Origin of the sequence: Pseudomonas sp. DE0157, from assembly GCF_007678615.1 — a bacterium.
Classification (GTDB): domain Bacteria; phylum Pseudomonadota; class Gammaproteobacteria; order Pseudomonadales; family Pseudomonadaceae; genus Aquipseudomonas; species Aquipseudomonas parafulva_B.
On sequence record NZ_VEJN01000018.1, the window covers coordinates 50311 to 104031 of the forward strand.

The following is a 53721-nucleotide window of genomic DNA, read 5'->3' on the forward strand; positions in this document are numbered from 1 at the left end:
CCCTTCTTCATTATCCGGATCTGCGCGGTGTACGCGGCAGATCCGTCCTTGCGCTTCCTGAGCGTGATGGATCCCATGGTCTTTTGCTACACGGCCGATTGAGGTTGCTACATTGTAGCAATGGCATCTGGCGAATAAGCAAAAATGGTGGGAAACGGTAGTAAACGAGAGATTTGAAAATGCCCGTGATACCCGCAGAAAACCAAGCAACCCCAAGCGATACGGTAGTTAGGAGGTTTTCTGTTGCACCGATGATGGACTGGACCGACCGCCACTGCCGGTTCTTCCTGCGCCTGCTCTCCAAGCACACCCTGCTCTACACCGAAATGGTCACCACCGGTGCCCTGCTGCACAACGACGCCCAGCGTTTCCTGCGCCACGATGCCTCCGAGCACCCGCTGGCCCTGCAACTGGGCGGCAGCGTGCCGGCGGATCTGGCGGCGTGTGCGCGGCTAGCTGAGGCCGATGGCTATGATGAGGTCAACCTCAATGTCGGCTGCCCCAGCGACCGGGTGCAGAACAACATGATCGGTGCCTGCCTGATGGCGCACCCGGCGCTGGTGGCCGATTGCGTGAAGGCCATGCGCGACGCCGTCTCGACACCGGTGACGGTCAAGCACCGCATCGGCATCAATGGCCGCGACAGCTATGCACAGTTGTGTGACTTCGTCGGGCAGGTGCGCGAGGCGGGTTGCCGCAGTTTCACCGTGCACGCACGCATCGCCATTCTCGAAGGGTTGTCGCCCAAGGAAAACCGCGAGGTGCCGCCGCTGCGCTATGACGTGGCCGCGCAGCTGAAAGCTGATTTCCCGGACCTTGAGATCGTGCTCAACGGCGGTATCAAGACCTTGGCCGACTGCCATTCCCACCTTCAGACCTTCGACGGCGTGATGCTGGGCCGCGAGGCCTATCACAACCCGTACCTGCTGGCCGAGGTGGATCAACAGCTGTTCGGCAGCGTTGCACCGGTGGTCACCCGCACCGAAGTGCTGGCGCAGTTACGGCCTTACATCGTGGCGCATATGCAGGCAGGGGGTGCGATGCATCACGTGACCCGGCATATTCTCGGCCTGGCCCAGGGCTTCAAGGGCGCTCGCCGGTTCCGCCAACTGCTTTCGGCAGACATCCACAAGGCAGCCGAGCCGCTGGCCGTGTTCGACCAGGCTGTCGAGTTGTTGCAGGGGCGTTGAGGGCGCTGGCGTGTCACGCAAGTGCCTGCCGGTTGCGCGACACGATGCAAGGCCCAGCCTGAAGGGAACCTGGGAGACGGTGGGTAATCGAACACTCACCTCTCGTACAGCCGGGCCCTTGAGCGACCGTGGGGGCTGGGGTAATGTCGAGCCATTGCACAGGACAGAGCACGCCCATGACTTCCAAGCTGGAACAACTCAAGCAGTTCACTACCGTGGTCGCCGACACCGGTGACCTGGACGCCATCACGCGCCTGAAACCGGTAGATGCCACCACCAACCCGTCGCTGCTGCTCAAGGCTGCTGCCATCCCGGCCTATGCCGAGTTGCTCACGCGCGTGAAGGGCGAGGCCAACGGTGATGTGGACCAGGCCTGCGACATGTTCGCGGTGGCGGTGGGTTCGGGCATTTTGAAAGCCATCCCCGGGCGTATCTCGACCGAAGTGGATGCGCGGCTGTCGTTCGACGAGCCTGCCCTGCTGGCCAAGGCGCGCTCACTGATCGAGCTGTACGACAAGGCCGGTGTTGGCCGTGACCGTGTGCTGATCAAGCTGGCGTCTACCTGGGAAGGTATTCGCGCCGCCGAAAAGCTGGAGAAGGAAGGCATCCAGACCAACCTGACCTTGCTGTTCTCCTTCGCCCAGGCCCAGGCCTGCGCCGACGCCGGTGTGTTCCTGATTTCGCCGTTCGTGGGCCGGATCTACGATTGGTACAAGAAAAGCACGGGTAAGGAGTACACCGGTGCCGATGATCCAGGCGTACAGTCCGTCACGCGGATCTACAACTACTACAAGGCCAACAGCTACGACACCGTGGTCATGGGCGCCAGCTTCCGCAACACCAACCAAATCGAACAGCTCGCCGGTTGCGATCGCCTGACCATCAGCCCAGAGCTGCTGCAGCAGTTGAGTGAAGACCAGGGCGACCTGCCGCAGGTACTGAAGCCAGGCAATGCCGGGGAGCCCAAGCGCCAGCTGAGTGAGAGCGAGTTCCGCTGGGACATGAACGAAGACGCCATGGCTACCGAGAAGCTGGCCGAAGGCATCCGCCAGTTTGCGCGCGATCAGGAGAAGCTTGAGAAGGTCATGGCTGAAAAGGGCTGATCCAACGTTGGGGGCTTGTGGCGGGCGGGAAATGTTCGACATTTCCCGCCCGTTTCGTATTTGCCTCCAGGGTGACGCTGTCGCGCGTCCTGCATACCGTTGCCGAATGTCACAACTCGGTCAACTGCGCTCCAGCGCACTCACCAGGTCATGAAAGGCTTCGCGATTGGACTCATTCAAGCCCATCAGAATACGGTGCGCTTCCAACACCTTGGAACGCACCACCTCCTCGTTCTGGTCCTGGGATGGCAGGTCAGATAAGCATTCAGGGCACGGGATGGGGCGGTCGACGATGTTGAATACCTGATCGAACCCCATCGATTGCAACAGGCGGGAAATATCCGGGTTGGTCGTCACGACGGTCGGGAGCAGACCCACTTTCTGCCGCGACAAGATCGACAACTTGGCGAGCAAGCCAAGGGTGGTGCTGTCGATGCTTTCTGTTTCGGTCAGGTCGATCACGATGGTCGAGAAATTCAGCGCGGTGAATATTCGCTCGATCGTTGCATCGAGCGCCGAACACAAGGTCAGGCGCACTTCACCGACGAACTTCAGTACGAAGGTACCGTCCTGCTCGGCGAACTGGATTCTACCGGTACTCATTGAAGGTTCCTGCTCAACACCAATAGGGCGATATCATCCGGCATCTCCCCTAGCGTAGCCAATCCAAAACGTTGACGCAGCCCATCCAGGCTACCCTCTGCCGCCCTGACGATTTCAGGCAACGCGGCTTCTTTATCTTTGAGCGTATCACCTGGCAAAAGGTCCAGGATGCCATCGGACATCAGGCTCAGGCTAAAACGCGGTGGCAGTTCGATCACCAGGTCCTGGTAGCGGGCCTCCTCGAACAGCCCCACCGGCAAGCCGCGGCCTTCAAGGTAGCGGGTGTGCTCGGGCGTGTGCAGCACCGGCAGCGGCAAGTGCCCGCCTACGGCATAGGTCAGCAACCCGGTGTCCTCATCGATCACCCCGCCCACCATGGTCACGTGCTTGCCCAGCTTGCAGTTGATCAACCCACGGTTGATGTGGCTGAGTACTTCAGAAGGCTGGAACTCGCGCATGTTTTTGCCACGCTTGAATTCGAACAGAAGGCGGGTGGTCATGAACTTCAGCAGCACGGTGACAAAGGCCGAAGAAGCGCCGTGCCCGGACACGTCGGCCAAGTAAAAAACAATGCGCCGCTCATCCACACGGAAGTAGTCGGCGAAGTCACCTGACAGATACAGCGACGGGATGATCTGGTGCTCGAAGGCAAAATCACCCACATGCCAAGGGCTCTGGGGCAACATGTTCATCTGCACTTGCCGACCGGCGGTCTGGTCTTCCTGCAACAGGTGCAGACTGGCCTCCAGTTCGCGGTTGGCAGCCTCGAGCTTCTCGCGGTAGCGCTGGTTTTCCAGCACAAGGTGGGCGCGATCCAGCGCACGGCGCACCGAGTGCTCCAGCACCGCCAGGTCTTCGAGTGGCTTGATCAGGTAGTCCGCAGCGCCCAGGCGCAATGCATCCACCGCATCGGCCATGACACCGGCACCCGACACCACGATCACGGGTAACTGCGGTGCACGCGCGCTGATCTGACGAATTAGTTCGAGCCCGCCCATTTGCGGCATGCGCAAATCGCAGATCACAAGATCAGGCTGGTGTTCTTCGAAGACCTGAAGCCCCTGCTGGCCATTGCCAGCCTGGAGAACGCTGAAGCCACTGTCTTCAAGATACGCGGCGAGGCTTGCACGGACCACGTCGTCGTCATCGATGATCAGCAGCGTTGCACTGGTTTTCTGCATGTGGGCGAACGGCGCCGATTGGGGTTTGTGCAGCGAGCCGGTAAGGCAGACCAACAGCTGCGGGAATTCTTAACAGGTCGCAGGCTCTTTGCAGTTGTAGGGCAAGAAGGCCTACCCGGCAACTGAGAGATATGCGGTGTAAGGCGCAGACGGTACTCCCATCCGCCAGGGGTTTCAAGCATCGAACGGTACGCTTGAGCGGCTTTACAGGGCAAATCACCGAGACTTATAAGAAACCTTCACGATGTAACCTCACAGGAAGGATGCAGCATGCTCGATACCGCCACCAGCCACAGCGAGAAACGCGATTTCATCCGCATGCGCATCGACACGCCGGTCACCCTGGTGCACGAGGGTAACGTCATCGCCGCCGTGTGTCTCGACCTGTCCAGTAGCGGGATGCAAGTAAAAGCCCCTCAGCCGTTCCAGGTCGGGGATCGGCTGGAGGTGCGCCTGGAGTCTGATCACCCGTCGCTCGAAGGCTTGCACGCCACGGCGGAAGTGGTGTGGATCGCGGCCCAGGCGGATGGGCAGCATACGTTCGGGCTGCGCATCCTGGCCATGCGGTAGGGTTAGAAATCGTCCTCGACTTCGCCGTCGCGCACCTTGAACTCACGGTTCTGCAGGTAGGCGTTGCGAATGAAGATGTATTTGTCCCCCTGAATCAGCTTCTCGGCCGGCAGCAGGCTCGCACGGGTATCCACCACATCCAGGGCGAAGGCCGAGTTGCGGGTAGGGACATGGTCCACGTAGCGATAAGGCCGGGTGAAGGTGTCCGGGTACTTGGCTACGCCATCGCGCACGGTGCTGGGGCCGAGCAACGGAATGACCACGTACGGGCCGCTGGGTACACCCCAGTAGCCCAGGGTCTGACCGAAGTCTTCATCGCTGCGCTGCAGGCCCATCTTGGTGCCGACATCGAAGAACCCCGCCAGGCCGAAGGTGGTGTTGACGATCAGGCGCGCCGTGTCCACCCCTGCCGCATGGGGCTTGAGCTGCAGGACGTTGTTGGCCAGGTTGGTCACATCGCCCAGGTTGCGGAACATATTGTGAATGCCGTCTTCGAGAAACTGCGGCGTCACGGTGTCGTAGCCCTTGGCGAGCGGCTTGAGCGCGTAGGTATCGAGGGTATCGTTGAAGCGGAAGATCGGGCGATTGACCGCTTCCCAGGGGTCTTCTTCGGTCGCGGCCTGGGTAGCCGCCACGGGCGCCAGCAGCATGCTGGCGCATACACAGGCCTGGGTGACTCGTTCGATCACACTGGCACCGATCCTACGCATAGTGTTTCTCCATCAGGATTATCGGCCGCAAGCGCAACGGGCGCGCTGCTGTAGTGCGGCAGTATAGAGTTTTGCAGGCCGATAGACAGCTTTCGGCAGCCATGAAGTTTAATGTGACCAAGTGTTGCGTCAGTCGTGCTACGCGATGGCTGCAAGATTCAGCGGAAAAGCCATTGGTCGCCTGCCTTGTGGATGAAAATCATCGCTTGGCAGTTGATACGCGAGAAATACAGACACAGCCCAGCGGCTGCCAGTCATGCAAATCCAAGGCGAAGGGTTTACGCTCAATACAGGCCAGAACCTTTGCCGCCTCGCTGAGGTCCATGGCTTGCCAAACCCATGATGGAGAATTGCCAATGCCTGCCCGCGAATTGCAAGAGCGCCTCAACAGCCTGCGCGAGCAACTGGATCGCAACGTGCCACTTTCGGACGAAGAGCTGGCTGCGCTCCACGAAGAAGCGCGCCAGATCGAAGCGCAACTGAAGCTGGAAAACGCCACGCCTGACAACAACCTGGCCGACGGTGTGAACCTCGCCGTGGAGCGATTTGAAGCCGACCACCCTGACCTGACGGCCACCCTGCGCAGCATTGCCAACTCGCTGCACAGCATGGGTATCTGAAACATACCGCTCGGGCTGCTGCGCGCCCAGCGCAGCGCAGTGGCCTGTCTTGACCCGCACTCAGGCCAGAGGCGAACAGCACATGGCCTGCTGTCAGGATCGGCTGCAGTTCAACGCAGGCGCACCTCTGCGGCGGTCACTGCCTGGCCAGCCGCCCATTGTTCACGACGATTTCCCCCATGCTGCGGTAGGGGTTGATGTCCAGCCCACCTCGGCGCACATACCGGGCATAAACGGTCAAGTGCTCAGGCTGCACTAGATTTTTCAGGTCCAGATAGATGCGCTCCACGCATTGCTCATGGAAGTCCGCATGCTGGCGGAAGCTGATGAGGTAGGTCAGCAGGCTGGCATGATCAAGCGCGCTGCCTTTGTAGGCCACTACCACACTCCCCCAGTCAGGCTGTCCGGTGACCGGGCAGTTGGACTTGAGCAAATGGCTGTGCAGCGTCTCTTCGACCACCTGATGGGCATCGCATTGCAACAGCTCCGGTTGCGGCTGCGCATAGTTGGAAATAGCCACGTCCAGCCCATCGATGCAGGTGCCTGGCAAAGCGACCACGCCTTGGGCCTCAACCTCTTCCAGCGTTTTGACCTTGACCCCTACCGCCTTGCCGGCGGCCGCCGAGAGATCCCTCTCAAGGCACGCCTGCAACGGCTCAATGCCCGCAAAAACGGTCTGGTTCAACGAGTTCAGGTAAAGCTTGAATGACTTCGATTCGATGATGTTGGGCGAATCAGCCGGGATGGCGAACTCGCCTATGGCTACCACGGGCTTGCCCGAGGGCAGCAGCCAGGACAGCTCGAAGCAATTCCAGTAATCCACACCTTGCCACGGTAGCGTCTGCGCGGTGACACCCAGCTCCGCCCACTTGGCGGTGCGTGGGATCGGGAACAACAGCTCCGGGGAATAGGTGGCGACGTATTCACTGGACTTGCCCAGCGGGGAGTGTTCGGCGGCAGGGTGCATTGAAACTGACCTGAAAGTGTGGAGTGGACGCTAGCGTTCGTACGGTGCGCGCCCCCATTCTGGGGCAATCGTGTCGTGTACAGGATGACGCGTAGGGCGCCCAGTCTACCCTTTTGCTTGCCGCCTTGCAGCGCCACTCATTCGATGATCAGCGGCCCCACCATGCCCGCTTGGTAATGGCCTGGCACATTACAGGCGAATTCGATGGGTGCAGAGGCCTTGAAGGTCCAGGTCAACTCGGCGCGCTGGCCAGGCATCACCAGCACCGTGTTACCGCCGCCATGCCCATGGCCTGCGCCATGATCATGTCCGCTCATGGCGCCATGCCCCATGCCCTGTTCGCCTACGGCCGCAGTGAACAGCTCGCCTTGCATGGCAATCATCTGCTTCTGGTGTTCGGCATGCATGGCCTTGTCACCCAGGTTGAACTCGTGGGGCAATTGCCCTTCGTTGATCAACACGAAGCGCACCGTCTCACCCGCCTTGACAGTGAGGCTGGCGGGCTCGAAGGCGATGTCCTTGAGCCTCACCTCGACCGTGCGGGTGGCTTTTTCGGCTGGCGCAGGCTCACCGAAAGCCAGTGTATGGGCGGTGCCTGCCTGAGCAAGACTACTGGCCAGCGTCAGTGCGCAGGCAAAGATAAAGCGAGACATCGGGGTTTCCATTCGTTGGATTGAACAGCGCGATGTTAAGCCCATGCGACTGCCATGAACCTGACCGCTGCATTACAAGCCTGTCAGTTTGGCCGAACGCCGCGCAGGTCACGTATGATCCTGGCACCTGTGCGCCGGCTGGACTCCACCGCGGCGCCGCATCGCCAGCCGGAGCTTGCCTCAATGAAACTGTTGATCGTCGAAGACCAAGTGCGTACTGGCCAGTACCTGCATCAGGGCCTGAGCGAGGCCGGCTTCACGGTAGAGCTGGCCACCGATGGCGAGACAGGCCAGTTCCTGGCCCTGACGGGCGATCACGATCTGCTGATCCTGGATGTGATGCTGCCAGGGCGCGACGGCTGGCAGATCCTCAAGGCCGTGCGACAAGCCGGTATCGATACGCCTGTGCTGTTTCTGACCGCCCGCGATGCCATCGAGGACCGGGTACATGGCTTGGAACTGGGCGCCGATGATTACCTGATCAAGCCATTCGCCTTTTCGGAGCTGCTGGCGCGTGTGCGCAGCCTGCTCAGGCGCGGGGCTACGCCCAGTGCCGATACCTCGCTGGCGGTGGCGGACCTGCGCCTTGACCTGATTCGCCGGCGTGTCGAGCGCGGCGGCCAGCGCATCGACCTGACCGCGAAAGAATTCGGTTTGCTCGAGCTGCTGTTGCGCCGTCAGGGTGAAGTGCTGTCCAAGGCGCTTATCGCGTCCCAGGTATGGGACATGAACTTTGCCAGCGACACCAACGTGATCGAAGTGGCCATTCGGCGACTGCGGGCCAAGGTGGACGATGCCTACGACGACAAGCTGATCCACACGGTGCGCGGCATGGGTTATGTGCTGGAAGTGCGTTCATCGTGAGGCGCCGCATTTCGCTGACCAGCCGCCTGGCGCTGCTGTTCGCCGCCTGCACAGCTGCGGTTTCGCTAGGGGCGGGCCTTGTGTTCAATCAGGCCAGCGAGCAGCATTTCATCGAACTCGACCAGCAGTTGCTGGCGTCGCGCCTGTCATTGTTGCGCCGTCACCTCACTGACGTCGGCACACAAGCCGATCTGCAAACCCGCCTGCCTGCCCTGCACGAGGAGCTGAGTCATCAGGCCGACCTGTCCGTGCGGGTCACCTCAGGCAATGGCGCCACCTGGTTCGAGAGCCGCGCTGGCCTCCCCCCTGCGCCCTCCTCCACGGGTTTGAACACGCTGCACGCGCAGGGCACGGACTACCGTAGCCTTGCTGTGGCGCTGATGCCCGGCAGCGCCTCACCGCACCTTGTGCTGTACCTTGACATCACCCATCACCAGCATTTTCTGCAAGGCATGCAGCGTCTGGTCTGGCTGACAGTCGGGCTGTCGGCGCTGGTCACCGCCCTGCTGGGCGGCTGGGCAGCACGTAGTGGCCTGCGCCCCTTGAGGCAGATGGGGCGCATCACCGCACGCGTCTCTGCCCGCTCGCTCACCACTCGCCTACCTGTGGAGCAGATGCCTGCCGAACTGGCCCAATTGGCTGACAGCCTCAATGCCATGCTGCAGCGCCTAGACGATGCGTTTCAGCGCCTGTCGGCGTTTTCGGCCGATATCGCCCATGAACTGCGTACGCCGCTGTCCAATCTGCTGACCCACACCCAGGTCACCCTGACTCGCCCACGCAGCCTCGACGCCTACCGGGAGGCATTGCACGACAACCTCGAAGAGCTGCAAGCGATGGCGCAGATGATCAATGACATGCTCTTCCTGGCCAAAGCCGACCAGGGGCTATTGGCACCAGGTGACACACCACTGGCGCTGCATGATGAAGTGGATTCGCTGCTGGAGTATTACGCCCTGGCGGCTGAAGAGGCGGCCGTGCAACTGACACGAGAGGGGCAAGCGTGGCTGCCCGGCGACCGGACTATGCTGCGCCGGGCGCTCTGCAACTTGCTCGACAACGCCTTGCGCTTCACGCCGGCGGGCGGACAGGTGCGGATCACACTGGCGGCTGGGCCGAGCATTACCGTGGCCAACACCGGCAGCGCCATCGAGGCGACGGCACTGCCACGGCTGTTCGATCGTTTCTACCGGGTGGACCCTTCCAGGCATGACGGCGGCGGCGAACATGCCGGCCTGGGCCTGGCGATCACGCGGTCGATCGTGCAGGCCCATGGCGGGCGGATTCAGGTGGCGTGCGAGGCTGGCTGGACCCGCTTCACGCTGGACTTCACAGGCCGGTAAAGGCTCCGTCAAACCGCCAAGCCAATGGCCGGTTGTACCTGGGAAGCCCGGTAGGCTGGGTAGAGGGTAGCCAAGAAGCTCATCACCAGCCCCGCCGCGCAGATCATCACCACGTCCCCGCTTTGCAGCTCCGATGGCAGGCTGCTGATGAAGTACACGTCGGAGGTGAAGATATGCTGACCGCTGATCCGCTCCAGCCAGCCCACGATCTGGCTCACGTTGAGCGCGGCGATCACCCCCAGCACGCCGCCGATCAGCGTGCCGACCACGCCAATCAAGCTGCCCTGGACCATGAACGTACCCATGATCTGCGCAGGCGTTGCCCCGAGGGTACGCAGGATGGCGATATCCGGCCCTTTGTCGTTTACCACCATGACCAAGGTGGCGATGATGTTGAACGCGGCCACGGCAATGATCATCAGCAGCAACAGGCCGATCATGGTCTTTTCCATCTTCATGGCGCTGAACAGGCTACCTTGAGTATGGGACCAGTCATCTGCCCGATAGCCCTCACCCAGCTGCGCTGCGATGGCCTTGGACACCTGCGGGGCGGCGTACAGGTCATGCAGTTTCAGCCGCACACCCTGCACCTGGCCGGGCGCCCAACGCTGCATGCTCGCGGCATCGGCCATGTGAATGTAGGCCTGGGAACCATCGAGTTCGGCGCCCACCTTGAAGATGCCCACCACGGTCAAGCGCTGCATGCGTGGGGTGATCCCGCCAGGCTCGCTGCTGATCTCCGGCACGATCAAGGTCAGTTTGTCCCCGGTATTCAGCCGAAAGCGGCGGGCCGTCAGCTCGCCGATCACCACGCCAAACTCGCCCGGCTGCAAGTCCTGCAGGCGGCCCTGAACGATGTGCCGCCCTACGATCGACACCTTGTTTTCCTCGGCCGGGTCGATACCGCCAACCTGAATCGGCTGCATGGCGCCCTTGTAGGACAGCATGCCTTCCATTTCGGTGATCGGGGCCGCGGCAACCACGGCAGGGTTTTTCATGGCCGCATCGGCCACCTGCTGCCAGTTGTCCAGCGGCTGCTGGCCCAGGATGGCCGCGTGGGGTACCAGGCCCAGGATGCGCGAGCTCATTTCGCGCTGGAAGCCGTTCATCACCGACAGCACCACGATCATGGCCAGCACGCCCAGGGACAGGCCGATCATCGAGGTCATGGAGATGAACGAGATGAAATGGTTGCGACGCTTGGCCCGGGTATAGCGCGCGCCGATGAAGATGGGCAGGGGTCTGAACATGTGCGGATACACCCAATCAAAACAGGTCGCGGGATGAAAGGGTCACCCCGCTCGGTCGGTCAGATCGCCACCAGGTGGCCATTGTCGAGTTTCAGTACACGGTCCATCTGACGCGCAAGGCTCAGGTCGTGGGTCACCACCAGGAACGCCGTGCGCGAAGCGCTGGACAGTTCCTGCATCAACTCCTGGATGCCCTGTGCAGTATGGTGATCGAGGTTCCCGGTGGGTTCGTCCAGCATCACCAGGCCTGGGCGGTTGACCAGCGCACGTGCGATGGCCACTCGCTGACGCTCGCCGCCAGACAGCTCGGCCGGCTTGTGATTGAGGCGATGCCCCAGCCCAACGCGTTTGAGCAGCGCCTCGGCACGTTCACGCGCCTCTGGAATAGCCGTACGGCCTATCAGCAGTGGCATGCACACGTTCTCGAGGGCCGTGAATTCGGGCAGCAGGTGATGAAACTGGTACACGAAGCCCAACTCGCGGTTGCGCAGCAGGCCCCGGGCGCGCTCGCCCAACGCCGACAGCTCTTCGCCGGCCAGCCAGACACTGCCCTGGGTGGGGCGATCCAGGCCGCCCAGCAGGTTGAGCAAGGTGCTTTTGCCCGACCCCGAACTGCCGACAATGGCGATGCGCTCGCCGGCGTGCAGTTCCAGGTTCAGGCCAGATAAGACCTGCACCGACTCGGGGCCCTCATCGTAGGACTTGCCCAGGTTGCGGCAACTCAGAACGGCTTTATCACTCATGCGCGACTCACTCATAACGTAACGCCTCTGCCGGCTGGGTGCGTGCCGCACGCCAGGCAGGGTACAGGGTGGCGAAGAAACTCAGGACCAATGCCGCACCACAGACCATGTACACATCCTGGGCCTGGATCTGCGAGGGCAGGTAATCGATGAAATACACGTCGGCGTTGAGGAATTTGTGGCCGATCAGGTGCTCGATACCGGCGATGACCGTGCTGACGTTGAGCGCCGCAATGATGCCCACCACGGCCCCGATCAACGTGCCCACCACACCGATCACAGTGCCCTGCACCATGAAGATGAGCATGATTTGCCCAGGGGTGGCGCCCAACGTGCGCAGGATGGCGATGTCCCCCCGCTTGTCGTTGACCACCATCACCAGTGTGGAAATGATGTTGAACGCGGCAACCGCGACGATCAGCAGCAACAGCAGGCCGATCATGGCTTTTTCCATGCGAATGGCCTGGTAGAGATTGCCATGGGTACGGGTCCAGTCGCGGCTATAGAAATCCTGGTCACCCAGTTGTTGGGCGATGTCGTAGGCCACGCGCGGGGCCTGGAACAGGTCATCGAACTTCAAGCGCAGGCCCTGCACCTGGTCGGGCTTCCAGCGGTGCAGGCGCGACAGGTCGGCGATGTTGGTCAGCCCCAGGTAACCGTCGATCTCGCCGGCCCCCACATGGAAGGTGCCCACCACGGTGAAGCGCTTCATGCGCGGGAACATGCCGGCCGGCGTGACGCTGACCTCCGGGGCCACGAAGGTGAGTTTGTCGCCTACGGCCACACCCAACTTGGCCGCGGCCTTGTCACCGATCATGATGCCCCACTCGCCGGGCGCCAACTGGTCCAGCCGGCCCTGCTGGACGAAGTTGTCGATGATCGACACCTCCCGTTCCCGGGCCGGATCGATGCCGTTGAGCAGGACCTTCTGCACCTTGCCGTCATGGGTGAGCAGACCCTGCATCTGGGTGAAGGGCGCGACCGCCACCACCTGCCGATTCTGCTTTACTTGTTCGGCAAGGGCAGGCCAGTCGGCGATGGGCTGGCCGCTCTCGAGCGTGGCGTGAGGGATCATGCCCAACACGCGGGTGCGCATCTCGTGGTCGAACCCGTTCATCACCGACAGCACCACGATCATGACTACCACGCCCAGGGCGAGGCCGATCATCGAGGTCAGGGAAATGAACGAGACGAAGTGATTGCGACGTTTGGCACGGGTATAACGCGTGCCGATGAATGCGAAAAGAGGTCTGAACATGTCGGGGCTTGTTCGGATGGAAGGGAACGTCCTTGTGGCGAGGCGCCTATGGCGGCTTTACACTCGGACCACCGCCGCTACCATGGGTTCGCCATGACGACATTAGACGAAGAAGATCGCCGCGAATACTACCGCATCGCCGATCGGATCGCACTTCAAATCAGCCCATTGAGCGCGGCCGAAGCCCTGGATCCAGATGTGTTGCAGGATGATTCCCCGCTGTTCAATCTGCTCAGCGAGCTGCACCTGGCCGACTTCGAGGCCCAGCACCTGCTGCGCCAGCTCAGCGACAAGGACCGCACCCTTGCAGCGTTTTTGCGGGTACAAAACAAGCGCCTGGACGTGCTCAGCGCCGTGGTCGCCCATACCCTGCTGGGCGAGGTAGGCCAGCCGCAGGCAGTCGTGGTGTCCGAAGGTGGCCTGGAGTGCATCCAGCCAGAGCCCTTTGCACAGGGTACCCAGGTGAAGGTACAAATGGTGCTGATGCCGCGCGCCCACGGCCTGCTGTTGCGCGGCAAGATCGCCCATTGCGAGGCCAGGCCCCAAGGCGGCTTCGAGGTCGGCATCGAATTCATCGACATGGTCGATGCCCAGCGCCAACTGCTTGCCCGCTACATTCTGCAACGCCAGCAACAGCAAAGACGCCAGCAACTGGAACAGAACGCCCCATCACCCTGACTCATTTTCTCACTGAAGGAACGAACGTGACCCTGATCTACGGCCATCGCGGCGCCAAGGGCGAAGCACCCGAGAACACCCTGAACAGCTTCCGCCAGTGCCTGTCCCACGGCATCATGCGCTGCGAGCTGGATCTGCACCTGTCGGCCGACAACCAGCTGATGGTGATCCATGACCCTACCCTCAAGCGCACCACCGGCAAGCGCGGCAAGGTGGTCGAGCACCCGGCCGAAGACCTGGTCAAGCTCGACGCACGTCAGGGTGGCCCGGGCTGGGTCCAGCCCTGCCCCATCCCACGCCTGGAAGAGCTGTTCGAGAAGTGCCCGTTCGAGCACTGGCAGCTGGAAGTCAAGAGCGCCTCGCGCACCCGCGCAGCCACTACGGTGCTGGCCATACGCGAGCTGGCCCAGCAGTTCGGCTTGCTGGACAAGGTGACGATCACCTCAAGTTCACGCGAAGTGCTGGGCGCCGCTCAAGAATTGGTGCCGGACGTGCAACGCGGCCTGGTGGCCGAATACGCCTGGCTCGACCCGCTGAAGGTTGCACAGAATTATGGTTGCCAGATGCTGGCACTGAATTGGACGTTGTGCACCCCGGAACGCCTGCAAAAAGCGCAGAAGCAGGGTTTGCACGTATCGGTATGGACGGTCAACGAGCCGGCGCTGATGCGCAGGCTCGCTGATTTTGGCGTGGACAGCCTGATTACAGACTTTCCCGGTTTGGCCAGGACCACCCTCGGGCAGGGTTGAATTCGGTCTCTCCGACCGGCTCAGGCCACCGGTCGGAGCCGCTCAAAAAAGCCGGTTCAGACCGTCATAGGCCGCTACCCGATAGGCCTCTGCCATGGTCGGGTAGTTGAACGTGGTGTTCACAAAGTACTTGAGGTTGTTCAGCTCGCCTGGCTGGTTCATCACTGCCTGGCCGATATGCACGATCTCGGATGCCTGGTAGCCGAAGCAGTGCACACCCAGCACCTGCAGGGTCTCGCGGTGGAACAGGATTTTCAGCATGCCCTGGGGCTCACCGGCGATCTGCGCCCGGGCCATGCTCTTGAAGAAGGCCTTGCCCACTTCATAGGGCACCTTGGCCTGGGTCAGTTCCTGCTCGTTCTTGCCGATCGAGCTGATCTCCGGAATGGTATAGATGCCCGTCGGCACATCGTTGACGAAACGCCAGCTGCCGTTGTCGACGATGCTGCCTGCGGCCGAGCGGCCCTGGTCGTGCGCGGCACTGGCCAGGCTCGGCCAGCCGATCACGTCGCCTGCGCCGTAGATATTCGGCACGCTGGTGCGGTAGGCCTCGTCCACTTCGATCTGACCGCGGCTGTTGACCTTGATGCCGATGTTCTCCAGCCCAAGCTTGTCGGTATTGCCGGTCCGCCCGTTGCACCAGAGCAAGGCATCGGCCTTGATCTTCTTGCCCGACTTCAGGTGCAGGATGACGCCGTTGTCCAGGCCCTCGACCCGCTCATAATCTTCGTTGTGGCGCACGGTGATGTTGTTGTTGCTGAAGTGGTAGCTCAGGGCCTGGGAGATTTCCGAATCCAGGAAACTGAGCAGTTGCCCTCGGTTGTCCACCAGCTCGACCAGCACACCAAGGCCGCTGAAGATCGAGGCGTACTCGCACCCGATCACGCCGGCGCCATACACAATCAGCTTGCGCGGGGTGTGGCTGAGGCTGAGGATGGTGTCGCTGTCGTACACACGCGGGTGGTTGAAGTCGATGTCTGCTGGTCGGTAGGGGCGCGAACCGGTGGCGATGATGATGTGCTTGGCGTTGAGTTTTTCCACCACGCCATTGGGGCAGACCACTTCGACGGTCTGCTCGTCAGCGAAGCTGCCGGTGCCGAAGAACAGGTCGACGCGGTTGCGGGCGTAGTAGCCCGTGCGCGAGGCCACCTGCTTGGCGATGACCTTTTCGGCGCTCTTGAGCACGTCCGGGAAAGAGAACCAACGCGGCTCGCCGATGGCGCGGAACATGGTGTTGGTGTTGAACTGCATGATCTGCCGCACCGAGTGACGCAGTGCCTTGGACGGGATGGTGCCCAGGTGGGTGCAGTTCCCCCCGACCTGGCGACGGGTGTCGACCATTGCCACCTTGCGCCCTGCTTTGGCGGCGTTCATTGCCGCACCTTCCCCGGCCGGGCCGGAACCCAGCACCACTACGTCGTAGTTGTAGACAGCCATGCGTACTCCTTCAGAACTGGCCCGCAAGCCACGGTCGCTTGCGGCGCACGATCATGCCGCCTCGGCGCCATGAGAAAAATCGGGTGCAGTCTAATCAAGCGTGAACGGCGCGCACATTAACCCTTGGTCGCGTCGTAGGCCAATTTCGCCCGCACTACATAAAGCACCGTCTCCCTGGCGGCAATCATCCTTGTCCACGCTTTCGACCACCTTGCACTGCCTGCTCAGACGGAAAAACCGCCCAGGCACCTGCGAAACGGCGGTTATTGTCCCTGAAATGTTGCGCTGAGTCACTCGATGACCCCCTGCGCTCTGCTAGGACAAGCGCCCTTGCACGGCAGCGCAAACGAAAACGGGAACCCAAAGGTTCCCGTGTGTTCAGCGTCTGACTGGCCGATCAGCGTGGAAAGGCAGGCGGGTTGACCCCGGCCATGTCTTCCATCACGCGCACGACCTGGCAGCTGTAGCCGAACTCGTTGTCATACCACACGTAGAGCACGACGCGATTGTCGTTGCAGATGGTGGCTTCGGCGTCTACCACACCGGCGTGGCGCGAACCCACGAAGTCGGTGGAGACCACTTCCTGGGAGCTCACATAGTCGATCTGCTTGTGCAGGTCCGAGTGCATGGCCGTCTGGCGCAGGTACTCGTTGATTTCCTCGCGGCTGGTGGCCTTTTCCAGGTTCAGGTTGAGGATTGCCATCGACACGTTCGGCGTCGGCACGCGAATGGCGTTGCCGGTCAACTTGCCCTTGAGCACAGGCAGGGCCTTGGCGGCGGCGGTGGCAGCACCGGTTTCGGTGATGACCATATTCAGCGGCGCGGCGCGGCCACGGCGGCTGCCCTTGTGGAAGTTGTCGATCAGGTTCTGGTCGTTGGTGAACGAGTGAACGGTTTCGACGTGGCCGTTGACGATGCCGTACTGGTCGTTGACGGCCTTGAGCACCGGCACGATGGCGTTGGTGGTGCAGGAGGCGGCGGAGATGATCTTGTCATCGGCCGTGATCTCGCCGTGGTTGATGCCATGCACGATGTTCTTCAGGGCACCCTTGCCAGGTGCGGTGAGGATCACGCGGCTGGCACCCGGGCAGGCCAGGTGCTGGCCCAGGCCGTCGGCATCACGCCATACGCCGGTGTTGTCCACGATCAGCGCGTTGTCGATGCCGTACTGGGTGTAGTCGACTTCGCTCGGGTTCTTGGCGTAGATGATCTGGATCAGGTTGCCGTTGGCCGTCAAGGTGTTGTTGGCTTCGTCGATGGTGATGGTGCCATCGAACGGCCCATGCACCGAATCACGACGCAGCAGGCTGGCACGCTTGACCAGATCGTTCTCGGCGCCTTTGCGCACGACGATGGCACGCAGGCGCAGGCCGTCGCCACCACCGGTCTTCTCGATCAGGATACGCGCCAGCAGGCGACCGATACGGCCGAAACCATACAGCACGACGTCGGTGCCTTTGCGCGCGGCGGCGTTCTGCTGGCCCACCACGTCAGCCAGTTCTTCACGCACGAACTGCTCGGCGCTGCGGCCGTTGCCTTCGAGCTTGAACTTGTTGGCCAGCTTGCCCAGGTCGACCGAGGCGGCGCCCAGTTTCAGCTCGCTCATGGCCTTGAGCAGGGGGAATGTCTCGTGAACGGACAGTTCGGTTTCGTCGGTCTGGCGATGACGCGCAAAGCGGTGTGCCTTGAGGATCGAGATAACCGAACGGTTGATCAGGCTGCGGCCATAGATCGAGCTCACCACATTGTTGTTGCGGTAGAGCTGACCGATAAGCGGGATCATCGCTTCAGCCAGGGCTTCACGATCGATCCACTCACCAAGACACTGGTCGGGCTTCTGAGTCACGGGAACCTTCCACATGTAGGGACAGAAAAAAGGGGCTACATTATGACGCCCCGATGCGTAACCGGCAATGAGCGCCTGTCGTGGTCACGCACATCGATCATCCTGCCCCATTGGAGCCTGACAGCCGCCAGCGTCACCGGTACAATCGGTCTCTTTGCCGAAACGCTTGGAGTGCAATCTCCCGTGTCAGTTCTGCGCCTACCGCAACTGTCGGCTACCGCCGGCAAACAAACCTGGGGCAACCTGCCCGGTGCCGCCCTCAGCCTTGCCATCGCCGAGGCCGCCAGCAGCGCTGGCCGCTTCACCCTGCTGCTGACGGCAGACAGCCAGGCCGCCGACCGCCTGGAGCAGGAACTGAAGTTCTTCGCGCCCGAGTTGCCGGTGCTGCCGTTTCCCGACTGGGAGACCCTGCCCTACGACCTGTTCTCGCCCCACCAGGACATCATCTCCCAGCGCATCGCCAGCCTGTACCGGCTGCCGGAGCTGAGCCACGGCATCCTGGTAGTGCCCATCACCACGGCCTTGCATCGCCTGGCCCCTACCCGCTTCCTGCTGGGCAGCAGCCTGGTGCTGGACGTGGGCCAGACCATCGATGTGGAGCAGATGCGCAGCCGCCTGGAAGCCAGTGGTTACCGCTGCGTGGACACCGTCTATGAGCATGGCGAGTTCGCCGTGCGTGGGGCCTTGATCGACCTGTTCCCGATGGGCAGCAAGCTGCCCTACCGTATCGACCTGTTCGACGACGAAATCGAAACGCTGCGCACGTTCGACCCCGAGACCCAGCGCTCGATCGACAAGGTCGACTCCATTCGCCTGCTGCCGGCACGCGAATTTCCGATGCAAAAAGAGGAAGTCACCCGGTTCAAGGCACGCTTTCGCGAGCGTTTCGACGTGGATTTTCGCCGCAGCGCGATCTTCCAGGACCTGGCCAGCGGCATCATCCCGTCCGGTATCGAGTACTACCTACCGCTGTTCTTCGAAGAAACCTCGACTCTGTTCGACTACCTGCCGGCCGATACCCAGGTGTTTTCGCTGCCGGGCGTTGAGCAGGCGGCCGAACACTTCTGGAACGACGTACTCGGGCGCTACGAGGACCGCCGGGGCGACCTGAGCCGGCCCTTGCTGCCGCCGGCCGAGCTGTTCATGCCGGTTGAAGACTGTTTCGCGCGCCTCAAGCAGTGGCCACGGGTGGTGGTCAGCCGCGATGACCTGGACCCAGGCGCCGGGCGCCAGCGCTTCGCCGCTCGCCCCCTGCCTGACCTTGCCATCGAAGCCAAGGCCAACCAGCCGCTGGCGGCATTGGCAGGGTTTCTCGACCAGTTCGATGGGCGCGTGTTGTTCACCGCAGAATCGGCCGGACGCCGCGAAGTGCTGCTTGAGCTGCTCGAACGGCTCAAGCTGCGCCCGAACACGGTCGAAGGCTGGACCGACTTCGTCACCGGTAGCGAACGCCTGAACATCACCATTGCACCGCTCGACGAAGGCCTGCTGCTCGACGACCCGGCCATGGCCCTGATCGCCGAAAGCCCGCTGTTCGGTCAGCGGGTGATGCAGCGCCGCCGCCGCGACAAGCGCGGTGAAACCGCCAACGATGCCGTCATCAAGAACCTGACCGAGCTGCGTGAAGGCGCGCCGGTGGTGCATATCGATCATGGCGTGGGCCGCTACCTGGGCCTGGCGACGCTGGAAATCGACGGCCAGGCCGCCGAGTTCCTGACCCTCCAATACGCCGAGGGCGCCAAGCTCTACGTACCGGTTGCCAACCTGCACCTGATCGCCCGCTACACCGGCAGCGATGACGCGCTGGCGCCCCTGCACCGCCTGGGCTCGGAAACCTGGCAGAAAGCCAAGCGCAAGGCCGCCGAACAGGTACGCGACGTCGCCGCCGAGCTGCTCGACATCTATGCCCGCCGTGCAGCGCGCAAGGGTTACGCGTTCGCCGACCCGGCCGCCGACTACGCCACGTTCAGCGCAGGCTTCCCGTTCGAAGAAACCCCCGACCAGCAAGCGGCCATCGAAGCGGTACGCGCCGATATGCTGGCGCCCAAGCCCATGGATCGCCTGGTGTGCGGCGACGTAGGCTTCGGCAAGACCGAGGTGGCCATGCGTGCAGCGTTCATCGCCGTGCACAGCGGTCGCCAGGTGGCTGTGCTGGTGCCCACCACCCTGCTGGCCCAGCAGCATTACAACAGTTTCCGCGACCGTTTTGCGGACTGGCCGGTCACCGTCGAGGTGATGAGCCGCTTCAAGTCGGCCAAGGAAGTGGCCAACGCCGCGGCCGAGCTGGCCGAGGGCAAGATCGACATCCTGATCGGCACCCACAAGCTGCTCCAGGACGACGTGCGCTTCAAGGACCTGGGCCTGGCCATCATCGACGAAGAGCATCGTTTCGGGGTGCGTCAGAAAGAGCAGCTCAAGGCGCTGCGCAGCGAAGTGGACATCCTGACCCTGACCGCCACGCCCATCCCGCGCACCTTGAACATGGCCGTGGCGGGCATGCGCGATCTGTCGATCATCGCCACGCCGCCGGCCCGGCGCCTGTCGGTACGCACCTTCGTCATGGAACAGAACAACAGCACCGTCAAGGAAGCGCTGCTGCGCGAACTGCTGCGCGGTGGCCAGGTGTATTACCTGCACAACGATGTGAAAACCATCGAGAAATGTGCCGCCGACCTGGCCGAACTGGTCCCAGAGGCGCGCATCGGCATTGGTCACGGCCAGATGCGCGAGCGCGAGCTGGAGCAGGTGATGAGCGACTTCTACCACAAGCGCTTCAACGTACTGGTGGCCTCGACCATCATCGAAACCGGCATCGACGTGCCCAGCGCCAACACCATCGTCATCGAGCGTGCCGACAAGTTCGGCCTGGCCCAGTTGCACCAATTGCGTGGCCGGGTCGGTCGCAGCCACCACCAGGCCTATGCCTACCTGCTGACGCCAACGCGCCAGAAGGTCAGCGGCGACGCCGAAAAACGCCTCGAAGCCATCGCCAACACCCAGGACCTGGGCGCCGGGTTCGTGCTCGCGACCAACGACCTGGAAATCCGCGGGGCTGGCGAGTTGCTCGGGGACGGCCAGAGCGGTCAGATCCAGGCGGTGGGCTTTACCCTGTACATGGAAATGCTCGAGCGCGCCGTCAAGGCGATCCGCAAGGGCACCCAGCCCAACCTCGAACAACCGCTGGGCGGCGGCCCGGAAATCAACCTGCGCCTGCCAGCCCTGATCCCCGAGGACTACCTGCCGGACGTGCATGCGCGGCTGATCCTGTACAAGCGCATCGCCTCGGCGGCCGATGAGGAAGGCCTCAAAGACCTGCAGGTCGAGATGATCGACCGCTTCGGCCTTCTGCCAGAGCCCACCAAGAACCTCATGCGCCTGACGCTGCTCAAGTTGCAGGCGGAGAAACTGGGCATCAAGAAAGTCGACGCCGGCCCCAATGGCGGCAAGCTCGAGTTCGAGGCCGAAACGCCAGTCGATCCTCTGACCCTGATCAAGCTGATCCAGGGTCAGCCCAAGCGCTACAAGTTCGAAGGCGCCACCCAGTTCCGCTTCATGGTCCCGATGGAGCGGCCTGATGAGCGTTTCAACACCCTTGAGGCGCTGTTCGAGCGCCTGACACCAAAGCCTGCCTAAGGAAGATCCATGCGCGCCATTCGCTGTCTGACCCTGCTGCTGGTGGCGTTTGCCCCAGCGGCATTCGCCCAGGGCCCGTATCAGGTCGAAATGATCCTGGTAAGGCAGAACAACGTACCCGCGCTCACCAGCCCGTTCGCGCCTGAAGACTGGAGCGCTGGCGCGCCACGGCTGGACAAAGGCGCAGAGCAGCGCCCGGTGCTCGAAGACGAGGCCACACGCTTGAGCGCCACGGCCGACTACACGGTACTCATGCACCGGGCCTGGCAACAGCAGGTAGGCGATGGGCCCAGTCGCATCGCATTCGGTGAAGGTACCGAGCAGTTCGGCCATTTCCCGATCGAGGGCAACCTGAGCATCACCCAGGGTCGCTTCATCCAGGTCGAAGCCAACCTTTGGGTCAACCAGCTCGACGGCAACGGCAGCGTGCTGCAGAGCGAGCAGTTTCGGCAGGCCAACAGCAATGTGAAAGGCGGACAACTGACCTACCTGGACGGCGGTCATCTGGCCATGCTCCTAAAGATAACCCCACCCGGCACACCCAAGATGCCATCGCTGGACATGCTGGAGCAGTAGCCCATGAGCCGTAACGGACCTGATGCCTTCGAGCTGCTGAACGAGTACCCCAACTGGATCGAATGTTTCGACGCAGGCACTCTGAGGCGAGGCGAGGTTTACGCGAGCGAGGGCATGGCTGAGCTGGAGCACCTAAACGGGCGAAGGTTTTCCGCTCTGTGCAAAGGCAGTGCAGGACAAACCTACCGGCAGAACATCGAAGTAAGCGTGCATGCCGGGCGCCTCCTTGTAGAAGGCCGGTGCAGTTGCCCTGTTGCGCGCAACTGCAAGCACTGCGCAGCCGCGCTGCTGCTGATCAGCGATCCCTTCGACAAGCCACTGATAGCCAAGCCCACCTCTGCGCAGATGTCAGCCGAGCTCCAGCATTGGCTCAGCAACCTCGAACAAGCGCCCGCACCGGCCGAACCTGGCAAGGACAAGCGTGGGCGCTCGGTCTGCTACAACCTGAACCTCCAGGACGATGCCAGTTGCTCGGTGGTCGTGCGCAAGGGCACCGAAACAGAAGACGGCATTCGCTTCAGCCGGGTGCAATCGGTCTACGACTTCCTATATGACCGGCCAAAATTCGTGACCGAAGAAGACGCGCGCATCCTGCGTCTGCTCTCCTCGCTCAACCAGGGGGGCGGCCAAGAGCGGGGCTACAGGTTGACAGGGGCCGAAGGCGGCGAGTTGCTCCAGCGCATTATCGACACGGGCCGGCTGTACCTGCTAGACACTCAGCCACAACTGCGGCCTGGGCCGGTGCGCCAGGGCGAGTTTCGCTGGGTGCGCCTAGACAACGGTGCATACCGTGGCTTGTGGTTCACCGGCGAAGATGAATCCAACTGCGTCATCCCATTGCTTCCGCTGTACTACCTGGACCTGGTCACCCATGAGATCGGTGTCCTGGAACATGGGCTCAACTCCCACGTTGCGATGCAACTGACCCTCGCACCCGAGGTGCCGGAGCACCTGGTCGTGCCGCTCAGCCACAAGCTCAACGCCTTGAGCCATGCCGTGCCGACGCCGACCGAGGTCCAGGAGCAACACGTCGATGACATCCAGCCCTCCGCGCACCTGGTACTTGGGAGCCTGGAGTTCACCGCCTACATGCCCAAGACCGGTCGCATGCAGCGCCAGACGCAGCACCGCGCCGCGCTGTCGTTCGACTACGACGGCCTGTCGGCCAGCGGCAATACCGACAAGCCGCTGACGCGCCTGGTGGGCAGCGTGAGCCAGCGCATCAGCCGCCAGCCCAAGGCTGAGCAAGCCCTGCGCAATGTCCTGCGTGACATGGGGTTCAAGGTCGCGACCCGGCAGAGCAAGGCACTGCCCGACAGCGCCGGCGAAATGTTCCTGCTTCCCGACGACGAGGCCTGGCTGCAATTCGTGCGCACCAACCTGCCCCAGCTGCGTGAAGCGGGCTGGCAGGTGGACGTCAACCGCGACTTCGCGTTCGACTTGCAGGAGGTAGAAGACTGGTACGCCACGGTCGATGAAACGCCCGGCCATGAATGGTTCGACCTTGAGTTGGGTATCGTTGTCGAAGGGCAGCGGCACAGCCTGCTGCCCATCGTCCTGCAACTGTTGCGCAACAGCCCTGAGCTGCTACGCCCGAACGAACTGGCCAAGCGCAACGACGAGGAGCACCTGCTGATCGATCTCAACCGCGGCCGGATCGATGCCCCTGCCCTGCGCGTAGCTCTGCCTTATGGCCGGGTCAAGGCTGTGATGGCGACCTTGGGCGAGCTCTACCTGAGCGAACCTGAGGCCGGGACGGCACTGCGCATGAGCCGAGCAGACGCTGCGCGCCTGAACGGGATCGAAGCGCTGCCCCTGCATTGGGAAGGCGGTGAGCATGTGCGCGACCTGGGTCGCCGCCTGCGCGATGCCAGGGATCTGCAGGTCGCCCCCCCTGCCGGCTTGCAAGCCAACCTGCGCGGCTACCAGCAGCAAGGGCTCAACTGGCTGCAAGCACTGCGGGAAATGGGCACCGGTGGCATCCTTGGGGATGACATGGGCCTGGGCAAGACCTTGCAGGCCCTGGCCCATGTGCTGCTGGAAAAAGAAGCGGGCCGTTTAGGCGCGCCAGCACTGGCTGTCATGCCGACCAGCCTGATACCCAACTGGCTGGACGAGGCGCAGCGCTTCGCACCCGGCCTTCGGGTGCTGGCCCTGCACGGGCCAGCCCGCAGCAAGCATTTCGCCCGCCTGCACGATTACGACCTCATCCTGACCACCTATGCACTGGTACCCCGCGATCTTGCGCATTTGCGTGCACAGCCATGGCACCTGCTGTTGCTCGACGAGGCGCAGAACATCAAGAGCAGCACCAGCAAGGCAGCCATGGCCGTGTGCCAACTGCAGGCTACCCAGCGCCTGTGCTTGACCGGTACACCGATGGAAAACAATCTCGGCGAGCTTTGGTCGATCTTCCACTTCCTGATGCCCGGCTGGCTGGGTGACCTCAAGCGCTTCAATCAGGACTACCGCACGCCTATCGAGCGCCAGGGCAATACCGAGCGCCTGACCCACCTGATCACGCGCATTCGCCCCTTCCTGCTGCGCCGCACGAAAGAGCAGGTCGCCACCGAGCTGCCAGCCAAGACAGAGCTGGTGCACTGGGTCGAACTGAGTGACGCACAGCGTGACACCTACGAGGCCGTGCGGGTGGCGATGGACAAGAAGGTTCGCGACGAGGTAGCCCGCAACGGTGCCGCACGCAGCCAGATCGTCATCCTCGATGCACTGCTCAAGCTGCGACAGGTGTGTTGCGACTTACGCCTGGTCAAGGGCGTGGACATCAAGGGCAACCAGAGCGACAAGGGCAAGCTGGGCGCGCTGCTGGAGATGCTCGAAGAGCTGATGGGCGAAGGCCGCCGCGTGCTGCTGTTCTCCCAGTTCACCTCGATGCTGGCGTTGATCGAGCAGGAACTGAAAAAGCGCAGCATCCGTTACAGCCTGTTGACCGGCGACACTCGCGACCGCCGCACCCCTGTCCAGCAATTCCAGGAGGGGGACAGCCAGGTCTTTCTGATCAGCCTCAAGGCAGGCGGGGTGGGATTGAACCTGACAGCAGCCGACACCGTGATCCATTACGACCCGTGGTGGAACCCGGCCAGCGAAAACCAGGCGACCGACCGGGCCTACCGCATTGGCCAGGACAAGCCCGTGTTCGTGTTCAAGCTGATCACCCGCGGCACGGTGGAGGAAAAGATTCAGCTGTTGCAGCAGGAAAAAGCAGCGCTGGCTGCCAGCCTGCTAGACGGTGGCAAGGCCGGGCAATGGCGACTGGGGGACGAGGAAATAGAGGCGCTGTTTGCGCCGTTGCCGGGCAAACGCGGTCGGTAGCAGCTGTCGGAACGCGTACCCGCTGGGTATACGCGTTCCGACAGACTGCTGGACGATGAGCGGCTAGTCGATCAACTGCGCGTCCTTGAGCGCACACAGCGCCTGCAGCCAACGCGGATGCTGGCGATAATCGGTGCAGGCGATGCCTTGGCCGCGCATGCTGGCGATCCGAGGTGACGGCGTGACCCGCATACGCTGAGCAGCACCCAGCGCCAGTTCGGCCGCAGCACGGTCGTTGCAAACCAGCCCCATGTCACACCCGGCACTGAACGCGGCCTCGATGCGGCTGGCCGCATCACCGACCACATGAGCACCGGCCATGGACAGGTCGTCACTGAAGATGACCCCGTCGAAACCTAGCTCGCCGCGCAAAATATCTTGCAGCCACCGGCGGGAAAAGCCTGCCGGACGGTTGTCGACCTGCGGGTAGATCACATGGGCAGGCATCACTGCCGCCAGTTGACCGCTCAGGCGGCTGAACGGCACCAGGTCTGCACCACGCAGTTGCTCCAGGCTACGCTCGTCAGTGGGTATCGCCACGTGGGAATCGGCTTCTGCCCAACCATGGCCTGGGAAATGTTTGCCACAGGCAGCCATGCCTGCCGCGTTCATGCCGCGGATGAACGCGCCGGCCAATTGCGTAGCCCGCAGCGGATCACCTTCGAAGGCGCGGCTGCCCACCACCGCGCTGCGCTGGTGATCCAAGTCCAGCACCGGAGCGAAGCTCAGGTCCAGGCCAACGGCAAGGACTTCGGTCGCCATCAACCAGCCACATTGTTCGGCCAGGTACTCGGCATTGGCAGTGTCGGCCAGGGCACGCATCGCCGGCAGGCGCACGAACCCCTGGCGCAGACGCTGTACCCGACCGCCCTCCTGGTCGACGGCCAGGATCAGGTCCGGGCGCAGCGCACGAATGGACGCGCACAACGCACGCACCTGGCGCGGGCTGTCGACGTTGCGGGCGAAGATGATCACCCCCCCCACTTCGGGCTGGCGCAACAGCTGCCGGTCTTCGGCGGTCAGCCAAGTACCGGCGATATCCACCATCAAGGAGCCTTGCAGGCTGGCGGTCATGAGAAATCCTTCAATAGAGACAGGGGAAAGCCCGCTTAGGGCTGGCGACTGGCGAGTTCATGCCTTGGCGGGGGCTGCACCGCTGACAGTCTTGCTGCGCGGGCGCAACTGGGCGCTGGCCATGGCCGCATCGGTGACGCCGGTATCGGCACGCATGCCGGCAGCCAGGAACGGCACCATCAAGCGCATCACCTGCTCGATGGAGGTGTTGATGCCAAAGTCAGTCTCGGCGATGGCTCGCAGCGCCTTGATGCCCGACATGCTGAACGCAGCAGCCCCGAGCATGAAATGCACACGCCAGAACAATTCGAGCGGAGGAATGCGTGGCGCGGCTTCGTTGACCAGCAACATGTAGCGGCGGAACACCTTGCCATACATGTCTTCGAGGTAGCGGCGCAAATGGCCTTGGCTCTGGCTGAACGCCAGGCCCAGCAGCCGCATGAAGATCGACAGGTCGTTGTTGCTGCGCGGCTGCACGGCAAGGGCTTGCTCGACCAGCATCTCCAGTAACTCTTCGAGGGTAGGCTTGTGCTCGGGGCGGGCCTGGCGCCGCTCCAGCTCGCGCTCAAGGCTGGCGCAGAATGGCCCCAGGAAACGAGAGAAGACCGCCTGGATCAGCGCTTTCTTGGAACCGAAGTGGTAATTCACCGCCGCCAGGTTAACGCCGGCCTTACTGGTGATCAGCCGCAACGAGGTTTCGGCGAACCCGCGCTCGGCGAACAGCTGCTCGGCAGCATCGAGGATGCGTTCAACGGTTTCCGATTGGGCCATGACTACTCCAAGCACTCCGCCATACAAACAGGTGTTTGAAACATACGTTTCAACCCCCCTTCTGTCAAGCGTTCGTGACCGGCCGGTCAACCATACCGATGCGAGGGCGTTTGGCGGCGAACGCGGTGTAATCCGTGGCCATCAGCTGGCCTGGGCGGTGGGAGAGCTTGCGGCGAGCTGAATACTGTATATAATCCCAGGCACTGTACAAAAAGACAGAGCGCTGATCATGTTGAAACTGACGCCACGCCAAGCCGAAATCCTCGCCTTCATCAAGCGCAGCCTCGAGGATAACGGCTTTCCGCCGACTCGTGCCGAGATTGCCCAGGAGCTGGGCTTCAAGTCACCCAATGCCGCCGAAGAGCATCTCAAGGCGCTGGCCCGTAAAGGCGCTATCGAGATGACGCCAGGCGCCTCCCGAGGCATTCGCATTCCCGGCCTCGAAGCCAAGGCCGAAGAAGCCGGGCTCCCGATCATCGGCCGCGTTGCTGCCGGCGCCCCGATCCTTGCCGAGCAACATATCGAGCAATCCTGCAACATCAACCCAGCCTTCTTCCACCCCCAGGCCGACTATCTATTGCGTGTGCACGGCATGAGCATGAAGAACGTCGGTATCCTCGATGGCGACCTATTGGCGGTGCATACCTGCCGCGAAGCCCGCAACGGCCAGATCGTCGTGGCGCGCATCGGCGACGAAGTCACCGTCAAGCGCTTCAAGCGCGAAGGCAACAAGGTTTGGCTGCTGGCCGAAAACCCGGAATTTGCCCCTATCGAAGTCAACCTGAAAGATCAGGAACTGGTGATCGAGGGCTTGAGCGTCGGCGTCATTCGCCGCTGAATCAGGAGGCGTCATGCAGCCATTCACCCATACAACCGAGCAAGTCCAGTTGCCGCTGTTCGAAGCATTCCTCGCCCAGCCTGTCCTGCCTGGCCTCAAGGCCAGCGAACTGGCGCGCAAGAGCGACATGCCCGACCTGTTCAGCGAATTGTCACTGCACGGCGCCCCTAGTCACTGTCACACCTTGCTGGCACCTGTGCTACGCGAACTCAGCGAAGAAGACGAAACACGCTGGTTGACCCTCATTGCACCACCGTCGAGCCTGACACAGGCCTGGCTGCGCAGGGCTGGGCTCAACCGCGAACGCATTCTGCTGCTTCATCCGCGGGGCAACCAGCTTCCCTTGCAGTTGGCGTGCGAAGCCTTGCGCCTGGGCCGTAGCCATACCGTGGTCAGCTGGTTGGGGAGCATCAATGCCAACGCACGTCAGCTGCTGTTGCGTGCGGCAAGCGTAGGTAACGCGCAAAGCCTGAACATTCGTTTCGGCTGACACTGCGGCATTCGTACTACCGGCCTGACCGCTCCAGGCCATGCTCGCCATGACGAGTAAAGAACGCCCAAAAAGCGCAACGCTTTTCCGACACTCCCACACTCATTTGTTCGATACGTTTGCCGCCGACACCGGCCAGGCCGGTGGCAGCCATCTCACGACTGCGCGTTTCAGTGCAGAACGCGCGGCCCTTCGTCACGTTCGAGCTCGCCATCCACAAGCCGTCCAGCCATCTGCACACCCACGCTGAGCATGGCTTTGGCCACCTCGACGTGCTGACCCTGCAGGAATACTTTGGCATCCTCTGAGAAATCCAGGGTTACCAGTGAGCCTTCATCCTCGGCGCGACGCAGTTCGATGCGGCCATCAGGCAACTCGACAATTTCCAGAAAAGACGTAGACATAAAGGGCGGTTCTCCACGAAAGGCGAGCATTGTACCAGCGCTCGACGCTGTCAGCACTCACTCAACGCATCGCGAAAACGCCTGACGAGTGCCTTGAGATCGCTGCGCCACGCCTCAAGCTCGGCACGGGACAGCGGCGCAGGCACCTGCTCATCGAGGCTGACCGCCTGGATCAACGGCTGGGTGACGTCAGTCTTGGGTGGTTTGCGCATCACAGGCGCTCGGAACAAGTCAGCATAGGCAGCCAGCATCTGCGCCAGCCAGGTTTCCCGTTGCCGGGCAAGCTCCAGGAGCTCGGCAACTTCTGGTATGGCGATGCCATTGAAGGCGTCCTGCGCCAGAGCCTGCTCAACGCTTGCCAGCGCAGGCAAGCGGTAGTAACCACTGATTTCGTGACATAGGCCAAGCAAGGCACCATGCAGATGAAACAAGGCCGACTCCCGCTCAGCCTGCACCAGCCCCTGGGCGTTCATGGCCTGGCTCTGTTCAGCCCTGGCCATCGATTCCAGTGCCAGCCCGGCAAAGTACAGTTTTTGATTAGTGCGGGTATAGAGCTCCTGGGCCATGTGCTGCCCTCCCATCAAGTGGCTTAGCGGATTGCTGCATCATAAATGAAAGGGGCCGTGCTGCGGCCTTTCGTGATATCAGCTCACGAAAGACCGCAGCACGGCCCCATCCCTGGACGCTGGAACTCAGCGCTTGTCTTCGACTTTCCAGGCCTTGCCATCGTAAAACGCTTTCCAACCCGTGGGCTTGCCGTCCACTTCCGACTGGACGTACTGCTCCTTGGTCTTGCGACTGTAGCGAATTACGGTTGGTCGACCCTCGGGGTCTTTCTGCGGCGCTTCGCACAAGAAATGGTACTTGGGATCGATTTCATGTTTGTGCGGGACAATCTCGCACACCAGGGGCGCACGTGTTTCGCGGTTCTTCGGGAACTGGCTGGCAGCCAGGAACAGCCCCGAAGCACCATCGCGCAGCACATAGGTGTCGTCCACCTTCTCGCACTTAAGCTCGGGCATGTCGACTTTGTCCATCTTCGGCGGCGCCGCTTCACCGCTTTTGAGCAGCTTGCGGGTGTTCTTGCACGCAGGGTTGGTGCACCCGAAGAACTTGCCGAAGCGTCCGGTCTTGAGCTGCATTTCGCTGCCGCACTTGTCGCACTCAAGGCTTGGGCCTTCGTAGCCCTTGATGCGATAGCTGCCCTCTTCGATCTCGTAACCCGGGCAATCAGGGTTGTTCCCGCAAATGTGCAGCTTGTGCTTTTCATCGAGCAGGTAAGCGTCCATCGCCGTTGCGCAAACTGGGCAGCGGTGCTTGCCAAGCAGCACGCGCGACTCCGATTCGCCCTCATCGTCAGCAGCGATCTCGTCACCAGGCACGAGGTTGACCGTGGACTTGCAGCGCTCTTTAGGTGGCAGGCTGTAACCGGAGCAGCCCAGGAACACGCCCGTGGACGCTGTACGAATCATCATCGGGCGACCGCACTCCTTGCAAGGAATGTTGGTCATCGTCGGCTGATTGGCACGCATGCCGTGTTCGCTGGATTCGGCCGTCTGCAATTTCTTGCTGAAGTCGCCGTAGAACTCGTCCAGCACGTTCTTCCAGTCGCGCTCGCCGTGGGCGACGTCGTCGAGGTTTTCCTCCATGCCGGCGGTGAAACCGTAGTCCATCAAATTGGAGAAACTCTCGGAGAGCCGCTCGGTCACGATGTCGCCCATCTTTTCCGAATAGAAGCGACGGTTGTGCAACGTTACATAGCCACGGTCCTGAATGGTCGAGATGATCGCCGCGTAGGTCGATGGTCGGCCAATGCCGCGTTTTTCCATTTCCTTGACCAGGCTGGCCTCGGTGAACCGGGCAGGCGGCTTGGTGAAGTGCTGGCTAGGGTCAAGCTGCATCAGCTTGAGCGCTTCACCCTGCACCATCTCAGGCAGCACGTCGTCTTCGCCAGGCTTGCTCTGCTGCGGCAACACGCGGGTGTAACCGTCGAACTTCAGGATGCGGCCCTTGGCACGCAGCTCGAAGCTGCCCGCTGCCACGGTCACGCTGGTGGACAGGTACTGGGCCGGCGGCATCTGGCAGGCCAGGAACTGACGCCAGATCAGCTCGTACAACCGCTCGGCATCGCGCTCCATACCGCTGAGCTTGGTCGGGTGGGTGCTCACGTCCGACGGCCGGATGGCTTCGTGCGCCTCCTGGGCCCCTTCCTTGCTGCCGTACACCTGCGGCGTTTCGGGCAGGTACTGCTTGCCGAATTCGCGCTCGATGTAGCTGCGCGCCATTTCCAGCGCATCGCTCGACAAGTTGGTCGAATCGGTACGCATGTAGGTGATGTAACCCGCTTCGTACAGACGCTGGGCCATCATCATGGTTTTCTTCACGCCGAACCCCAGGCGATTGCTCGCTGCCTGTTGCAGGGTCGAGGTGATGAAGGGCGCCGATGGCTTGCTGCTAGTCGGGCGGTCTTCACGCTTGACGACGCTGTAGCTCGATGCCTTGAGCTTCTCCAGCGCGGCCATGGCCTGGGTTTCGTTCAGCGGCTTGAAGGCCTCGCCATTTTCACGGGCGACTTCGAAGCGAACCTTGGCGTTCTTGGCGGTGCCGAGATCGGCATGGATTTCCCAGTATTCCTGAGGAATGAAGGCGCGAATCTCGCGTTCACGCTCGACCACCAGCTTGACGGCTACCGACTGCACCCGCCCGGCCGACAGGCCGCGGGCAATCTTGGACCACAGCAGCGGGGACACCATGTAGCCCACCACACGGTCGAGAAAACGACGCGCCTGCTGCGCGTTGACCCGATCAATGTCGAGCTCACCAGGCTGCGAAAACGCTTCCTGAATGGCCTTCTTGGTGATTTCGTTGAACACCACGCGCTTGTAGCGGGTATCGTCGCCACCGATGGCCTCACGCAGGTGCCAGGCGATTGCCTCCCCTTCGCGGTCCAAGTCGGTCGCGAGGTAGATGGTGTCGGCATCCTTGGCCAGGCGGCGCAGCTCGTCGATCACCTTTTCCTTGCCAGGAAGGATCTCGTACTTGGCTTTCCAGCCCTGGTCCGGGTCGACGCCCATGCGTGCAACCAATTGGCGGCGCGCCTTTTCCTTGGGCGAAAGGGCCGGTGCCTCACCCGCCGCCTTGCCACGCTTGGCGGCCGGCTCTTTGCTCGCGCTCGCCGAACCGCTGGTGGGAAGGTCTCGGATATGGCCGATACTCGACTTCACCACGTACTGGTTGCCCAGGTACTTGTTGATGGTCTTGGCCTTGGCCGGGGATTCCACAATGACCAGCGATTTGCCCATGGATCGGAGTATTCCTGAATCTGAAGATTGAAAACACGTCAGGTACCAGACGCGGCACCGCTATATATAGTGGCGAAACTGCGAGGTCAAGTTCAGAACATCACGCCTGCGACTTGGCCGACGTCCCGCACAACCCCTCTTCGGCCTTGATCAACGCAAAGCGTGGCACCTGTTCGCCGTCGACTTCCACCGACTCGCGGAACATCGACAGCGGGCGCACCCAGAAGCTGTAATCACCATACAGGCATTGGTAGAACACCATCCACTCCTCGCTCTCAGAGTGCCGCGCGACACTGAACACACGGTACTCCGGGCCCTTGTAATGCCGGTACACACCTGGCTGGATCTGCATGTGGACTACCTCCTGGTTCGATTGAAACCGAAAAAACAAAACCGGGGCACAAGGCCCCGGTCGCTGTCCTTCTCCTGCGCCTTAGACGCGTTCGAATACAGTGGTAATACCTTGGCCAAGGCCGACACACATGGTCGCAATCCCCAGCGTGCCGCCATTTTGCTTCATGACGTTGAGCAGGGTGCCGGAAATACGCGCCCCGGAGCAACCAAACGGGTGGCCCAAGGCGATCGCACCGCCGTGCAGGTTAACCTTCTCATTCATCTTGTCGAGCACTTTCAAGTCTTTCAACACAGGCAGGGCCTGTGCGGCGAACGCCTCGTTGAGTTCGATGAAGTCAATGTCGGCCATGCTCAAGCCCGCGCGCTTGAGGGCTTTCTGGGTGGCCGGCACTGGGCCATAGCCCATGATCGCGGGGTCGACGCCAGCCACAGCCATGGCACGAATGACCGCCAGAGGCTCGATACCCAGGTCCATTGCACGCTGCCCCGACATCACGATCATGCACGACGCACCGTCGGTGATCTGGGAAGAAGTGCCTGCGGTCACCGTTCCACCTTTGGGGTTGAAGGCCGGCTTGAGCGACGCCAGGCCCTCGAGGGTGGTTTCCGGACGAATGGTTTCGTCGAAGTCGAACACTTTCAGGAAACCATTCTCGTCATACCCCTGCATAGGGATGATCTCATCCTTGAACTTGCCCTCTACGGTGGCCTTGTGCGCCAGCTGGTGCGAGCGCAGGCCGAACTGGTCCTGCTGCTCACGCGTAATGCCGTGCATCTTGCCCAGCATCTCGGCCGTCAGGCCCATCATGCCCGAAGCCTTGGCCGCATGCAGCGCCAGATGCGGGTTGGGGTCTACGCCATGCATCATGCTCACGTGCCCCATGTGCTCGACGCCGCCTACCACGAACACGTCGCCGTTGCCGGTCATGATCGCTTGGGCGGCGGTGTGCAGCGCGCTCATCGACGAGCCGCACAACCGGCTGACGGTCTGTGCCGCGGACGTGTGCGGAATCTGGGTCATCAGCGATGCCATGCGGGCGATGTTCCAGCCCTGCTCCAGGGTCTGGTTCACACAGCCCCAGATCACGTCCTCGACTTCCTTGGGATCGACCTTGTCGTTGCGCTCAAGCAACTTGCTGATCAGGTGCGCCGACATGTCTTCGGCGCGGGTATTACGGTGCATGCCACCCTTGGAGCGGCCCATTGGCGTGCGACCGAAGTCGACGATCACCACGTCTCTTGGATTAAGGCTCATATCAAATCTCTCGCTCTAGCTCGTTGACCGCTCAGTTGAAGAAGCGCTGGCCCGTCTTGGCCATCTCACGCAGCTTGGCGGTCGGGTGGTACAGCGGCCCCAGGTCGGCATAGCGATCGGCCAGGGCGACGAATTCGGCTACACCCAGGGTATCGATGTAGCGCAGCGCACCGCCGCGGAAGGGTGGGAAGCCAATGCCGTAGACCAGGCCCATGTCCGCCTCGGCGGCGGTCTCGACGATGCCATCTTCAAGGCAGCGCACGGTTTCCAGGCACAGCGGGATCATCATCCAGTTGACGATGTCCTCGTCACTGACTTCACGCTGCTCGTACACGATGGGCTTGAGCACCTCGAGCACGCTGGCATCGGCGACCTTTTTCGGCTTGCCGCGCTTATCGGTTTCATAGGCGTAGAAGCCCTTGTCGTTTTTCTGGCCCAGGCGGTTGGCATCGTACAAGGCGTCGATGGCAGAGCGGCGCTCATCCTTCATACGATCGGGGAACCCCTCGGCCATGACGTCACGGCCATGATGCCCGGTGTCGATGCCCACCACGTCCATCAGGTACGCTGGGCCCATGGGCCAGCCGAATTTTTCCATGACCTTGTCGATGCGCACGAAGTCCACCCCCGCGCTGACCAGCCTGGCGAAGCCGCCGAAGTACGGGAACAGGACGCGGTTGACCAAAAACCCTGGACAGTCGTTGACCACGATCGGGTTCTTGCCCATTTTCTTGGCGTAGGCGACGGTGGTGGCGACTGCCGCTTCACTGGATTTTTCGCCACGAATCACTTCCACCAGCGGCATCATGTGCACCGGGTTGAAGAAGTGCATGCCCACGAAGTTTTCCGGGCGCTTCAACGCTTTTGCCAGCAGATTGATGGAAATGGTCGAGGTATTGGATGCCAGGATCGCATCCTCCCTCACCTGCCCTTCCACCTCGGCAAGCACGGCCTGCTTGACCTTCGGGTTTTCGACCACTGCCTCGACCACGATGTCTACGTGGGCGAAATCACCGTAGGACAGCGTCGGGCGAATCGCATTGAGCGCCTCGGCCATCTTGGCCGGTGTCAGCCGACCTTTCTCGACCCGATTGCCCAGCAGTTTGGACGCTTCGTTCAACCCAAGCTCGATGGCCTCTTCGCGGATATCCTTCATCAGGATCGGGGTGCCCTTGACCGCCGACTGATAGGCGATGCCACCGCCCATGATACCGGCGCCCAGCACGGCCGCCTGCTTGACGTCACGGGCAATCTCGTCATGGGCCTTGGCCTTGCGCTTGAGTTCCTGATCGTTCAGGAACAAGCCGATCAAGCTCTGTGCGACCGATGTCTTGGCCAGCTTGGCAAAGCCCGCCGCTTCGATTTCCAGTGCCTTGTCACGACCGAAGTTAGCCGCTTTCTGAATGGACTTGATCGCCTCCACAGGCGCTGGGTAATTCGGGCCTGCCTGCCCAGCGACGAAGCCTTTGGCGGTTTCGAAGGCCATCATCTGTTCGATGGCATTGAGCTTGAGTTTTTCAAGCTTGGGTTGGCGCTTGGCCTTGTAGTCCAGCTCGCCGCTGATGGCGCGTTTGATCAGGTCCAGAGCGCCGGCCATGAGCAACTCAGGCGCGACCACAGCATCGACGGCACCCACTTTCAGGGCGTCTTCGGCACTGTTTTCCTTGCCCGCGGCGATCCACTCGACGGCATTGTCCGAGCCGATCAGGCGCGGCAGGCGCACGGTGCCACCAAAGCCTGGGTAGATGCCCAGTTTCACTTCGGGCAGGCCGATGCGCGCGGTGGTGGCCATGATGCGGTAGTCGGCTGCCAGACACATCTCCAGGCCACCGCCCAGGGCGATACCGTTGATGGCCGCAACCGTGGGCACCTGAAGGTCTTCGAATGCGTTGAAGATACGGTTGGCTTCCAGGCTGCCGGCGACCAATTCGGCCTCGGGCAACTTGAAGTTGTCGACGAACTCGGTGATGTCGGCACCAACGATGAACACGTCCTTGCCGCTGCTGACGATGACACCCTTGACCGACGCATCGGCCTGGATGGCGTCCACAGCCTGGCGCAGCTCGCTCAGGGTCAGGCGGTTGAACTTATTGACGGACTCACCCTTGAGGTCGAACTTGAGCTCGACGATGCCACTTTCAAGAGCCTTAACCGTGATGGCTTTACCTTCGTAAATCATCAACTGATCTCCAAGATATGGAAGCTAAACTGTACACGCCGATCGCTGCGGCATCGCAGCCATCATGGCCACCTGCCCCAGGCACACCCGTCAGCGCGCGAGTCGAGCACATGAATGAGTGACGTGCAATGCAAACGCTCAATTCATACGCCCGTTTGATTTGGGTGTGCACACATTCTCCGAAAAGATCTGCATTGTCAAATGCTGCACCCACGGCAGAAAAGCCGACTTTGCGGTCACTTTCCACAGGCCGGGCACGACCGATCATGGGGCTGATCGCTGCCCATTCATGCTGGCAATTTTCAAACCTTGTCAGCCTTGGCGTGCTCTGCAGTCTGGCTGATCCGGGCACAAGCGCCAGCCCCCACATGACGCGATGAATTCACTGGCCTGCCCCGCCTTCGCTTGAGGCAGAATGACAAAGCGGCGATTGAGCAGGCCCCTGTCAGGGACCGCCGAATCGCCGCTGTGTCGTTGCACCGCATCTCAGGGTGTCTTGGACAGCCCGCCGAGTGCCTTTGGGGTCAGGCCAGTGTCTCCAGCACATAGGCAACGTCCTGCAATACAGCCGTATCTCCGCGCTCCGTCCAGTAGAGCGCTATCATCCGCGCATCGGCCTCGACCTTGTAGGCGCTTGCCGGCAGACGGGCCAGCGCTTGCATGAAGCGTGGGTCTTCGCAAGGTTCTCGCCACTGGTTGCACCATACGCCAGGGCTGATCTGCCAGAAGCTGAAGCTGTCGACATGCCCCCGCTTGCGGGCCCGATGATATTGCGGGCATGGGCTCGGCGGCTGCTTTTCCAACCAGTACGGCCACTGCTGAGGCGCCAGCTGCATGGCCAGACCCATGCGCCGCGCCTCCAGGCGCAAGCGCATCTGCTCGCTCTGATTGCGCGAGTTGCGCAGCCAGGAGAGCGGGCTGAGAATCAGCGCAAGGATTGACACCACCAGCAATACCGTCATATCAGTAGTTCCCATAAACCGTTGCAAATGAGCTGGTTAGCCATTTTTCACGCATGACCCGCCCGAAAGCGACCATACTTCTTCTATAGCGATTGCCTGGAGTAGAGCTCATGACCTACCAACATCTGCTGGTCGCCGTCGACCTGACGGAAGAATGCGACCCTGTGATCAAGCGCGCCATGGCGCTGGCCCAGCCAACCAACGCCAAGGTCTCACTGGTGCACATCGTCGAACCCATGGCCATGGCGTTTGGCGGGGACGTGCCGATGGATCTGTCGCAATTGCAACAGCAGCAGTTCGACCAGGCCAAGGAACGCATGGATCGCCTGTTCAACAAATATCCGGACATTCAGCGCGGCGACTCGCACTTGACTTACGGACAGCCCCGTCAGGAAATTCATCAATTGGCCAAAGACCAGGAATGCGACCTGATCGTCGTGGGCAGCCACGGTCGCCACGGCCTGGCGCTGCTACTGGGCTCCACGGCCAATGACGTTTTGCATGGCGCACCCTGCGATGTGCTGGCAGTGCGACTGCAGAAAAAGGACTGAACCTGTCCATCGCGGCACGTCAAGCCGCAACGCCAGGTGCCTCGGGTTTGTCTCCTCCCTCCGGCACCTGGTAGCGGGCTCGCCCGCCACGCGCAGGCCCTAAGCGCACTGTCTGCTTAGCCTTCCAACTCGGCCCAGCGTTCCACCAGGGCATCGAGCTCACCTTGCAGCTTCTCGATGTTCGCCAGCACCGCTGACGTCTCCGCGATCGGACGTTGATAGAAACCGGCCGCGCTCACCTCTTCCTGAGCCTGGGCCATGCGCTGTTCCAGCGCGTCGATCTGACCTGGCAGCATCTCCAGCTCACGCTGCAGCTTGTAGCTGAGCTTTTTCTTCGACTCCTCGACCACTGGCGCAGCGACGGCTTGCGGCTTGGCCTCGACCTTCTCCACCACCGCACTGTTGAGCGTTGACTTGCCGCCCTTGCTCTCGGTGACCCCAAGCAGCTTTGGCGAACCGCCCTGACGAATCCAGTCTTCGTAACCGCCCACGTACTCGCGGACCAAGCCATCGCCTTCGAACACCAGGGTGCTGGTCACGACGTTGTCGAGAAACGCTCGGTCGTGGCTGACCATCAGCACGGTACCCTTGTAGTTGGAGAGCACCTCTTCGAGCAACTCGAGGGTTTCCACGTCCAGGTCGTTGGTGGGTTCGTCGAGCACCAAGAGGTTGGCCGGCTTACTGAACAGCTTGGCCAGCAGCAGACGCGCACGCTCGCCGCCGGACAATGCCTTGACCGGGGTGCGGGCCCGCTGCGGGCTGAACAGGAAGTCACCCAGGTAGCTCAGCACATGCCGGCTCTGCCCCTCGATCTCGATGAAGTCACGGCCTTCGGCGAGGTTATCGATGACGGTCTTTTCCAGGTCCAGCTGATGGCGCATCTGGTCGAAATAGGCGACTTCAAGCTTGGTGCCGCGTTCGATCTTGCCCGACGTGGGCTCCAGATCACCCAGCATCAGCTTGAGCAAGGTGGTCTTGCCGGTGCCGTTGGCCCCCAGCAGACCGATACGGTCCTGGCGCTGCAGCACCATGGAAAAATCCTTGACCAGCATCGGCCCGTCCGGGTGCGAGAAGCTGACGTGCTCGAGCACCATGACCTGTTTGCCCGACTTGTCGGCCGCCTCGATCTGGATGTTGGCCTTGCCCTGCCGCTCCCGGCGCTCGCCGCGCTCAACGCGCAGCGCCTTGAGTGCCCGCACGCGGCCCTCGTTACGGGTGCGACGGGCCTTGATGCCTTGGCGGATCCACACCTCTTCCTGGGCCAGGCGTTTGTCGAACAGGGCGTTGGCGGTTTCCTCGGCGGCCAGCGCGGCCTCCTTGTGCACCAGGAAACTGGCGTAGTCGCCGTTCCAGTCGATCAGGCCGCCTCGGTCGAGCTCGAGGATGCGGGTGGCCAGGTTCTGCAGGAAGGATCGGTCGTGGGTGATGAACAACACAGCGCCGTTGAACCCGCGCAGTGCTTCCTCAAGCCAGGCGATGGCACCGATGTCCAGGTGGTTGGTCGGTTCGTCGAGCAGCAACAGGTCGGGCTCGGACACCAGTGCCTGGGCCAGCAATACACGACGGCGCCAGCCGCCGGACAACTCCGCCAAGGTCTTGTCCGCCGGCAACTGCAGGCGGCTCAGGGTGCTTTCAACCACCTGCTGCAGGCGCCAGCCATCGCGGGCCTCCAGCTCGTGCTGCACGTGCATCAGCTTTTCCAGGTCTTCATCGCCCTGGATGTTCTGACTCAGGTGATGAAACTGTGCCAACAGCTCGCCAACGCCATCCAGGCCTGCCGCCACCACGTCGAACACCGTGCGCTCGTCGGCCAATGGCAGTTCCTGGGGCAACTCGCCGATCTTCAGCCCAGGGGCGCGCCAGATGTCGCCGTCATCGCCTTTCTGCTCGCCCTTGACCAGGCGCAGCATGCTCGACTTGCCGGTGCCGTTGCGGCCGATGATGCACACCCGCTCGCCACGAGCGATCTGCCAGGACACCTTGTCCAGCAGCGGCATGGCGCCGAATGCGAGGGACACATCGCTGAATTTGAGCAGGGTCATGTTCGTCTCCATAAATCGGGCGCGCATTCTACCTGAGTTGGCCCTGCGCCGACATCCGCAAGGCCAGCGCCTGCCACCCACGGCGACATCCGGTCGAACTTAATATCCCGATACAAGCACAGTGCTTTCACCTGTCATCCGCAAACGGCTAAGCTAGGGCCATCGTTCCCAACAGTGCTGGCCCAGCCGCCACTTTCCCATGGTTCAACTGCCCGGACGTATCATGCGCAGCCGCCTGTTACAAATTGCTTCATGCCTGTTGCTCACCGCTGCCACCGGCGCGGCCCAGGCCACCGACATCACCGTGCAACGTCAATACTACGATGAAGCCAAGCGTGCGCTGGCCAAGGGCGACAAGGGCCCGTACCTGCGCTATGCCCAGGCGTTGAGCGACTATCCGCTGACACCTTACCTGGCCTATGACGAACTGACCGCGCGCCTGAAATCTGCCAGCAACGAGGAGATCGAGGGTTTCCTGGCCAAGCATGGCGATCTGCCGCAAGCCAACTGGATGAAACTGCGCTGGTTGCGCTGGCTGGCCGAACGCGGCGAGTGGCAGACCTTCGCTAACTACTACGATCCCAAGCTCAACTTCACCGAGCTCGATTGCCTGAACGGCCAGTACCAGCTTAGCCACGGGATGCGCACCGAAGGCTTTGCCACGGCAGACAAGCTGTGGTCGGTGGGCAAGTCCCAGCCTGCTGCCTGCGACCCGTTGTTCGCCATGTGGGCCGCAGAGGGGCAACTCACGGAGGGCAAACGCTGGGAACGGGCCAAGCTTGCTGCCCAGGCGCGCAACTACGGCCTGGCCGAGAACTTGGTCAAGACCCTGACCACGCTGGCGCCACAAGGCCGCCTGCTGATCGATGTGGCGCAGAAACCCGAACTGCTCAACCAGCCATCACGCTTCACCCAGGCCGACGAGGCCACCTCGGACGTCGTCAGCCTCGGCCTGCGCCGCCTTGCACGGCAGGACCCGGAGCGCGCCATGGGGCTGCTTGACGACTACGCCCAGCGCATGCACTTTTCCCGCGATGAAAAAGTGGCCATTGCCCGCGAGATCGGCCTGACCCTGGCCCGGCGCTATGACCCGCGCGCGCTTGACCTGATGACCCGCTACGACCCGGAGCTGCGGGACGACACCGTCAGTGAATGGCGCTTGCGCCTGTTGCTGCGCCTGGGCCGCTGGGAAGACGCCTACGCGCTCACCAAGCGCCTGAGCGGCGACCTGGCCCAGAGCAGTCGCTGGAAGTACTGGCAGGCGCGCAGCCTGGAGCTGGCACAGCCGAAGAATCCGCAAGTCCCGCAGCTGTACAAGGCCGTTGCCCGCGAGCGTGATTTCTATGGCTTCCTGGCTGCGGACCGTGCGCAAGCCCCTTACCAGCTGAACAACAAGCCCCTGGTGCTCAGCCCACAGCTGGTCAAGAAAGTGCGCAACACCCCTGGCATCCAACGCGCCCTTGAATTCCATGCTCGCGGTCAGATCGTCGAAGGTCGCCGCGAGTGGTATCACGTTAGCCGTCACTTCAACCGCGACGAAATGGTTGCCCAGGCGCGCCTGGGTTACGAGTTGCGCTGGTATTTCCCGGCCATTCGCACCATCAGCCAGGCCAAGTACTGGGATGACCTGGATGTGCGCTTCCCCATGGCGCACCGCGACACCCTGGTACGCGAAGCCAAGGTGCGCGGCCTGCATTCAAGCTGGGTGTTCGCAATCACCCGTCAGGAAAGCGCCTTCATGGAAGATGCTCGCTCCCCCGTGGGCGCCAGCGGGCTCATGCAGTTGATGCCTGCTACAGCCAAAGAAACGGCGCGCAAGTTCAGCATCCCACTGGCATCGCCCGCACAGGTCCTGAACCCGGACAAGAACATCCAGCTGGGGGCCGCCTACCTCAGCCAAGTGCACAGCCAGTTCAATGGCAACCGAGTACTGGCGTCAGCGGCTTACAACGCAGGCCCAGGCCGCGTGCGGCAATGGCTCAAAGGTGCCAAGCACCTGAGCTTCGACGTGTGGGTCGAGTCCATTCCGTTCGATGAAACCCGTCAGTACGTTCAGAACGTGCTGTCCTACTCGGTGATCTACGGGCAGAAGCTCAACATGCCACAACCTCTGGTGGACTGGCACGAGCGCTACTTCGACGACATGTAAGGGCCACTGCCGGCTGATCAAGCCTGGGCGCCGGTCACACCGGCGTCCAGCTGCCCGGCGACTCAGAGCACCTGCACCTTCATGCCAACTTCCAGGTGCCCGCTGCCATCGGCGGCCAGGTTTTGCCCAAACAGTATGTCCCCTTCCTTTTCCCGGAACGTCCTAAGCGTGGTCATGGGCTCCCGGTCAGGGCTGCGCTCCCCGGTGGCAGGGTCGATGGTGGTGAAAATACAGCGCACGCTTGGCTTCAGAACACGAAACTCCACCGTACCGATGCGAATGCGTTTCCAGCCATCCTCTGCAAAAGCCTCGGCCCCTTGAACCACCAGGTTGGGCCTGAACCGCAGCATGTCCATGGGCCGGCCGATACGGCGATCGAGCTCATCGAGCGACCCTTGGCCAATGAGCAACAACGGGAAACCGTCGGGAAAGGCGGCACGGTCACGGTCGGTGCCATAGCCATTGGGCAGGTACCTGGCCCGCTGCTGCGGGCAGTAGACCAACCTCACCGGTTTGCCTAGCCAGCCACTGAGCCAGGCGGCGGCCTCATCGCCGGCATCCGGCACGCGCAAGGTGTCGCGCCACAAGGTCACCCCTCGCAGCGGGGCATCCTCGGCTGGGGCCACCACATTCAGCGGCACTTGCCCAGGCGCCCGCAGCAACAGTGCCCCGCGTGACTCCACTGCTTCGAGCTGCCCGAGCTGCGGCCAGGCACGCTGGGTCAGGAAGCGCCCGTTTTCTTCCTCCACCAGCATCCAGCGACGGTCTCCTTCCAGTCCAAGCAGACCCACGGGAGAGGCTTGCAGGCATTGTGCCCGCCCTGACTTGACCGGATACCGATAGAGCTTGCTGAGAAACATCCCTGCCGCCTCATAATTCACAAAAACGTCAGCTTATACCCGGCAGGGCGCGCGATCACGCGTTGGTGTTGTCCAGCAACAGGCGCTGCTTGACCACATCGACCAGGCGATCAGGCTGAAACTTGGACAGAAAATTGTCGCAACCCACCTTCTTGACCATGGATTCGTTGAAGCTGCCCGACAACGACGTGTGCAGTACGACGTACAGCTTACGCAGGCGCGCATCCTCGCGGATCTCGGTTGTCAGGCGATAACCGTCCATTTCCGGCATTTCAGCATCCGTGAAGATCATCAATAGCTTTTCGCACATGTCCTCCCCGGCATCGGCCCAAGCCTTGAGCATGCGCAACGCCTTGAGGCCATCACTGGCAACGTGCAGTTTCATCCCCAACTGCGAGAGCGTGTCGCGCAACTGGGCCAGGGCCACGCTGGAATCGTCCACCAGCAGCACCTCGCGACCACGTGCCCTTGCCAGAACCGGATCGGCCAACTTCTCGCCCGAAACGCGAGCGTTGTAAGGCACGATTTCGGCGAGCACCTTTTCCACATCGATCACCTCTACCAGCTTGTCGTCCACCTTGGTGATGGCGGTCAGGTAATGCTGACGGCCGGCACTGGTCGGTGGCGGCATGATGGACTCCCAGTTGAGGTTGACGATGCGGTCGACCCCGCCCACCAGAAACGCCTGCACCGAGCGGTTGTATTCAGTGACGATGATGGTGCTGTCAGGGCCTGGCTGAATGGGGCGCATGCCGATTGCCTGGGACAGGTCGATGACCGGGAGGGTCTGGCCTCGCAGGTTGACCACACCGCAGACGAACGCGTGGCGCTGCGGCATCAGGGTCAGCTTGGGCAGCTGTAACACCTCCTGCACCTTGAAGACGTTGATTGCGAAAAGCTGACGCCCAGCCAGCCGGAACATCAGGATTTCCAGCCGGTTCTCACCTACCAGTTGTGTGCGTTGGTCTACCGTGTCGAGAATGCCAGCCATTGGTAAGCCCCCAGGCTCATGTCGAAAATATGCGCGATTGTGTGTGTATCGGCAGTTGGCGTAGCATCTTGACCCCTAGTAAACGCTACACCCCCCCTTTTTTGATGTCACTTTAACAGCATGCTTAACGGGTTTCCTAATACCACTCCCACGGGCTGAAAAGTTCCGTTTTTTTCTTGCCTATCAGGGAAACCCCTAGCGGCACTCAGGTACAACCTGATGTTCGCTCTATCTTTTAGCCATTAATGTGACGCCATTCTCACTGCATGAATGGAGTCAGGCTTTGCTAGCTATCGTAACGGCGTGCCCGTCTCTATCGCCTGTCCTGCCCATGGAGGCGCCATGATGGACAGTGCCTTACCCTTCTCGGAGGCGCTTGAAGGTTTTCGCGAGAAGGCTCAGAAGCGCCTCCACAGAGCAGAGGACTGCTTGCAGCATCTTGAGCTCATCGAAAATGACCCTGATGCCTGCAGGTGTCTGGACGCTGCGTTAAGCGACTTGGCACATGACGCACAGCGTTTGGGGCTGCTTGAAGTGGCCCACTTCACTACTTCCTTTCAGCAGATACTGGCACCCTGCTGCCAAGGCGCGTGCCTGCATCTTGACACGCTGCGTACTACTGCTGCATGCCTGAGGCTGCTGGCCTGGCAGCTCGAGCTACTGGACGCACACACGGGGCGGCTGGACCTGGACGCTGGAGAACAATTTGTGTTGCTGGGCGAACTGGCCAGGGCGGTTCGATCTTCTCTGGCATAAGCCTGGTTAACAGGTGACGGTGCAGCGCATGACCGCCAAGAGCCCGACCTTGGCGACAAACCGTAGGGCAATTTGCCACCCTGCAGTTGCATGCCAGAAGTGCAACTTTGGCGAAACTGGAAAGTTGTAGCTTTAATTTACAAAGTTGTAGGAAATAGCCTCAGACAAGCAAGTCAGGCGCCGCTATGGGGCAATTCACAACAATAAGAATTAGCTAGGTGAAGTCGTCTTCGGCGGCGACCTCGGGTATTCGAGGTGGTAGTATGCCCCACCGAAACGCTTCAACTTGACACAAGGTTGAATGAAACGTGGTCGAAAAAACATCGAAAGTACGGCGCAAAAGCTTCTGAGCAGTAATGTGCAAGGCCCCCATCAGCAATACTTCAGCGGCTCCCCTACCTATGTTCCCACGCTTGATGACCTCTTTTCGTTGTAGCCCCCCGTACACCAGGCTGTGCTGGGCCACGGCAGGCATCAGTGTGGTTTCCTGCATCGCCTGCCTGGTGTTGCACCTGACTGAGCGCCCCGTACCCATCAGCCTGGTGGTGCTGCAGCTGACCGGTGTATTGGTCGCTGCCGTGCAACTGCGTACGGGGGCGCGCTCGATCAGCTTGCGCCCTGCGGAACTCGCCGAGCGCCTGCTAAAAGTGCAAGAAGATGAACGCCAGCACCTGAGCCGGGAGCTTCATGACGACATCGGCCAGCTGCTGACCGCTGCGAAATTGCAGCTGCAATGGCTGCAGCGACGAACGCCCGGGGATGTGCAGGGGCATTGCGATGCCTTGCATGCCACGCTGGACGATACGTTGAGCGCTGTGCGCGACGTTTCTGCCCTGCTCAACCCCCGTCAGCTGGCCAGCCTTGGTCTTGAGGCCAGCCTGCGCGCGCACTTGCTGCGCACCTTGGACGGTAGCGGCGTGCAATGGAGCCTGTCTTGCAAGCAACGCCTTGGGGGCATTGCCGAAAATGTCGCAATGGCAGTGTTTCGCATCACCCAGGAGGCGGTGACCAACATGTTGCGCCACGCTGGGGCGCGCAATCTCGTCATCCACCTACGGCGTACGGAGCTGGGCCTGGCATTGTCGATCGAGGACGATGGCTGCGGCTTCAAGCCTGCCCGAGAACCGCACCTTGCCAGTCAGCGTGGGCTGGCTGGCATGCTCGAGCGGGTCACTGCCCTTGACGGCAGCTTGAAGATTACCAGCGATGTTGGCCAGGGCACCCGCATCGATGCCGTGTTCCCCTGGCCGCCCCGTAGCCGGCAACGCGCTGACCGAGTGGATACCCATGACCTGTAGATTGTTGCTGGTGGATGACCATTCGTTGATCAGGGCGGGGGTCCGCGCCCTGGTCAGTGACATACCCGGGTACGAGGTAGTCGGCGAGGCCGACGATGGCGGGCAGTTGCTGGATCAGGCGCGGACGTTGATGCCCGATATCATCCTGCTGGACCTCTCCATGCGATCAACCAGCGGGCTGGACGCCTTGACCCAGCTCAATGCCAGCGGCAGCGCCTGCAAGGTGCTGATCCTCTCCATGCACACGGACCCGGAGTTGATCATGCGCGCCCTTGAGGGCGGTGCCCATGGGTATCTGCTCAAGGACACCAGCGCCTCTGAACTTGAGCAGGCGCTTAGCGCGGTGCGCAACGGGGAGCGCTACCTAAGCCCGGCCATTGCCCACACCGTCATCAATCAGGCCTTGCGTCATACTAGACCCGCCAGACGTCCGGCGTGCGAGCGACACAACCTGACTGCCAGGCAGCTGGAAATTCTGCGCCTGATCGTGCGCGGCAAGTCCACCCGCGAAATCGCCAACGGTCTGGGGCTGTCGATCAAGACAGTCGAAACCCATCGCTCGCAAGTGATGAAACGTCTGCAAATTCACGACGTCGCCGGGCTGGTGCTGTTCGCGGTGCGCGAAAAGATCATCAGCCTCGATGACTGAGCAATGGACAGCCTTGCGGCAGGTGCAGGCGCAACGCCTGGGGCCGCGCTTCGAAACGCAAGCTGTCCGCCTTGAGCGGTTCGCCATCGAGGTTGATATCAAGGCCCTGTTGACTGTTGATCTCTACCCACGGCAACCGTGTGCGAATGAACAGCCCATCGCCTGCCAGCAAATCGCGTAATGCGCCGACCACTTCCTGCGGCTTGGGCAGGATCGCAACATCCAGCAACCCGTCATCTACCACCGCATCCGGACACAACTCCTGCCCTCCCCCGGCTTGGCGACCGTTGCCGATCCCTAGCGCCAGCAACTCACCCTGCCAATGGAAATCCGGGCCTTTCAACTCGACCGAGGCTGCCTCCAGTTCACTGAAGCGTGACAAGCCGGTGAATACGTAGGCGGCGGCCCCCATCAACTTCTTCAGGTCTTCGGACGTACTGGCTGTGACCTGGCTGCCAAAGCCGCCGGTCGCCATGTTAAGGAACAGTTGCTCGCCCACTTGCCCAAGATCAACTGCCTGCGCCGGTTCATTGAGCAGCGCCAGTGCCTGGGCAGGCTCCAGCGCAATACCGGCCGCCTTGGCAAAGTCGTTGGCGGTTCCAAGCGGCAGCAACACCAGGCTGGCTTCGGTGCCCGCCAGGCCCATGGCTTCGGCCACATCCCGCAAGGTGCCGTCACCACCGCCGGCGACAATGTGACTGTAACCGGCGGCAAGTGCCTCCTTGACCAGGCGCTGGGCATCACCGCCCTCCCAGGTTACGCGCACGTCCAATGCCCAGCCAGTGTCGCGCAGATCATGCACGGCGGTGCGTACGTCTTCGTTCATGGCTTGCTTGCCGTGCAGAATCAGCATTGCCTTGCGCGCTTGCATGTAGGTGCCTCCATAATTGACCACCTGCATCTTGACTCTTAGCCGTTACCAATTGTTGCACGGTCGTTCAAATATTGCGGCGCAGGGCTCGCGCACTGGAGCGAGCCTGCGCCGCTGGCGTGCGTCAACCGAGTAGGTCACTGAAGGGAATGAAGGGTACGAGGTCACCTTGACCAGGCGTAGTGCCCTCCTGCACCTCGACCAGCCCATCGGCCCACACTGCGCTGCGCAACACGCCAGAGCTCTGGTTAGGGTAAAGGCATACCTTGCCCTGCTCGATGCGCGCACGCAGATACTCACGCCGTGACCCAGCTTTGGGCCAATCGAAACCGGCGGGCAGGCACACACGCAGCGGGGCGACATCGATCACACCCTGACGACGCAACAAGTAGGGGCGCGCCAGCAGGCCGAAGGTCACCAGGGTAGAGGCCGGGTTACCGGGCAGGCCGATCACTGGCACGCCCTGGAAGTGGCCGAAGGTCAACGGTTTGCCGGGTTTGATCGCCAGTTTCCACAAGGCCAGCTCACCGGCCTCGCGCAGGGCCGCGCCCAGATAATCGGCCTCGCCCACCGAGACGCCACCTGTCGAGAGGATCAGGTCCACCCCTTGCAACTGAGCCAGGCTCGCGCGGGTACGGGCCAAGTCATCAGGCAGGATACCGGCGTCGGTGACGTCGCATCCCAGGCGCTGCAACCAACTCACCAGCAAGCGACGATTGCTGTTGTAGATTTGCCCAGGCCCCAGCGGCAGCCCTGGCTCGACCAGTTCATCCCCAGTCGACAGCACTGCCACCCGCACCCTGCGTACCACATCGAGCTGACCATGACCCAGGGTGGCGGCCAAGCCCAACTCGATTGGCCCAAGACGCGTGCCGGCGTCGAGCACCTGCTCACCCTTGCGGGTTTCCTGTCCTTGCGGGCGAATGTTCTGCAGCGCCTTGAGGGGGTGCAGAAACTGCACATGGCCATTGGCCTGAACCTGGGTGTTTTCCTGCATCTCCACGCAGTCGGCGCCTTCGGGAACCGGTGCACCCGTGAAGATCCGCGCACAGGTGCCAGGCTGCAGTGGGCCAGGTGCGTGGCCGGCAAAGATTCTCTGGCTGACCGGCAGCGGCGCCCCCTGCCAGTCGGCCCGGCGCAGGGCATAGCCGTCCATTGCGCTGTTGGGCCAAGGCGGCAGATCGAGCGAAGCCACCAGGGCAGTGGCCAGCACTCGGCCTTGTGCCTCGGCCAACGCCACGCGCTCGATGTCGCGAATCGGCGCAGCATCTGCCAAGGCCAGCAATTGCTCAAGGGCCTGTTCCACCGGCATCAGTGGCCTGGGCTGCACGGCCTCAGCCACGGCTTTCACAGGCCGCCGCCTGCTTCAGATGGGCGACGAAATTGCAGGGACGGTGCCGTGCATCGAGCTGTTCGGCCAGGATACCGTCCCAACCGGTGCGCACCGCATTGGTCGAGCCGGGCAGGCAACACACCAGGGTACCGTTGGCCAACCCTGCCAGTGCCCGCGATTGCACGGTCGAGGTACCGATATCCGCCACGGAGATCTGCCTGAACAGCTCGCCAAAGCCGTCGACCTGCTTGTCGAGCAGGCAAGTAACCGCCTCAGGCGTACTGTCACGTCCGGTAAAACCGGTACCGCCAGTAATGAGCACCACCTGCACGGTGTCATCGGCGATCCAGGTCGCGACCTGGGCGCGGATCTTGTAGAGATCATCCTTGAGCAGTACGCGTTGGGCGAGCCGGTGGCCCGCCGCTGTCAGCCGGTCTACGAAGACCTGGCCCGATGTGTCGTTGTCGAACGTGCGGGTATCGCTGACCGTGAGCACGGCGATATTGAGAGGAACGAACGGGGTGTCTGCCGAGGCTTTCATAGGTATCGGTCACTGGTAATGGCAATGACGGCAGTTATATCACAGCGCACCCCCGCCGGCGTGAGGAGCGCTGTCTTCACTGGATCGCGCCGAGCGAATGCCGTTATGCTGCACGCGCAAGGAACTTGCACTAACGTCCCGCGTCTTAACAGTCATCTTGCACCATCGCACTGGAGAAACACGATGATCAAACGGACCCTTCCCGCCTTTATGCTCGCCCTGGGCCTGGCTACCCTGGCCGGTTGCTCGACCCCAACCGTCATCACCTTGAACGACGGTCGCGAAATCCAGGCGGTGGACAAGCCGTCCTATGATGAAGATTCCGGCTTCTACGAGTTCGAGCAGCTCGATGGCAAGCGCATGCGTCTGAATAAAGACCAGATTCGCACCGTCAAAGAACTCTGATAGCCCATCCGAGTTGGCCAAAGCTTCGTTCTTTTACAAGGACTTGCGGGCAAATTTCGGATGCAGTAGGATTTTGTTCATCGGAGTGTAGCGCAGCCAGGTAGCGCGTCTCGTTCGGGACGAGAAGGCCGCAGGTTCGAATCCTGTCTCTCCGACCAAGTCCTTCAAAAAACCCGCCTTGTGCGGGTTTTTTGTTGTTCACGACTCAGGCTCATACCTGCATCGCGCACCAGCGGGCCAGCCTTTCAAGCGGACGTAAATTGCAGCGCTGCCAGCCGTGCATACAACGGGCTGGCTTCAATCAGCTCACTGTGGGTCCCAGTGGCGACTACTTTGCCTTGGTCGACCACGGCAATGCGGTCGGCGTGTTGTACCGTGGCCAAACGGTGCGCGATCACCACCGTTGTCCGCCCCGCCATCAGGCGCGGCAAAGCTTGCTGGATCAGGTGCTCACTGTGAGCGTCGAGCGCGCTGGTCGCCTCGTCAAGCAGCAGGATCGGGGCATCCACCAGCAACGCACGGGCAATCGCCAACCGTTGGCGCTGCCCACCGGATAAACCCACCCCGCCCTCCCCCAGGCAAGTCTGGTAGCCCTGCGGCAACTGGCGTATGAACCCGTCGGCATGGGCTGCGCGCGCGGCTGCTTCGATGTCGGTCAGGCAAGCGCCAGGGCGTCCGTAGGCAATGTTGTCCGCCACCGTACCTCGAAACAGTGCCGGTTGCTGTGCGACCCATGCAAACTGCTGGCGAAGGTGGTCGGGGTCGAGTTGGTCGATGGGGTGGTCATCGAGCAGAATCTGCCCGTGCTGAGGGTCATAGAACCGCAGAAGCAGGTCGAACAGGGTGGATTTACCCGCACCGGAGGGACCGACCAATGCAAGCGTCTGGCCTGCCTGGATGGCCAGGCTCAGGTCATCGATAGCCTTGTGCTCGGGTCGCGAGGGATAGGCAAACACCACGCGCTGCAACGTCAGGCAGCCCCGTGCACGACCTCCCGTCAGCAGCCGCGCACTGGACGGCGCCAGAATCTGGCTTTGCGCAGCCAGTAATTCGGCTATGCGCTCTGCTGCTCCAGCAGCACGCTGGAGCTCGCCAATCACCTCGCTGAGTGTACCGAACGCACTGCCCACTACCAGGCTGTAGAACACGAACGCCGCCAACTCACCCCCCGACATACGCCCGGCGATAACGTCCAGGCCGCCGACCCACAGCATTGCGCCGATAGCGCCTAGCACCAGCACAATCACCACGGTAATCAGCCAGGCCCGCTGCGTAATGCGCTGGCGGGCCACTGCAAATGCCGACTCCACCGTCTCGGCGAACAGTGCCCGGTCGTGGGCTTGATGGGTGTAGGCCTGCACGGTCTTGATCTGGCCCAGGGTTTCGGCCACATAGCTACCCACATCTGCCACCCGGTCCTGGCTCTGGCGGGAGAGGCTGCGCACACGACGACCGAACAGCACGATCGGGGCCAGCACCACCGGCAATGCCACGACCACGATGCTGGTCAGTTTCGGGTTGGTGATGAACAGCAAGACCACACCCCCCACCACCATCAGCGCATTACGCAGGCACATGGACAGGGACGAGCCAATCACCGATTGCAGCAACGTAGTGTCGGCCGTCAACCGAGACTGTATTTCCGAGCTGCGGTTGTCTTCGAAAAAACCCGGATGAAGCTCGAGCAGATGGTCAAAAACGGCGCGACGAATGTCCGCCACGCACCGCTCACCTATCCAGGAGACGAGGTAGAACCGGCTGAAGGTCCCTACCGCCAGGGCCAGCACCAGCAGCAGGAAGAGGCCAAGGGTCTGGTTGAGCTGATGGACGGAACCGGTCATGAACCCCTGATCCACCAGCAGGCGGATGCCTTGTCCCATGGACAGGGTGATGCCGGCAGTCACCACCAGTGCCAGCAAGGCCAGCACCAGGCGCCGCCGATATGGGCGAAGAAAATGCCAACCAAGGCGCAAAGCGCGGCTGGGGCGCGGAGTTGTAGAGGCCATGGATCTGCTCTCGAAGGCGGAACATGCAGCCTACCATTCATGCCGCAGCACGGAACTGTCTGGCGCGGCTATAGCCTATTGTTCTAACCGCGCTCTGGCACTTGTTCGCCATCTCTGGTGGACTATGGCCCAGCCTCAGGTTGCGCCGCACCCGCGTCGACGATCTGCCAGGCGCAAGGTTGATACCAGACGTCATCTGAAGAGGAGACCCTGCATGAGCTTGCACCATGACCGCGAACACCACACGCCTCGTCACGCACCGTCCCCCCAGGCAAGCGGCGCGCTAATCGACGCCCAAGGGCGGGAGGTACCGATCACCGAGCAGATGATCCAGCAGGCCTGCAAGGCCTTGGAAGAAAGCCGGGTCGAGCGCTCGCAGAAAAACTGATCACCTTATTCCTGACCCGGCGCAAGCGCCGGGTTTTTTGTGCGCGCTGCTTTGCCCTGGGGCAACCCCGAGCGTCAGGCCCTTTTTGCTCCGATGGCGTCAATCAGCTGCGCAAGCTGGGGCGAGTTACCACGGATGCGCACGGATAGCCCTTCGATTTCACGGCGTGGCGGATAGTGTTTGCGCAATAGGTCGAAAGCCGCACGTTGCTGCTGCGCGTCTTCGCTCAGGCTGCGGCGCAAATCGGCATCATCGCGGCGCGGATCGTAGACAGCGCGGCATAGCATGGCCAGTGCCCATTGCAGATCGGCCTCAGCGTCCAACTCAATCTGCGCGACTGGCGGGCGCGGCAACAGGTCGGCCAGTTGAACGCGCTCCTCCACGCCCAGGTGTTGACACAAGGCGCGATAGATCTGGGCGGTGCCACGCTGACGGCCATCGAGACTATAGCCGGCGATGTGGGGGGTGGCGACGGTACACAGGTCGGCCAACCGCAGATCGACCTGGGGCTCGCCTTCCCACACGTCCAGCACCGCGTGCAGGTCATCGCGCTGCTGCAGGAGCGTGCGTAATGCGCCATTATCCACCACTGCCCCTCGACTGGCGTTGATCAGCCAGGCGCCTGGGCGCAGTTTCGCCAGTTCTGTAGGGCCTAGCAGGTGCCAGGTCGGGTACTGGCCACCGCGTTCGAGGGGTGTGTGCAGGCTGATGACATCGCAGGCTTGCAGCAGGGTATCGAGCTCGACGTAGTCACCGCCTTCGGCGGCCTGGCGCAATGGATCGCAGACCATCACCTTCCACCCCAGGGCGCGTAGCACGCCCACCAGCCGCCCACCTACTTCGCCTGCACCCACCACGCCGTAGACGCGCTCGTGCAGTGATGCACCCTCAAGGTCAGCGAGGGTCAGCAGGCTGCCCAGCACATAGTCCACCACACCCCGGGCGTTGCAACCGGGTGCACTGCTCCAGCGGATACCCGCTTGTTCGAAGTAGTCGAGATCGAGGTGATCGGTGCCGATGGTGCAGGTACCCACGAACCGCACGCGACTGCCTTCTAGCAGTTGCCGATCGACCTTGGTCACGGAGCGGACCAGCAGGATGTCGGCCTCCCGGACGCTGGCGGCGTCGAGGCTACGCCCAGGATAGCGACGAATCTCGCCAAACCCTTGGAAGAAGGCATCGAGCAAAGGGATGTTTTCGTCGGCAACTATCAGCATGGCGCTCTCCTGTCTGGGGAACGCAGTGTAGGCTCAACGCGGAGCGTGTTCCAGAGCGGCTCAGTCGGCTTTCTTGCGGATCCAGTAGAGGAAGGTGCCGGCGGCTTCCTGTTGTTCCAGCAGTTGGTGGCCCAGGAAGGTACAGAACTTGGGGATGTCGCGTTGGGTCGAGGGGTCGGTGGCGATGACTTTCAGCAGGCCGCCGGCGGCGAGGGCGCGCACGTGTTGATGCAGCATCATCACTGGCTCTGGGCAATTGAGGCCGGTGGCGTCGAGGGTGGCATCAGGGGTGAGGTCGGTCATGAAGGGCTCCGCAAATGATGGGTATTGTGGCGCATTCGAGGGATGCGGGCCAAGTGGGGCTGTTGTGGGGCCCGCTGGTTCAGGGGCGCCGTACCGGCAAGACCGTCTCTACCCGGAATCCGTTGGCTTTTGAGTGCGGTGCAAGGCAAATTTCCGCATACAAATGAGACAGGTTGCCAATCTCCATAAGATGCAAGTTGTGTGGCATTGCTAGTTCATACCATCCTTTCTTTTTATAATACATAACCATGACATTCCAGCTCGTGGTATCGGCCAGGATAAGATGCTCGATGCCTATTACTGTTGCTATTGCTGTTGCTGTTGCTGTTGCTGTTGATCTTGACCTTGATCTTGATCTTGATCTTGATCTTGATCTTGATCTTGATCTTGATCTTGATCTTGATCTTGATCTTGATCTTGATCTTGAT

General features: G+C 61.8%; 48 protein-coding genes, 1 tRNA gene and 1 pseudogene (1 of these 50 only partly in view). 21 read left to right on the top strand and 29 right to left on the bottom strand.

What is annotated here, in order from left to right; translation table 11 throughout:
- On the bottom strand, positions 1 to 77 hold the beginning of the coding sequence (locus FS777_RS18810; RefSeq protein WP_145257077.1) for a site-specific integrase. It extends 1066 nt beyond the left edge of the window; 77 of the gene's 1143 nt are visible here — the first part of the coding sequence; its start codon is at positions 75 to 77; its stop codon lies beyond the left edge, outside the window.
- A 102-nt stretch (positions 78 to 179) separates the two neighbouring features.
- Here FS777_RS18810 and dusA point away from each other — a divergent pair, with 102 nt between their 5' ends.
- Both dusA and tal read left to right on the top strand, forming a co-directional pair.
- A complete protein-coding gene (dusA, locus tag FS777_RS18815) occupies positions 180 to 1190 on the top strand; it encodes a tRNA dihydrouridine(20/20a) synthase DusA (protein ID WP_145257080.1) in 1011 nt (336 codons plus the stop codon).
- 176 nt (positions 1191 to 1366) lie between these two features.
- Complete coding sequence (gene tal, locus FS777_RS18820) at positions 1367 to 2293, top strand: transaldolase (RefSeq protein ID WP_145257083.1); 927 nt, start codon at positions 1367 to 1369, stop codon at positions 2291 to 2293.
- A gap of 120 nt (positions 2294 to 2413) precedes the next feature.
- Here tal and rssC read toward each other — a convergent pair whose 3' ends face one another.
- A complete protein-coding gene (rssC, locus tag FS777_RS18825; protein WP_027915070.1) occupies positions 2414 to 2896 on the bottom strand; it encodes an anti-sigma factor antagonist RssC in 483 nt (160 codons plus the stop codon).
- A complete protein-coding gene (rssB, locus tag FS777_RS18830) occupies positions 2893 to 4077 on the bottom strand; it encodes a two-component system response regulator RssB (protein WP_058639675.1) in 1185 nt (394 codons plus the stop codon). The genes rssC and rssB overlap by 4 nt, the downstream gene beginning before the upstream one ends.
- 270 nt (positions 4078 to 4347) lie before the next feature.
- Between rssB and FS777_RS18835 the strand changes: the two genes are divergently transcribed.
- Positions 4348 to 4647, top strand: a complete 300-nt coding sequence (locus FS777_RS18835) for a PilZ domain-containing protein (RefSeq protein WP_078478271.1) — start codon at positions 4348 to 4350, stop codon at positions 4645 to 4647.
- Positions 4648 to 4649: 2 nt separating this feature from the next.
- Here the strand turns inward: FS777_RS18835 and FS777_RS18840 are convergent, their stop codons facing one another.
- Positions 4650 to 5357, bottom strand: a complete 708-nt coding sequence (locus FS777_RS18840) for a VacJ family lipoprotein (protein WP_058605700.1) — start codon at positions 5355 to 5357, stop codon at positions 4650 to 4652.
- Between the two features lie 356 nt (positions 5358 to 5713).
- Between FS777_RS18840 and FS777_RS18845 the strand changes: the two genes are divergently transcribed.
- Complete coding sequence (locus tag FS777_RS18845; protein WP_023534264.1) at positions 5714 to 5977, top strand: DUF4404 family protein; 264 nt, start codon at positions 5714 to 5716, stop codon at positions 5975 to 5977.
- A 136-nt stretch (positions 5978 to 6113) separates the two neighbouring features.
- On the opposite strand, the gene queF is transcribed toward FS777_RS18845, so the two are convergent.
- Both queF and FS777_RS18855 read right to left on the bottom strand, forming a co-directional pair.
- Positions 6114 to 6944 carry an NADPH-dependent 7-cyano-7-deazaguanine reductase QueF gene (queF, locus tag FS777_RS18850; protein ID WP_058639647.1) on the bottom strand — a complete coding sequence of 277 codons (831 nt, stop codon included), beginning with the start codon at positions 6942 to 6944 and terminating at the stop codon, positions 6114 to 6116.
- A 137-nt stretch (positions 6945 to 7081) separates the two neighbouring features.
- Positions 7082 to 7597: a plastocyanin/azurin family copper-binding protein gene (locus FS777_RS18855; RefSeq protein WP_058639648.1), complete on the bottom strand. Its 516-nt coding sequence runs from the start codon at positions 7595 to 7597 to the stop codon at positions 7082 to 7084.
- A gap of 183 nt (positions 7598 to 7780) precedes the next feature.
- On the opposite strand from FS777_RS18855, the gene FS777_RS18860 reads away from it, so the two are divergent.
- Together FS777_RS18860 and FS777_RS18865 are read left to right on the top strand one after the other, a co-directional pair.
- Positions 7781 to 8461: a heavy metal response regulator transcription factor gene (locus FS777_RS18860; RefSeq protein WP_058639676.1), complete on the top strand. Its 681-nt coding sequence runs from the start codon at positions 7781 to 7783 to the stop codon at positions 8459 to 8461.
- Complete coding sequence (locus FS777_RS18865) at positions 8458 to 9804, top strand: heavy metal sensor histidine kinase (RefSeq protein WP_145257086.1); 1347 nt, start codon at positions 8458 to 8460, stop codon at positions 9802 to 9804. The genes FS777_RS18860 and FS777_RS18865 overlap by 4 nt, the downstream gene beginning before the upstream one ends.
- An 8-nt stretch (positions 9805 to 9812) precedes the next feature.
- Here the strand turns inward: FS777_RS18865 and FS777_RS18870 are convergent, their stop codons facing one another.
- The 3 genes from FS777_RS18870 to FS777_RS18880 are packed head-to-tail and all read right to left on the bottom strand — an operon-like array spanning position 9813 to position 13055.
- Entirely contained in the window at positions 9813 to 11054 is a 1242-nt protein-coding gene (locus FS777_RS18870; protein ID WP_058639650.1) for a lipoprotein-releasing ABC transporter permease subunit, read from the bottom strand.
- 59 nt (positions 11055 to 11113) lie between these two features.
- The gene (lolD, locus tag FS777_RS18875) at positions 11114 to 11797 is read right to left on the bottom strand and encodes a lipoprotein-releasing ABC transporter ATP-binding protein LolD (protein ID WP_174435400.1); all 684 of its coding nucleotides are present in this window, start codon (positions 11795 to 11797) and stop codon (positions 11114 to 11116) included.
- A gap of 7 nt (positions 11798 to 11804) precedes the next feature.
- Positions 11805 to 13055: a lipoprotein-releasing ABC transporter permease subunit gene (locus FS777_RS18880; protein ID WP_058605705.1), complete on the bottom strand. Its 1251-nt coding sequence runs from the start codon at positions 13053 to 13055 to the stop codon at positions 11805 to 11807.
- A gap of 93 nt (positions 13056 to 13148) precedes the next feature.
- Here FS777_RS18880 and FS777_RS18885 point away from each other — a divergent pair, with 93 nt between their 5' ends.
- On the top strand, positions 13149 to 13733 hold the full coding sequence (locus tag FS777_RS18885; RefSeq protein ID WP_078479401.1) for a PilZ domain-containing protein: 585 nt from the start codon (positions 13149 to 13151) through the stop codon (positions 13731 to 13733).
- A gap of 26 nt (positions 13734 to 13759) precedes the next feature.
- Entirely contained in the window at positions 13760 to 14482 is a 723-nt protein-coding gene (locus FS777_RS18890) for a glycerophosphodiester phosphodiesterase (RefSeq protein WP_058605706.1), read from the top strand.
- A 42-nt stretch (positions 14483 to 14524) separates the two neighbouring features.
- Here the strand turns inward: FS777_RS18890 and sthA are convergent, their stop codons facing one another.
- Positions 14525 to 15919: a Si-specific NAD(P)(+) transhydrogenase gene (sthA, locus tag FS777_RS18895; RefSeq protein WP_023534167.1), complete on the bottom strand. Its 1395-nt coding sequence runs from the start codon at positions 15917 to 15919 to the stop codon at positions 14525 to 14527.
- Between the two features lie 397 nt (positions 15920 to 16316).
- Complete coding sequence (locus tag FS777_RS18900) at positions 16317 to 17780, bottom strand: glyceraldehyde-3-phosphate dehydrogenase (RefSeq protein WP_027915082.1); 1464 nt, start codon at positions 17778 to 17780, stop codon at positions 16317 to 16319.
- A 168-nt stretch (positions 17781 to 17948) separates the two neighbouring features.
- Between FS777_RS18900 and mfd the strand changes: the two genes are divergently transcribed.
- Genes mfd through FS777_RS18915 form a run of 3 tightly spaced genes read left to right on the top strand, consistent with a single transcriptional unit; the run spans position 17949 to position 25304 of the window.
- Positions 17949 to 21398: a transcription-repair coupling factor gene (gene mfd, locus FS777_RS18905; RefSeq protein WP_145257132.1), complete on the top strand. Its 3450-nt coding sequence runs from the start codon at positions 17949 to 17951 to the stop codon at positions 21396 to 21398.
- A gap of 9 nt (positions 21399 to 21407) precedes the next feature.
- Positions 21408 to 21974, top strand: a complete 567-nt coding sequence (locus tag FS777_RS18910) for a peptidoglycan binding protein CsiV (protein WP_145257089.1) — start codon at positions 21408 to 21410, stop codon at positions 21972 to 21974.
- Positions 21975 to 21977: 3 nt separating this feature from the next.
- Positions 21978 to 25304 (top strand): DEAD/DEAH box helicase, encoded by a 3327-nt coding sequence (locus FS777_RS18915; RefSeq protein WP_145257092.1) that lies wholly within the window; start codon positions 21978 to 21980, stop codon positions 25302 to 25304.
- A 63-nt stretch (positions 25305 to 25367) separates the two neighbouring features.
- Here FS777_RS18915 and nagZ read toward each other — a convergent pair whose 3' ends face one another.
- Both nagZ and FS777_RS18925 read right to left on the bottom strand, forming a co-directional pair.
- Positions 25368 to 26366 carry a beta-N-acetylhexosaminidase gene (nagZ, locus tag FS777_RS18920; RefSeq protein WP_178091297.1) on the bottom strand — a complete coding sequence of 333 codons (999 nt, stop codon included), beginning with the start codon at positions 26364 to 26366 and terminating at the stop codon, positions 25368 to 25370.
- 69 nt (positions 26367 to 26435) lie between these two features.
- The gene (locus FS777_RS18925; RefSeq protein ID WP_058639655.1) at positions 26436 to 27149 is read right to left on the bottom strand and encodes a TetR/AcrR family transcriptional regulator; all 714 of its coding nucleotides are present in this window, start codon (positions 27147 to 27149) and stop codon (positions 26436 to 26438) included.
- Positions 27150 to 27378: 229 nt separating this feature from the next.
- Between FS777_RS18925 and lexA the strand changes: the two genes are divergently transcribed.
- The gene (gene lexA, locus FS777_RS18930) at positions 27379 to 27987 is read left to right on the top strand and encodes a transcriptional repressor LexA (protein ID WP_023534260.1); all 609 of its coding nucleotides are present in this window, start codon (positions 27379 to 27381) and stop codon (positions 27985 to 27987) included.
- A gap of 13 nt (positions 27988 to 28000) precedes the next feature.
- Complete coding sequence (sulA, locus tag FS777_RS18935) at positions 28001 to 28477, top strand: SOS-induced cell division inhibitor SulA (protein WP_058639656.1); 477 nt, start codon at positions 28001 to 28003, stop codon at positions 28475 to 28477.
- A gap of 170 nt (positions 28478 to 28647) precedes the next feature.
- Here the strand turns inward: sulA and FS777_RS18940 are convergent, their stop codons facing one another.
- The 7 genes from FS777_RS18940 to FS777_RS18970 all read right to left on the bottom strand — a co-directional run bounded on the left by FS777_RS18940 (position 28648) and on the right by FS777_RS18970 (position 36933).
- A complete protein-coding gene (locus tag FS777_RS18940; RefSeq protein WP_023534164.1) occupies positions 28648 to 28881 on the bottom strand; it encodes a hypothetical protein in 234 nt (77 codons plus the stop codon).
- Positions 28882 to 28931: 50 nt separating this feature from the next.
- Positions 28932 to 29447 (bottom strand): DUF6586 family protein, encoded by a 516-nt coding sequence (locus FS777_RS18945; RefSeq protein WP_058639657.1) that lies wholly within the window; start codon positions 29445 to 29447, stop codon positions 28932 to 28934.
- Positions 29448 to 29573: 126 nt separating this feature from the next.
- Complete coding sequence (topA, locus tag FS777_RS18950) at positions 29574 to 32183, bottom strand: type I DNA topoisomerase (RefSeq protein ID WP_058606158.1); 2610 nt, start codon at positions 32181 to 32183, stop codon at positions 29574 to 29576.
- Between the two features lie 100 nt (positions 32184 to 32283).
- Positions 32284 to 32535 carry a DUF1653 domain-containing protein gene (locus FS777_RS18955; protein ID WP_058606157.1) on the bottom strand — a complete coding sequence of 84 codons (252 nt, stop codon included), beginning with the start codon at positions 32533 to 32535 and terminating at the stop codon, positions 32284 to 32286.
- Between the two features lie 81 nt (positions 32536 to 32616).
- Positions 32617 to 33792: an acetyl-CoA C-acyltransferase FadA gene (fadA, locus tag FS777_RS18960; protein WP_058639658.1), complete on the bottom strand. Its 1176-nt coding sequence runs from the start codon at positions 33790 to 33792 to the stop codon at positions 32617 to 32619.
- 31 nt (positions 33793 to 33823) lie between these two features.
- Complete coding sequence (fadB, locus tag FS777_RS18965; RefSeq protein WP_145257099.1) at positions 33824 to 35971, bottom strand: fatty acid oxidation complex subunit alpha FadB; 2148 nt, start codon at positions 35969 to 35971, stop codon at positions 33824 to 33826.
- A 524-nt stretch (positions 35972 to 36495) separates the two neighbouring features.
- Entirely contained in the window at positions 36496 to 36933 is a 438-nt protein-coding gene (locus FS777_RS18970; protein WP_058639660.1) for a hypothetical protein, read from the bottom strand.
- A 110-nt stretch (positions 36934 to 37043) separates the two neighbouring features.
- Between FS777_RS18970 and FS777_RS18975 the strand changes: the two genes are divergently transcribed.
- Positions 37044 to 37484 carry a universal stress protein gene (locus FS777_RS18975; protein WP_145257104.1) on the top strand — a complete coding sequence of 147 codons (441 nt, stop codon included), beginning with the start codon at positions 37044 to 37046 and terminating at the stop codon, positions 37482 to 37484.
- A gap of 116 nt (positions 37485 to 37600) precedes the next feature.
- On the opposite strand, the gene FS777_RS18980 is transcribed toward FS777_RS18975, so the two are convergent.
- A complete protein-coding gene (locus FS777_RS18980; protein WP_058639661.1) occupies positions 37601 to 39526 on the bottom strand; it encodes an ATP-binding cassette domain-containing protein in 1926 nt (641 codons plus the stop codon).
- Positions 39527 to 39749: 223 nt separating this feature from the next.
- Between FS777_RS18980 and FS777_RS18985 the strand changes: the two genes are divergently transcribed.
- A complete protein-coding gene (locus FS777_RS18985; RefSeq protein WP_058639662.1) occupies positions 39750 to 41675 on the top strand; it encodes a transglycosylase SLT domain-containing protein in 1926 nt (641 codons plus the stop codon).
- Between the two features lie 62 nt (positions 41676 to 41737).
- On the opposite strand, the gene FS777_RS18990 is transcribed toward FS777_RS18985, so the two are convergent.
- Both FS777_RS18990 and FS777_RS18995 read right to left on the bottom strand, forming a co-directional pair.
- Positions 41738 to 42535: an MOSC domain-containing protein gene (locus tag FS777_RS18990; RefSeq protein ID WP_145257107.1), complete on the bottom strand. Its 798-nt coding sequence runs from the start codon at positions 42533 to 42535 to the stop codon at positions 41738 to 41740.
- Between the two features lie 55 nt (positions 42536 to 42590).
- Positions 42591 to 43526 carry a chemotaxis protein CheV gene (locus FS777_RS18995; protein WP_058639664.1) on the bottom strand — a complete coding sequence of 312 codons (936 nt, stop codon included), beginning with the start codon at positions 43524 to 43526 and terminating at the stop codon, positions 42591 to 42593.
- 345 nt (positions 43527 to 43871) lie between these two features.
- Here FS777_RS18995 and FS777_RS19000 point away from each other — a divergent pair.
- The 3 genes and pseudogenes from FS777_RS19000 to FS777_RS19010 form a co-directional block, all read left to right on the top strand.
- Positions 43872 to 44279, top strand: a pseudogene (locus FS777_RS19000) (histidine kinase); the annotation flags it as partial.
- Between the two features lie 404 nt (positions 44280 to 44683).
- Positions 44684 to 45580 carry a sensor histidine kinase gene (locus FS777_RS19005; protein ID WP_058639666.1) on the top strand — a complete coding sequence of 299 codons (897 nt, stop codon included), beginning with the start codon at positions 44684 to 44686 and terminating at the stop codon, positions 45578 to 45580.
- Positions 45570 to 46229 carry a response regulator transcription factor gene (locus FS777_RS19010; protein ID WP_058639667.1) on the top strand — a complete coding sequence of 220 codons (660 nt, stop codon included), beginning with the start codon at positions 45570 to 45572 and terminating at the stop codon, positions 46227 to 46229. Before FS777_RS19005 ends, FS777_RS19010 begins: the two co-directional genes overlap by 11 nt.
- On the opposite strand, the gene yegS is transcribed toward FS777_RS19010, so the two are convergent.
- The 3 genes from yegS to moaB all read right to left on the bottom strand — a co-directional run bounded on the left by yegS (position 46213) and on the right by moaB (position 48974).
- The gene (yegS, locus tag FS777_RS19015) at positions 46213 to 47100 is read right to left on the bottom strand and encodes a lipid kinase YegS (protein ID WP_058606173.1); all 888 of its coding nucleotides are present in this window, start codon (positions 47098 to 47100) and stop codon (positions 46213 to 46215) included. The genes FS777_RS19010 and yegS overlap by 17 nt on opposite strands.
- A gap of 124 nt (positions 47101 to 47224) precedes the next feature.
- Positions 47225 to 48451, bottom strand: coding sequence for a gephyrin-like molybdotransferase Glp (glp, locus tag FS777_RS19020; RefSeq protein ID WP_058639668.1), 1227 nt, complete (start codon positions 48449 to 48451; stop codon positions 47225 to 47227).
- Positions 48435 to 48974: a molybdenum cofactor biosynthesis protein B gene (gene moaB / locus FS777_RS19025; RefSeq protein WP_058639669.1), complete on the bottom strand. Its 540-nt coding sequence runs from the start codon at positions 48972 to 48974 to the stop codon at positions 48435 to 48437. Before moaB ends, glp begins: the two co-directional genes overlap by 17 nt.
- Positions 48975 to 49157: 183 nt before the next feature.
- On the opposite strand from moaB, the gene FS777_RS19030 reads away from it, so the two are divergent.
- Both FS777_RS19030 and FS777_RS19035 read left to right on the top strand, forming a co-directional pair.
- A complete protein-coding gene (locus FS777_RS19030; RefSeq protein ID WP_058639670.1) occupies positions 49158 to 49379 on the top strand; it encodes a YgdI/YgdR family lipoprotein in 222 nt (73 codons plus the stop codon).
- 81 nt (positions 49380 to 49460) lie between these two features.
- Positions 49461 to 49537, top strand: a tRNA-Pro gene (locus FS777_RS19035).
- An 87-nt stretch (positions 49538 to 49624) separates the two neighbouring features.
- Here FS777_RS19035 and FS777_RS19040 read toward each other — a convergent pair.
- Positions 49625 to 51385 carry an ABC transporter transmembrane domain-containing protein gene (locus FS777_RS19040; RefSeq protein ID WP_145257114.1) on the bottom strand — a complete coding sequence of 587 codons (1761 nt, stop codon included), beginning with the start codon at positions 51383 to 51385 and terminating at the stop codon, positions 49625 to 49627.
- A 214-nt stretch (positions 51386 to 51599) separates the two neighbouring features.
- Between FS777_RS19040 and FS777_RS21485 the strand changes: the two genes are divergently transcribed.
- Positions 51600 to 51773: a PA1571 family protein gene (locus tag FS777_RS21485; protein ID WP_165919263.1), complete on the top strand. Its 174-nt coding sequence runs from the start codon at positions 51600 to 51602 to the stop codon at positions 51771 to 51773.
- 74 nt (positions 51774 to 51847) lie between these two features.
- On the opposite strand, the gene pdxB is transcribed toward FS777_RS21485, so the two are convergent.
- Together pdxB and tusA are read right to left on the bottom strand one after the other, a co-directional pair.
- Entirely contained in the window at positions 51848 to 52990 is a 1143-nt protein-coding gene (gene pdxB, locus FS777_RS19045) for a 4-phosphoerythronate dehydrogenase PdxB (RefSeq protein ID WP_145257117.1), read from the bottom strand.
- Between the two features lie 60 nt (positions 52991 to 53050).
- On the bottom strand, positions 53051 to 53293 hold the full coding sequence (gene tusA / locus FS777_RS19050; RefSeq protein ID WP_058605718.1) for a sulfurtransferase TusA: 243 nt from the start codon (positions 53291 to 53293) through the stop codon (positions 53051 to 53053).
- Positions 53294 to 53721 lie beyond the last annotated feature (428 nt).

Coding starts and splice junctions, on each gene's coding strand:
- FS777_RS18990 (WP_145257107.1), bottom strand. CDS start 42,535: ATGTTTCTCAGCAAGCTCTATCGGTATCCGGTCAAGTCAGGGCGGGCA.
- FS777_RS18915 (WP_145257092.1), top strand. CDS start 21,978: ATGAGCCGTAACGGACCTGATGCCTTCGAGCTGCTGAACGAGTACCCC.
- FS777_RS21485 (WP_165919263.1), top strand. CDS start 51,600: ATGAGCTTGCACCATGACCGCGAACACCACACGCCTCGTCACGCACCG.
- fadB (WP_145257099.1), bottom strand. CDS start 35,971: ATGATTTACGAAGGTAAAGCCATCACGGTTAAGGCTCTTGAAAGTGGC.
- FS777_RS19030 (WP_058639670.1), top strand. CDS start 49,158: ATGATCAAACGGACCCTTCCCGCCTTTATGCTCGCCCTGGGCCTGGCT.
- FS777_RS18945 (WP_058639657.1), bottom strand. CDS start 29,447: ATGGCCCAGGAGCTCTATACCCGCACTAATCAAAAACTGTACTTTGCC.
- lexA (WP_023534260.1), top strand. CDS start 27,379: ATGTTGAAACTGACGCCACGCCAAGCCGAAATCCTCGCCTTCATCAAG.
- moaB (WP_058639669.1), bottom strand. CDS start 48,974: ATGAAAGCCTCGGCAGACACCCCGTTCGTTCCTCTCAATATCGCCGTG.
- topA (WP_058606158.1), bottom strand. CDS start 32,183: ATGGGCAAATCGCTGGTCATTGTGGAATCCCCGGCCAAGGCCAAGACC.
- sthA (WP_023534167.1), bottom strand. CDS start 15,919: ATGGCTGTCTACAACTACGACGTAGTGGTGCTGGGTTCCGGCCCGGCC.
- FS777_RS19010 (WP_058639667.1), top strand. CDS start 45,570: ATGACCTGTAGATTGTTGCTGGTGGATGACCATTCGTTGATCAGGGCG.
- FS777_RS18900 (WP_027915082.1), bottom strand. CDS start 17,780: ATGTGGAAGGTTCCCGTGACTCAGAAGCCCGACCAGTGTCTTGGTGAG.
- FS777_RS18975 (WP_145257104.1), top strand. CDS start 37,044: ATGACCTACCAACATCTGCTGGTCGCCGTCGACCTGACGGAAGAATGC.
- FS777_RS18910 (WP_145257089.1), top strand. CDS start 21,408: ATGCGCGCCATTCGCTGTCTGACCCTGCTGCTGGTGGCGTTTGCCCCA.
- FS777_RS18985 (WP_058639662.1), top strand. CDS start 39,750: ATGCGCAGCCGCCTGTTACAAATTGCTTCATGCCTGTTGCTCACCGCT.
- FS777_RS19040 (WP_145257114.1), bottom strand. CDS start 51,385: ATGGCCTCTACAACTCCGCGCCCCAGCCGCGCTTTGCGCCTTGGTTGG.
- FS777_RS18880 (WP_058605705.1), bottom strand. CDS start 13,055: ATGTTCAGACCTCTTTTCGCATTCATCGGCACGCGTTATACCCGTGCC.
- rssB (WP_058639675.1), bottom strand. CDS start 4,077: ATGCAGAAAACCAGTGCAACGCTGCTGATCATCGATGACGACGACGTG.
- sulA (WP_058639656.1), top strand. CDS start 28,001: ATGCAGCCATTCACCCATACAACCGAGCAAGTCCAGTTGCCGCTGTTC.
- lolD (WP_174435400.1), bottom strand. CDS start 11,797: ATGAGTGATAAAGCCGTTCTGAGTTGCCGCAACCTGGGCAAGTCCTAC.
- FS777_RS18980 (WP_058639661.1), bottom strand. CDS start 39,526: ATGACCCTGCTCAAATTCAGCGATGTGTCCCTCGCATTCGGCGCCATG.
- fadA (WP_058639658.1), bottom strand. CDS start 33,792: ATGAGCCTTAATCCAAGAGACGTGGTGATCGTCGACTTCGGTCGCACG.
- dusA (WP_145257080.1), top strand. CDS start 180: ATGCCCGTGATACCCGCAGAAAACCAAGCAACCCCAAGCGATACGGTA.
- queF (WP_058639647.1), bottom strand. CDS start 6,944: ATGCACCCTGCCGCCGAACACTCCCCGCTGGGCAAGTCCAGTGAATAC.
- FS777_RS18970 (WP_058639660.1), bottom strand. CDS start 36,933: ATGACGGTATTGCTGGTGGTGTCAATCCTTGCGCTGATTCTCAGCCCG.
- yegS (WP_058606173.1), bottom strand. CDS start 47,100: ATGCAAGCGCGCAAGGCAATGCTGATTCTGCACGGCAAGCAAGCCATG.
- FS777_RS18925 (WP_058639655.1), bottom strand. CDS start 27,149: ATGGCCCAATCGGAAACCGTTGAACGCATCCTCGATGCTGCCGAGCAG.
- rssC (WP_027915070.1), bottom strand. CDS start 2,896: ATGAGTACCGGTAGAATCCAGTTCGCCGAGCAGGACGGTACCTTCGTA.
- tusA (WP_058605718.1), bottom strand. CDS start 53,293: ATGACCGACCTCACCCCTGATGCCACCCTCGACGCCACCGGCCTCAAT.
- pdxB (WP_145257117.1), bottom strand. CDS start 52,990: ATGCTGATAGTTGCCGACGAAAACATCCCTTTGCTCGATGCCTTCTTC.
- FS777_RS18855 (WP_058639648.1), bottom strand. CDS start 7,597: ATGTCTCGCTTTATCTTTGCCTGCGCACTGACGCTGGCCAGTAGTCTT.
- FS777_RS18840 (WP_058605700.1), bottom strand. CDS start 5,357: ATGCGTAGGATCGGTGCCAGTGTGATCGAACGAGTCACCCAGGCCTGT.
- FS777_RS18845 (WP_023534264.1), top strand. CDS start 5,714: ATGCCTGCCCGCGAATTGCAAGAGCGCCTCAACAGCCTGCGCGAGCAA.
- FS777_RS18860 (WP_058639676.1), top strand. CDS start 7,781: ATGAAACTGTTGATCGTCGAAGACCAAGTGCGTACTGGCCAGTACCTG.
- FS777_RS18955 (WP_058606157.1), bottom strand. CDS start 32,535: ATGCAGATCCAGCCAGGTGTGTACCGGCATTACAAGGGCCCGGAGTAC.
- FS777_RS18835 (WP_078478271.1), top strand. CDS start 4,348: ATGCTCGATACCGCCACCAGCCACAGCGAGAAACGCGATTTCATCCGC.
- tal (WP_145257083.1), top strand. CDS start 1,367: ATGACTTCCAAGCTGGAACAACTCAAGCAGTTCACTACCGTGGTCGCC.
- FS777_RS18870 (WP_058639650.1), bottom strand. CDS start 11,054: ATGTTCAGACCCCTGCCCATCTTCATCGGCGCGCGCTATACCCGGGCC.
- FS777_RS19005 (WP_058639666.1), top strand. CDS start 44,684: ATGTTCCCACGCTTGATGACCTCTTTTCGTTGTAGCCCCCCGTACACC.
- FS777_RS18940 (WP_023534164.1), bottom strand. CDS start 28,881: ATGTCTACGTCTTTTCTGGAAATTGTCGAGTTGCCTGATGGCCGCATC.
- FS777_RS18885 (WP_078479401.1), top strand. CDS start 13,149: ATGACGACATTAGACGAAGAAGATCGCCGCGAATACTACCGCATCGCC.
- FS777_RS18995 (WP_058639664.1), bottom strand. CDS start 43,526: ATGGCTGGCATTCTCGACACGGTAGACCAACGCACACAACTGGTAGGT.